The organism is Roseicella sp. DB1501 (assembly GCF_013112485.1).
Lineage (GTDB): Bacteria > Pseudomonadota > Alphaproteobacteria > Acetobacterales > Acetobacteraceae > Paracraurococcus.
In genome coordinates this window covers 333,452-388,626 of the sequence record NZ_JABFHG010000002.1, presented here as the reverse complement: position 1 = coordinate 388,626, position 55,175 = coordinate 333,452, and the positions used below count along the sequence as shown (strand labels likewise).

53 protein-coding genes and 1 tRNA gene (2 of these 54 running past the window's edge) are annotated in these 55,175 nt (G+C 71.6%); 25 read left to right on the top strand and 29 right to left on the bottom strand.

Features of this window, described 5'->3' with window-relative positions; all coding sequences use genetic code 11:
- From HJG45_RS05170 to HJG45_RS05140, 7 genes are all read right to left on the bottom strand, one after another.
- On the bottom strand, positions 1–672 hold the 5' portion of the coding sequence (locus tag HJG45_RS05170; protein WP_171611011.1) for an ATP-binding cassette domain-containing protein. 117 nt of this gene lie to the left of the window's left edge; the window shows 672 of its 789 coding nt (coding positions 1–672); it begins with the start codon at positions 670–672; the stop codon falls past the left edge of the window.
- Positions 669–1,379 carry an ABC transporter substrate-binding protein gene (locus HJG45_RS28350; RefSeq protein ID WP_171611010.1) on the bottom strand — a complete coding sequence of 237 codons (711 nt, stop codon included), beginning with the start codon at positions 1,377–1,379 and terminating at the stop codon, positions 669–671. The genes HJG45_RS05170 and HJG45_RS28350 overlap by 4 nt, the downstream gene beginning before the upstream one ends.
- Positions 1,380–1,685, bottom strand: a complete 306-nt coding sequence (locus HJG45_RS05160; RefSeq protein WP_171611009.1) for a hypothetical protein — start codon at positions 1,683–1,685, stop codon at positions 1,380–1,382. It lies immediately after the preceding gene.
- 26 nt (positions 1,686–1,711) lie between these two features.
- A complete protein-coding gene (locus HJG45_RS05155) occupies positions 1,712–2,479 on the bottom strand; it encodes an ABC transporter permease (RefSeq protein WP_171611008.1) in 768 nt (255 codons plus the stop codon).
- Entirely contained in the window at positions 2,479–3,306 is an 828-nt protein-coding gene (locus tag HJG45_RS05150) for an ABC transporter permease (protein ID WP_171611007.1), read from the bottom strand. Before HJG45_RS05150 ends, HJG45_RS05155 begins: the two co-directional genes overlap by 1 nt.
- A 185-nt stretch (positions 3,307–3,491) precedes the next feature.
- On the bottom strand, positions 3,492–4,373 hold the full coding sequence (gene rpoH, locus HJG45_RS05145) for an RNA polymerase sigma factor RpoH (RefSeq protein WP_171611006.1): 882 nt from the start codon (positions 4,371–4,373) through the stop codon (positions 3,492–3,494).
- A 233-nt stretch (positions 4,374–4,606) separates the two neighbouring features.
- Positions 4,607–5,617 carry an RluA family pseudouridine synthase gene (locus HJG45_RS05140; RefSeq protein WP_254452284.1) on the bottom strand — a complete coding sequence of 337 codons (1,011 nt, stop codon included), beginning with the start codon at positions 5,615–5,617 and terminating at the stop codon, positions 4,607–4,609.
- On the opposite strand from HJG45_RS05140, the gene HJG45_RS05135 reads away from it, so the two are divergent.
- On the top strand, positions 5,604–5,879 hold the full coding sequence (locus HJG45_RS05135; RefSeq protein WP_368040514.1) for a DUF6476 family protein: 276 nt from the start codon (positions 5,604–5,606) through the stop codon (positions 5,877–5,879). The two genes, HJG45_RS05140 and HJG45_RS05135, sit on opposite strands and share 14 nt — an antisense overlap.
- Positions 5,880–5,959: 80 nt before the next feature.
- Positions 5,960–6,035 (top strand) — tRNA-Glu (locus HJG45_RS05130).
- Between the two features lie 46 nt (positions 6,036–6,081).
- Here HJG45_RS05130 and HJG45_RS28345 read toward each other — a convergent pair.
- Positions 6,082–6,528, bottom strand: a complete 447-nt coding sequence (locus tag HJG45_RS28345) for a potassium-transporting ATPase subunit KdpA (RefSeq protein ID WP_217362825.1) — start codon at positions 6,526–6,528, stop codon at positions 6,082–6,084.
- Positions 6,529–6,531: 3 nt separating this feature from the next.
- A complete protein-coding gene (locus HJG45_RS05120) occupies positions 6,532–6,633 on the bottom strand; it encodes a potassium-transporting ATPase subunit F (RefSeq protein ID WP_171611004.1) in 102 nt (33 codons plus the stop codon).
- 996 nt (positions 6,634–7,629) lie between these two features.
- On the opposite strand from HJG45_RS05120, the gene HJG45_RS05115 reads away from it, so the two are divergent.
- From HJG45_RS05115 to HJG45_RS05100, 4 genes are all read left to right on the top strand, one after another.
- Complete coding sequence (locus tag HJG45_RS05115; protein WP_171611003.1) at positions 7,630–8,832, top strand: exopolysaccharide biosynthesis polyprenyl glycosylphosphotransferase; 1,203 nt, start codon at positions 7,630–7,632, stop codon at positions 8,830–8,832.
- A 148-nt stretch (positions 8,833–8,980) separates the two neighbouring features.
- A complete protein-coding gene (locus tag HJG45_RS05110) occupies positions 8,981–9,805 on the top strand; it encodes a WecB/TagA/CpsF family glycosyltransferase (RefSeq protein WP_171611002.1) in 825 nt (274 codons plus the stop codon).
- 98 nt (positions 9,806–9,903) lie between these two features.
- On the top strand, positions 9,904–10,608 hold the full coding sequence (locus tag HJG45_RS05105) for a glycosyltransferase (RefSeq protein WP_171611001.1): 705 nt from the start codon (positions 9,904–9,906) through the stop codon (positions 10,606–10,608).
- Positions 10,609–10,687: 79 nt separating this feature from the next.
- Complete coding sequence (locus HJG45_RS05100) at positions 10,688–12,265, top strand: hypothetical protein (protein WP_171611000.1); 1,578 nt, start codon at positions 10,688–10,690, stop codon at positions 12,263–12,265.
- A gap of 145 nt (positions 12,266–12,410) precedes the next feature.
- Here HJG45_RS05100 and HJG45_RS05095 read toward each other — a convergent pair whose 3' ends face one another.
- Entirely contained in the window at positions 12,411–13,850 is a 1,440-nt protein-coding gene (locus tag HJG45_RS05095; protein ID WP_171610999.1) for a lipopolysaccharide biosynthesis protein, read from the bottom strand.
- A 192-nt stretch (positions 13,851–14,042) separates the two neighbouring features.
- Here HJG45_RS05095 and HJG45_RS05090 point away from each other — a divergent pair, with 192 nt between their 5' ends.
- Complete coding sequence (locus tag HJG45_RS05090; RefSeq protein ID WP_171610998.1) at positions 14,043–15,383, top strand: O-antigen ligase; 1,341 nt, start codon at positions 14,043–14,045, stop codon at positions 15,381–15,383.
- A 114-nt stretch (positions 15,384–15,497) separates the two neighbouring features.
- Here HJG45_RS05090 and HJG45_RS05085 read toward each other — a convergent pair whose 3' ends face one another.
- Complete coding sequence (locus tag HJG45_RS05085) at positions 15,498–16,136, bottom strand: methyltransferase domain-containing protein (RefSeq protein WP_171610997.1); 639 nt, start codon at positions 16,134–16,136, stop codon at positions 15,498–15,500.
- Between the two features lie 73 nt (positions 16,137–16,209).
- Positions 16,210–17,487: a polysaccharide biosynthesis/export family protein gene (locus HJG45_RS05080; RefSeq protein WP_171610996.1), complete on the bottom strand. Its 1,278-nt coding sequence runs from the start codon at positions 17,485–17,487 to the stop codon at positions 16,210–16,212.
- A gap of 367 nt (positions 17,488–17,854) precedes the next feature.
- On the opposite strand from HJG45_RS05080, the gene HJG45_RS05075 reads away from it, so the two are divergent.
- The 7 genes from HJG45_RS05075 to HJG45_RS05045 all read left to right on the top strand — a co-directional run bounded on the left by HJG45_RS05075 (position 17,855) and on the right by HJG45_RS05045 (position 26,432).
- Positions 17,855–19,426, top strand: a complete 1,572-nt coding sequence (locus HJG45_RS05075) for a hypothetical protein (protein WP_171610995.1) — start codon at positions 17,855–17,857, stop codon at positions 19,424–19,426.
- Between the two features lie 4 nt (positions 19,427–19,430).
- Positions 19,431–20,960 carry a Wzz/FepE/Etk N-terminal domain-containing protein gene (locus HJG45_RS05070; protein WP_171610994.1) on the top strand — a complete coding sequence of 510 codons (1,530 nt, stop codon included), beginning with the start codon at positions 19,431–19,433 and terminating at the stop codon, positions 20,958–20,960.
- 37 nt (positions 20,961–20,997) lie between these two features.
- Complete coding sequence (locus HJG45_RS05065) at positions 20,998–21,642, top strand: HAD family hydrolase (RefSeq protein ID WP_171610993.1); 645 nt, start codon at positions 20,998–21,000, stop codon at positions 21,640–21,642.
- Positions 21,643–21,746: 104 nt separating this feature from the next.
- Entirely contained in the window at positions 21,747–22,004 is a 258-nt protein-coding gene (locus HJG45_RS05060; RefSeq protein ID WP_171610992.1) for a hypothetical protein, read from the top strand.
- Between the two features lie 281 nt (positions 22,005–22,285).
- Positions 22,286–23,287, top strand: a complete 1,002-nt coding sequence (locus HJG45_RS05055; protein ID WP_171610991.1) for an HlyD family secretion protein — start codon at positions 22,286–22,288, stop codon at positions 23,285–23,287.
- Entirely contained in the window at positions 23,288–24,874 is a 1,587-nt protein-coding gene (locus HJG45_RS05050) for a DHA2 family efflux MFS transporter permease subunit (protein ID WP_171610990.1), read from the top strand.
- Positions 24,875–24,911: 37 nt separating this feature from the next.
- Positions 24,912–26,432, top strand: coding sequence for an efflux transporter outer membrane subunit (locus HJG45_RS05045; protein WP_171610989.1), 1,521 nt, complete (start codon positions 24,912–24,914; stop codon positions 26,430–26,432).
- Between the two features lie 46 nt (positions 26,433–26,478).
- Here the strand turns inward: HJG45_RS05045 and HJG45_RS05040 are convergent, their stop codons facing one another.
- The 3 genes from HJG45_RS05040 to HJG45_RS05030 form a co-directional block, all read right to left on the bottom strand.
- On the bottom strand, positions 26,479–28,371 hold the full coding sequence (locus HJG45_RS05040; protein WP_254452283.1) for a potassium transporter Kup: 1,893 nt from the start codon (positions 28,369–28,371) through the stop codon (positions 26,479–26,481).
- A 66-nt stretch (positions 28,372–28,437) separates the two neighbouring features.
- Positions 28,438–28,779 carry a DOPA 4,5-dioxygenase family protein gene (locus HJG45_RS05035; protein ID WP_171610988.1) on the bottom strand — a complete coding sequence of 114 codons (342 nt, stop codon included), beginning with the start codon at positions 28,777–28,779 and terminating at the stop codon, positions 28,438–28,440.
- A gap of 33 nt (positions 28,780–28,812) precedes the next feature.
- Positions 28,813–29,673 (bottom strand): transglutaminase family protein, encoded by an 861-nt coding sequence (locus HJG45_RS05030; RefSeq protein WP_171610987.1) that lies wholly within the window; start codon positions 29,671–29,673, stop codon positions 28,813–28,815.
- A gap of 467 nt (positions 29,674–30,140) precedes the next feature.
- Between HJG45_RS05030 and aqpZ the strand changes: the two genes are divergently transcribed.
- Positions 30,141–30,926 carry an aquaporin Z gene (gene aqpZ, locus HJG45_RS05025; protein ID WP_171610986.1) on the top strand — a complete coding sequence of 262 codons (786 nt, stop codon included), beginning with the start codon at positions 30,141–30,143 and terminating at the stop codon, positions 30,924–30,926.
- Positions 30,926–31,273, top strand: coding sequence for a PsiF family protein (locus HJG45_RS05020; protein ID WP_171610985.1), 348 nt, complete (start codon positions 30,926–30,928; stop codon positions 31,271–31,273). The genes aqpZ and HJG45_RS05020 overlap by 1 nt, the downstream gene beginning before the upstream one ends.
- Before the next feature lie 52 nt (positions 31,274–31,325).
- Here HJG45_RS05020 and HJG45_RS05015 read toward each other — a convergent pair whose 3' ends face one another.
- From HJG45_RS05015 to HJG45_RS04980, 8 genes are all read right to left on the bottom strand, one after another.
- Entirely contained in the window at positions 31,326–32,651 is a 1,326-nt protein-coding gene (locus tag HJG45_RS05015) for an LLM class flavin-dependent oxidoreductase (RefSeq protein WP_171610984.1), read from the bottom strand.
- Between the two features lie 111 nt (positions 32,652–32,762).
- The gene (locus HJG45_RS05010; protein WP_254452282.1) at positions 32,763–33,368 is read right to left on the bottom strand and encodes a glutathione S-transferase family protein; all 606 of its coding nucleotides are present in this window, start codon (positions 33,366–33,368) and stop codon (positions 32,763–32,765) included.
- 7 nt (positions 33,369–33,375) lie between these two features.
- Positions 33,376–34,362 (bottom strand): hydroxyacid dehydrogenase, encoded by a 987-nt coding sequence (locus HJG45_RS05005; protein ID WP_171610983.1) that lies wholly within the window; start codon positions 34,360–34,362, stop codon positions 33,376–33,378.
- Between the two features lie 42 nt (positions 34,363–34,404).
- Positions 34,405–35,061, bottom strand: a complete 657-nt coding sequence (locus HJG45_RS05000; RefSeq protein WP_171610982.1) for an ABC transporter ATP-binding protein — start codon at positions 35,059–35,061, stop codon at positions 34,405–34,407.
- The gene (locus HJG45_RS04995; protein ID WP_171610981.1) at positions 35,054–35,818 is read right to left on the bottom strand and encodes an ABC transporter ATP-binding protein; all 765 of its coding nucleotides are present in this window, start codon (positions 35,816–35,818) and stop codon (positions 35,054–35,056) included. Before HJG45_RS04995 ends, HJG45_RS05000 begins: the two co-directional genes overlap by 8 nt.
- On the bottom strand, positions 35,815–36,783 hold the full coding sequence (locus HJG45_RS04990) for a branched-chain amino acid ABC transporter permease (RefSeq protein ID WP_171610980.1): 969 nt from the start codon (positions 36,781–36,783) through the stop codon (positions 35,815–35,817). Before HJG45_RS04990 ends, HJG45_RS04995 begins: the two co-directional genes overlap by 4 nt.
- A complete protein-coding gene (locus HJG45_RS04985; protein WP_171610979.1) occupies positions 36,780–37,715 on the bottom strand; it encodes a branched-chain amino acid ABC transporter permease in 936 nt (311 codons plus the stop codon). Before HJG45_RS04985 ends, HJG45_RS04990 begins: the two co-directional genes overlap by 4 nt.
- Positions 37,716–37,768: 53 nt before the next feature.
- Positions 37,769–39,085, bottom strand: coding sequence for an ABC transporter substrate-binding protein (locus HJG45_RS04980; RefSeq protein WP_254452281.1), 1,317 nt, complete (start codon positions 39,083–39,085; stop codon positions 37,769–37,771).
- Between the two features lie 194 nt (positions 39,086–39,279).
- Between HJG45_RS04980 and pdxY the strand changes: the two genes are divergently transcribed.
- Positions 39,280–40,128, top strand: coding sequence for a pyridoxal kinase PdxY (gene pdxY / locus HJG45_RS04975; RefSeq protein WP_171610978.1), 849 nt, complete (start codon positions 39,280–39,282; stop codon positions 40,126–40,128).
- 10 nt (positions 40,129–40,138) lie between these two features.
- Here pdxY and HJG45_RS04970 read toward each other — a convergent pair whose 3' ends face one another.
- Positions 40,139–40,627: a hypothetical protein gene (locus tag HJG45_RS04970; protein WP_171610977.1), complete on the bottom strand. Its 489-nt coding sequence runs from the start codon at positions 40,625–40,627 to the stop codon at positions 40,139–40,141.
- Between the two features lie 103 nt (positions 40,628–40,730).
- Between HJG45_RS04970 and HJG45_RS04965 the strand changes: the two genes are divergently transcribed.
- Complete coding sequence (locus tag HJG45_RS04965) at positions 40,731–41,786, top strand: amino acid ABC transporter substrate-binding protein (RefSeq protein WP_171610976.1); 1,056 nt, start codon at positions 40,731–40,733, stop codon at positions 41,784–41,786.
- A 176-nt stretch (positions 41,787–41,962) separates the two neighbouring features.
- Here the strand turns inward: HJG45_RS04965 and HJG45_RS04960 are convergent, their stop codons facing one another.
- Positions 41,963–43,357, bottom strand: coding sequence for an amidase (locus tag HJG45_RS04960; RefSeq protein ID WP_217362824.1), 1,395 nt, complete (start codon positions 43,355–43,357; stop codon positions 41,963–41,965).
- Positions 43,354–43,554: a hypothetical protein gene (locus HJG45_RS28340; RefSeq protein ID WP_217362823.1), complete on the bottom strand. Its 201-nt coding sequence runs from the start codon at positions 43,552–43,554 to the stop codon at positions 43,354–43,356. Before HJG45_RS28340 ends, HJG45_RS04960 begins: the two co-directional genes overlap by 4 nt.
- Positions 43,555–43,838: 284 nt before the next feature.
- Here HJG45_RS28340 and HJG45_RS04955 point away from each other — a divergent pair, with 284 nt between their 5' ends.
- From HJG45_RS04955 to HJG45_RS04945, 3 genes are all read left to right on the top strand, one after another.
- Complete coding sequence (locus HJG45_RS04955; RefSeq protein ID WP_171610974.1) at positions 43,839–44,117, top strand: hypothetical protein; 279 nt, start codon at positions 43,839–43,841, stop codon at positions 44,115–44,117.
- Positions 44,118–44,240: 123 nt separating this feature from the next.
- Positions 44,241–45,446, top strand: a complete 1,206-nt coding sequence (locus HJG45_RS04950) for a CaiB/BaiF CoA-transferase family protein (RefSeq protein ID WP_171610973.1) — start codon at positions 44,241–44,243, stop codon at positions 45,444–45,446.
- Positions 45,443–46,342, top strand: a complete 900-nt coding sequence (locus HJG45_RS04945; protein ID WP_171610972.1) for a hydroxymethylglutaryl-CoA lyase — start codon at positions 45,443–45,445, stop codon at positions 46,340–46,342. The genes HJG45_RS04950 and HJG45_RS04945 overlap by 4 nt, the downstream gene beginning before the upstream one ends.
- Positions 46,343–46,502: 160 nt before the next feature.
- On the opposite strand, the gene HJG45_RS04940 is transcribed toward HJG45_RS04945, so the two are convergent.
- Both HJG45_RS04940 and HJG45_RS04935 read right to left on the bottom strand, forming a co-directional pair.
- On the bottom strand, positions 46,503–47,060 hold the full coding sequence (locus HJG45_RS04940; protein WP_217362822.1) for a lipocalin family protein: 558 nt from the start codon (positions 47,058–47,060) through the stop codon (positions 46,503–46,505).
- Entirely contained in the window at positions 47,057–47,947 is an 891-nt protein-coding gene (locus tag HJG45_RS04935; protein WP_171610971.1) for a polysaccharide deacetylase family protein, read from the bottom strand. The genes HJG45_RS04940 and HJG45_RS04935 overlap by 4 nt, the downstream gene beginning before the upstream one ends.
- Before the next feature lie 115 nt (positions 47,948–48,062).
- Between HJG45_RS04935 and cydD the strand changes: the two genes are divergently transcribed.
- From cydD to HJG45_RS04915, 4 genes are all read left to right on the top strand, one after another.
- Positions 48,063–49,736: a thiol reductant ABC exporter subunit CydD gene (gene cydD, locus HJG45_RS04930; protein WP_171610970.1), complete on the top strand. Its 1,674-nt coding sequence runs from the start codon at positions 48,063–48,065 to the stop codon at positions 49,734–49,736.
- 5 nt (positions 49,737–49,741) lie between these two features.
- Complete coding sequence (cydC, locus tag HJG45_RS04925) at positions 49,742–51,388, top strand: thiol reductant ABC exporter subunit CydC (protein ID WP_171610969.1); 1,647 nt, start codon at positions 49,742–49,744, stop codon at positions 51,386–51,388.
- A gap of 186 nt (positions 51,389–51,574) precedes the next feature.
- A complete protein-coding gene (locus tag HJG45_RS04920; protein WP_171610968.1) occupies positions 51,575–52,168 on the top strand; it encodes a hypothetical protein in 594 nt (197 codons plus the stop codon).
- Positions 52,165–52,812 (top strand): methyltransferase domain-containing protein, encoded by a 648-nt coding sequence (locus tag HJG45_RS04915; RefSeq protein ID WP_171610967.1) that lies wholly within the window; start codon positions 52,165–52,167, stop codon positions 52,810–52,812. Before HJG45_RS04920 ends, HJG45_RS04915 begins: the two co-directional genes overlap by 4 nt.
- Before the next feature lie 72 nt (positions 52,813–52,884).
- On the opposite strand, the gene HJG45_RS04910 is transcribed toward HJG45_RS04915, so the two are convergent.
- Positions 52,885–55,175, bottom strand: partial view of an adenylate/guanylate cyclase domain-containing protein gene (locus HJG45_RS04910; protein ID WP_171610966.1) — the 3' portion only. 925 nt of this gene lie beyond the right edge of the window; only the last 2,291 of its 3,216 coding nucleotides appear in the window; its start codon lies beyond the right edge, outside the window; it ends in the stop codon at positions 52,885–52,887.

Below are 55,175 nucleotides of genomic sequence, written 5' to 3'. Positions count from 1 at the left end.
CAGCGGGATGCGCTCGACGATGCGCCCGGGGCGCGGCGACATCACCACCACCTCGGTGCCGAGATAGACCGCCTCCTCGACCGAATGGGTGATGAAGACCACTGTCATGCCGGTGCGCCGCCAGACGGCGTGCAGCTCCTCCTGCATATGCTTGCGGGTCAGGGCGTCGAGCGCGCCGAAGGGCTCGTCCATCAGCAGCACCTTCGGTTCGTTGCAGAGCGCCCGGGCGATGGCGAGGCGCTGCTGCATGCCGCCCGAGAGCTCGTAGGGGTAGCGGTCGCGGAACTCCCAGAGACCGGTGGTGCGCAGCCAGTATTCCACCCGTTCCTTCGCCTGGGCCGGGTTCTCGCCGCGTATGCGGGGGCCGAAGCCGGCATTGGCCGCGACCGTCATCCAGGGGAAGAGGGTTGGCTGCTGGAAGACCACGCCGCGTTCCGGCGCCGGACCCTCGACGGGGCGGCCGTCGAGGCTCACCGTGCCGCCGGTCGGGCGCAGGAAGCCGGACAGGGTCTGCATCATCGTCGTCTTGCCGCAGCCCGAGGGGCCGACGATGCAGACGAAGTCGCCCTGCGCGAAGGCGAGGTCCGCCCGCTCCAGCGCGAGCACGGCGCCCGCGCCCTCGCCGTAGCGGACGGAGACCCCGTCGAAGCGGACGAAGCCCGGCCGCGTCACGCAGTCGCCTGTTGCAGGAACTGCGTGTTCAGCGCCTTGCCGAAGGTCCCGACCGGCGGCGCCGAGCGGAGCGAGCGCTGCTCCACCAGGAAGTCGGCGGTCCCCTTCAGCACCTCGGCGAATTTGCCAGGCTTGCCGGGCGTGCCAAGCCAAGCCTCGCCCGTCTGGGCGGAGAGATCGACGAAATCATAGGCCTTCATCTCCGCCATGGCGGTCTCGGGCGAAACGCCGGCCTGCTGCGCCACCAGCCTCGCCGCCTCCTCCGGGTTGCTGCGCCACAGGCCGAGCGCCTTGCCATAAGCCTTGAGGAAGCCAACCACCGAGGCCGGATGCGCCTTGGCGAAGTCGTTGTGCACGACGATGGTGTCGGCGATGGCGTAGCCCGCCTTGTCCAGCTTGTCCCAGGTGACGAAGGCCGTGCCGCCGGCCTCGATGATCTTGCTCTTGGCCGGGGCCCAGACATAGGCGGCATCGATCTCGCCCTTCGCCCAGGCGGCCTGGATGGCGGCCGGCTTCATGTCGAGCACCCGGACCTCGCGCTGCGACAGGCCGTTGGTCTTGAGGAAGCCGAGCAGGCGGTAGTGGCTGGTGGAGCCGAAGGGCGTCGCCACCGTCTTGCCCTTGAAATCGGCCGGGCTGCGGATGTTGGCGGCGTTGCGCACCGTCATCTCCTCGGCCGGGCCGATATTGTCGACCAGGCCGATCACCTAGAAGGGCAGGCCCTGGGCGATGCCGGCGGCGGTGGCGACCGAGCCGGTGGCGAGGCCGATATCGCAGGAGCCGCCGACCATGGCGGTGTTGATCTCGGCGCCGCTGCCGTATTCGGTCCAGGTGATGGGGGCGCCGACGCCCGCGGCGAACCAGCCCTGGCCCTTGGCGATCATGGTCGGCTTGGCCTCGGTGAAGAAGTCGACATTCACCTTGGCCGGGGCGGCGCGGCCGAGGCGCGGCAGCGCCAGGGCGGCGGTGGCGGCGGCAAGCGCCGCGCGGCGGGTGAGGGAGGGGGCGGTCATGCGGAGAGCTCCTTATGCGCGGGGGGTCAGCGGCCGGCCCAGTGGACGATGCGCCGCTCCAGCCAGAGCAGCAGGCGGTCGATGGCGATCCCGGTCAGGCCGATGACCAGGATGCCGACGAAGGCGTAGTCGGAGCGCAGGAAGCGGCCGGCATCGAGGATCATCCAGCCGATGCCGCTCGATCCGGCGATGATCTCGGCGGCGATCAGCGTGGCATAGACGATGCCGAGGGCGAGGCGGGCGCCGGTGAGGATCTCCGGCAGGGCCGAGGGCGCCACCACATGCCGGAAGACCTGCCAGGGCGAGGCGCCGAGAGCCTCGGCCATGCGCAGCCGCTCGGGCGGGATGTTGCGCACGCCGTCGCGCGCCGCGACGGCCGCGACCGGCAGGGCGGCGAGGAAGAGCATGGTGATCTTGCTCGTCTCGCCGATGCCCAGCCAGACGATGAGCAGCACGAGATAGGCGAGCTGCGGCAGCGGGCGGAGGAATTCGACGAAGGGCGCCGCCATGGCGTCCAGCCGGCGCGAGACGCCCATGGCGAGGCCGAGCGCGGTGCCGGCCAGGGCGCCGGTGACGAAGCCGGCGCCGACGCGCAGCAGGCTCATGCCCAGATGCTCGGGCAGGGTGCGGCCCTTATAGCCCTCGTCCAGCAGCTCCTGCAGGCCGAGCCAGAGGTCGCGCGGGCCAGGCAGGAAGAGGTCGCGCACCAGGCCGAGCTGCGTCACCGCGACCCAGGCCGAGAGAACGAGGAGGATGGAGAGGCCGGTGACCGCCCAGTTGGGGATGCTGCGCATCAGTCGCGGCCCCGCCAGTGCACCAGATGCCGGTCGAGCGCGCGCAGCGCCCAGGCGAGGGCGATGCCGAGCAGGCCGAGCAGCAGGATGCAGAGGATGATGATGTCGTTGCGCAGGAAATGGCTGGCCGAGATCACCATCCAGCCGAGCCCGTCGCTGGCCGCCATGAGCTCGGCCGAGACCACGGTGGAGAAGGCGGCGGCGAGCGCGATCTGCAGGCCGGTGAAGATCATCGGCGCCGCCGAGGGCAGCACGACATGGCGGAAGACCTGGCTGGGCGAGGCGCCGAGCGCCTCGGCCGCCTGGATCCGCTGCCGCTTGACGCCGCGCAGGCCGGCGGCGCTGGCGGCGACGATGATCGGGAAGGCGGTGAGGAAGAGCAGCGCCGTCTTCGAGGCGTCGCCAGTGCCGAGCCAGAGGATCAGCAGGATCATGTAGGAGAGTGGCGGCAGCGGCCGCAGGAACTGGATGATCCAGTCGATCGCGGCGCCGGCGATGCGGTTGCGGCCCATCCAGAGGCCGAGCGGCACGCCGGTCAGCGCGGCGAGGCCGAAGCCGCCGCCGAGCCGACCCAGGGTGGAGAGTACGTTCTCGGCCAAGGTCGTGCCGCGATAGCCCTCCCGCAGCACCTCGCGCAGGGCGTCCCAGACCTGGAGGGGGGAGGGGAGCAGCTCGGCCGGGACCAGCCGGCCGCCCGAGACCGCCCACCAGGCGATCAGCATCGCCGCCACGGCGCCGATGCCATAGGCAGGCAGGGGCAGGTGGCGGCGCGGCCGCCGGGGTGCGGCGGGCGCCAGGCTTGGCAGGGACAGGGGCAGATCGGGCATGCTTCGGCTCGGCAGCGGGCGTCAATGGTAGCAACGCCCATGCCATGGCGTCGCCCGGCCCCGCGCCGGACAGCGGCGCGACGAAGAAAAAGAAGCCCGGCGGGGTGTCCGCCGGGCCGTGCATCACAGGCGTCGCCGCTCAGGCGGGGCCACCGCGACGATGCGCGGCGGCCTCGCGGGGACGATCAGACCGCGAGCCTGCGCTCGACGATCTGGGTTTTCATGCTCTTCTGCAGCTTCTCGAAGGCGCGCACCTCGATCTGGCGCACGCGCTCGCGGCTGATGTTGTACTGCTGCGAGAGTTCCTCGAGCGTCGTCGGCTCATCCTTCAGGCGGCGCTCGATCAGGATGTGCCGCTCCCGCTCGTTCAGCGTCTTCAACGCCTCGCCGAGCAGCATGCGGCGGTTGGAGAGGTCCTCCCGTTCGGAAAGCTCGCTCTCCTGCGTCTCCTGGTCATCGACCAGCCAGTCCTGCCACTCGCCCTCGCTATCGGCGCGGACCGGCGCGTTCAGCGAGTGGTCGGGCGAGGCCAGGCGGCGGTTCATGGAGACGACGTCCTGCTCCGGCACCTGCAGGACGCGGGCGATCTTCTCCACCTGCTCCGGCTTCAAATCCCCGTCTTCCAGGGCCGCCATCTGCCCCTTCAAGCGCCTGAGATTGAAAAAGAGCTTTTTCTGCGCCGCCGTCGTTCCCATCTTCACCAGCGACCAGCTGTGGAGGATGTATTCCTGGATGGCGGCACGGATCCACCACATGGCATAGGTGGCCAGGCGGAAGCCGCGGTCCGGATCGAACCGCTTCACCGCCTGCATCATGCCGACATTGCCTTCGGAGATGAGCTCGCCGACCGGCAGGCCATAGCCGCGATAGCCCATGGCGATCTTGGCCACGAGCCGGAGATGGCTGGTCACGAGCTTGTGCGCGGCACGCTCGTCGCCATCGTCGCGCCACCGCCGGGCGAGCGCGAGCTCTTCCTCCGGCGAGAGCATGGGGAATTTGCGGATCTCCTGCAGGTAGCGGGAGAGGTTGCCCTCGGGGGCAACAGGAATGACCGAGCTGGAAGCCATTTGGATCATCTGCCTCCTGCGCGTGGCGGACGACCCCGTGACGGCGGTGTCCTGTCCACGACGGATCTTGGCAGTTCGAACGTCAAGCGGGCCCACCGGACGCGCCTGCCCCGGTCACGACGGGGCGAGATCGGCGCTTCGTCCGGCCTGTGCGGCACCCGATGACGCTGCCTCGGCGTGGTTTGTACCGCTTGTGGTGCTGCCTGTCCAGAAAAACCGAGTTTCTGAGTCGGTTACTCTGAGTTACCAGACAGCAATGTGAGAATCGAAACGATATCCGGGGGCGGCGGCACGGTAAAGCTCAGCGCGGCCCCGGTGACCGGGTGGCGGAAGCCGAGCGTCGCCGCGTGCAGCGCCTGGCGCGGAAAGGCCAGCAAGGCCTGCCGCACCGGCTCCGGCAGGCTTCGCGCCGCGGCCGGGGTCCGGCGCAGATAGACCGGGTCGCCGACCAGTGGATGCCCCGATTCGGCCAGATGCACCCGGATCTGATGCGTCCGCCCGGTTGCCAGCCGGCAGCGCAGCAGGGCGCAGGCCGTGCCCCAGGCGCGGTCGGTGGCGTAATGCGTAAGGGCGGGCTTGCCGCCGCGTGACACGACAGCCATGCGCTTGCGGTCCGTCGGGTGGCGGCCGATAGCCCCCTCGATATCGCCGCTCGGCGGGCTGGGCAGGCCCCAGGCGAGGGCGATGTATTCCCGGTCCAGGTCGCGTTCGGCGAAGGCGGCGGAGAGGGCGCGATGCGCCAGCTCGGTCTTGGCCACGACCATGACCCCGGAGGTGTCCTTGTCCAGGCGATGGACGATGCCCGGCCGCTTCTCGCCGCCGATCCCCGGCAGCTCCTCCCCGGCATGCGCCAGCAGGGCGTTGACCAGCGTACCGTCCTGGTTGCCCGGGGCCGGATGCACCACCAGCCCGGCCGGCTTGTCGAGCACGATGAGATGCGCATCCTCGAACAGGATGTCGAGCGGCATGGCCTGCGGCTGCGGCAGGGCGGGCACGGCGGCCGGGATGGTCAGGGCGTAGCGGCTGCCGGCGCGTACCGCTTCCGCCGCGTCGCGCAGCGGCTGGCCGTCGCGGCTGGCGGCGCCGGCGGCGATCAGCGCCTTGACGCGCGAGCGGGAGAGCGAGCCTATCGCCTCCGCCAGGAAGCGGTCGGCGCGGAGGCCGGCCTGCGCGGGCGCAGCGGTCAGGGTGACGGTCTCGCCGCCTGGATCGGATTCGGGGGGATGGTTGGTGCGTGCGCTCAAGGTCCTGGTCGTCGTCATGGGGGTGTTGATCGTCGCCGGCACGGTGACCCTGGCCTTGCTGCTCGTCCAGCGGGTTGGTGGGGCGGCGAGCAGTGGGCGGTGGGAGGTGGCTCTCGGTCAGCCGGAGGGCACCCGCATCACCGGCCTTGCCGCCAGCGAGGGCGGCATCGGCCTGCTGCTGGCGCGGCCGGATGGCGAACGGGTGGTGGTGGTCGATCCGAAGCGCGGCCGGGTGATCGGCGAGATCCGCCCCGGCCACTGAGTGGTCGGGACGGGTGATGGCGGATGGGTGCTTGACCCCCCTGCGCCCCGGCCCTAGAAGCCCCGCCACGACGCCTCCACGTCCCATTCGTCTAGAGGCCTAGGACACCGCCCTCTCACGGCGGCAACAGGGGTTCGAATCCCCTATGGGACGCCATCCTTCGTGATGGCATCGAGGCTTTTCCCGAGCCTGGGCGATCCGCTCACCATCTCACCCACCAACACCCTTTGAGACGCTTGCGGACCGCTCGGCACAGTCGGGCGCAGCAAACCGCAGCCTGCTTGGCGTTTTTGTCACAGGATGACCTCCTCGCCCCAGACAAGGTCAACCGCGCCCGTCCTGACGCTCTGGGCTGCCGTGATGGCCGAGCGCCTCGGGCATTCGCCGGCGACCGTCCTCCGCCTGCCGCGCCGGCGAAGCCGGCGGCGTTGAAGGCCAGCATGGCGAGGGTATAGGCCTGCCAGCCCTGGCCGCGGGACGGGTCGATGCCTGCGAGGGCGTGGAGGCTGCGCTCGATCGGGCCGAGGATCGGGTGGAGGATGGTGCGCCCGCTCTGCGCCACCCGCGCGACATGCTGCCCAAGCGGGATGGCGGCGGAGACGACCGCGGCGAGGACGAGCGCGATCTGCGCCCAGCCGAGAAGCGTCATGGATCAGAGATCCTCGGGGCGCAGCAGCGCCCACAGGAGGTAGAGGAGCAGCGCCGCAGCGACGCCGCCGCCGATCCGTAGGAGCCCGCCGCGTGAAGGCGCCATTGGCGATGCGGGGGGCGGGGCATAAAGGCGGCATAAGATCGGCCGCCCGCGGCGGGGCGGGTGCCCAGACCTGCGCCGCGGCTTGGTAGGCGGTCGATCTGCGCCATGCAGCGGCGATCGGGCGCATCGCGCCCCGGGGGGCCGCGGCCGTGCCGCCGACACCGCGGGAGAGGAGGCCGGTGTGAGTCCCAGGGAGTTCTGGGAGATCCTGAAGATCATCGGCCGCTTCCTGCACTGGCTCTTCATCGGCGACGGGCCCTGAAGCGCGCTGCGTTGGCGAGTTGCGGTCGGAGGCAGGGTCGTCCGGGGTGTCGGCGATTGCGCCCGGGACGCGGCCGGCCTCGGCACGATAGACGCTGCCAACTATAGATAGAAGAATATCTATTCTTTATCCCGTATAAGATTAAATGTGGCAACTCGCCGTAGAGCTGCCGGCGGGCGCAGCAATCCACAATAAATACGATATAAGTATGGTTCATATCAGCAAGAATATATCACATTTGTGAGTGTTGCCTCGGTGGACACCTCTACGAAGTCAGAATAATACGATTAATGAGATGTCTAGGGTCGGACGATGATCGAAATACGCGACCTCGTGCCCCGTACTTCACGTTATTGCCGCCAAATGCTGCCCACTCGTCTCGGCCATCTCATTTGCCGAGATTGGATGCGGGTCTTGTCCTTCGAGACATGACGCCAGGGTTGTGACCAAGTTTTTCATAAAATTATCGTTCCCATAACATCCTGGGGTGAGACCATGGACAGACATTTCTCGCCTGCGCCATCTGCCCCTCGCGTCAACGGCAGATCGGTGTCCAGGACCATCCCGGCCGAACCCTCCCGCAGCGACCCGTTCTTTTCTCCGGGCGGGACCAGGAGGGGCGGCACGCCGCGCACCGTCACGCAGCGGCAGAATATCCACATCATGTATTGCGTCTTCGAGGTCGCGGCCATCGTCGCGCTCGGCGCTGGCCTGGGCCTGTCTTCGAGCCCGGCATGCTGGAACGACCCGCCTTGCTTCCCATGGCGCTCGCGGTCATCGCCCTGTCCTTCCTCAGCCGCCGGCTGATCGGCTGCGGCAGCCGGCATCCGCTGGCGGCGAATCCCTCGAAGCCGGGCAGGGCGGCCCTCGGCTCGGCGATCGCCTTCCTCACGCTCTTCAGCCTCGAAGGGCTGTGGGGCGCCGGGGGCGCATCCTTCGTGCTGGCCTGGGCCCTGCCGTCGATCCTGCTGATCTACCTGACCCGCGCCATCATCCATGACCTGGGATGGGCGCTGACGGATGGCGGCATCGCCGTCCTCGCCCCCGCCGCATCGTCGCACGCCAGCCCCGCCGCGCTCGGCGCGGATCTACGCTGCCCCGTGGTCTGCTGCCTGGCCTTCGACGATCCGCAGGGCCTGCAGCGCCTGCGGCAACTGGTCGATGGCGGCCATGTCGAGGCCGTCGTGCTGATGGGCATTCCGCCGGACCGGCGGGATGCGGTGCTCGATCGCGTCGCCGAGCTGCCGGTCGGCATCTTCCTCTCGACCCAGCCGAGCACGGCCCATGCCATGGTGCACGACGTCGTCGAGATCCTGCCGAACCTGCTCACCGGCCGGACCGGCCTTGCCAAGCGGGCGCTGGACGTCGCCGGCGCCAGCCTCGGCCTGCTGCTCTTCGCGCCGCTCATCCTCCTGGCGGCCCTGCTCATCCGTCTCGAATCGCCGGGCCCGGCCTTCTTCCGGCAGTCCCGCTTCGGCTGCGGCGGCGGCACAATCACGATCTGGAAGCTGCGCTCCATGTACGTGGATCGCGGCGACGTCTCCGGGGCGCGTCGCACCCTGGTGCGGGATCCGCGGGTCACCCCGCTCGGCCGCATCCTGCGCCGGCTGAGCATCGACGAACTGCCGCAGCTCCTGAACGTGCTGCGCGGCGAGATGTCCCTCGTCGGGCCGCGGCCGCATGCCGTCCGCATGCAGGTCGAGGGCCGCTGTTACCGCGACGCTGTCGAGAGCTATCCCATCCGTCACCGCATGAAGCCGGGGATCACCGGCTGGGCGCAGGTGAACGGCTCCCGCGGCGAGGTGGACACGCTGGAGAAGGCGCGCCGCCGGGTGGCGCTGGATCTCTGGTACATCTCGAACTGGAGCATCCTCCTCGACCTCATCATCATCCAGCGGACCATCCTCGGCCGCTTCGCGACGCTCGATGCGGACTGACGCATCGCCCGGATGGGCCCGCACGGGCCACGAGGCCGGCGCGGCTGCGGCAGCACAGGCGACGCAACCCGACATCCAGACAATCCCGGCGACGGAGATGCGGTGGGCCATGCTTCGATCCGGTGATGCGCGCCCTGCAGACACATCCATGGTGCAGAGGCCAAGACACGGCGCGGGCATCCAGCGGGGCCTGGTCCTCGGCCTGCCCGTCGATGCCGCGCCGAGCCTCGAGACGGCGTCGCGCTGGCTGGCGGGCCAGCTCGCAGCGGCCCCCGGCGCCGTGGGGCGCGCGCGGCTCGTCACCTTCGTCAATCCGGCGGCCGTGGCCTGCGCCAAACGCAACCCGGCCTTCCATGCGCTGCTGCAGCGCTTCGACCTCGTCCTGCCGGACGGGATCGGCATGGCGCTGGCCATCCGTGCGCTTCTCGGCCGCCAGGCGGCGAGGATCAGCTTCGACAGCACCTCGCTGGCCTTGCCCGTCTTCGGGCACGCCACCGAACAGGGCCGCAGCATCGCCTTCGTCGGCGGCCGGCCGGGCGTCGCGGCCCGGGCGCAGCAGGCGATCCAGCAGCGCTTTCCGGCGCTGCGCTGCATCGGCGCCTGGAGCGGCCATGGCGACATGACGGCGACGATCCGCGACCTCGCCGCGGCGGCGCCCGACCTCGTGGTCTGCGGCATGGGCAGCGTGGCGCAGGAGGCCTTCCTGCAGGACCTGGCCGAGGCGGGCTGGACCGGCATCGGCATCACCTGCGGCGGCTATCTCGATCAGCTCGCCGGCGGCCTGCGCTACTATCCCGGCTGGGTCGACGCCCTGAACCTGCGCTGGGCCTATCGGCTGTGGCGCGAGCCGGAGCGGCTCTGGCGGCGCTACCTCCTCGATTACGGGCATTTCGGCCGCCGCTTCCTCGCGGCCTGGCTGGCGCGCCCGGTCGCGGCGGCGCGGCGCGACCTCGCCGCCGGTGGTGGCGCCTGATGCCGCCGCTGCCGCATGCATCCCCCGACATGCAGTCCCCCGGCAGGCCGGTCACCGCCGCGGGCAACGCATCGTCCGAGTCCAGCGGAGCAGCAGCCATGATCCCGAAGCGCCTGCATTACGTCTGGGTCGGCGGCCCGCTTCCCGCCCGCTACCAGGCCCATGTCGATGGCTGGCGGCGCCTGCACCCCGATTGGGAGATCACGCGCTGGAGCGAGGCGAATATCGATCTGTCGCATCCCCTGATCGCCAGGGCCTACCGGCTGCGCAAATGGTCCACCGTCGCCGATGCCGCGCGGCTGATGGCGGTGCACGCGCATGGCGGCATCTATCTCGATACGGATATCGAGGTGCTGCAACCGCTCGACTCTCTGCTGCATCAGCACTGCTTCCTGGCATTCCAGGGCGCCGCCAAGGCGAGCGATCTGGTGGCGAATGGCTGCTTCGGCGCCGTCGCCGGGCACTGGTTCATCGGCGAGGCGCTGCAGACGCTGCTGCGCATGCGGCCCATCCCCTTTGGTCTCGACCGGCCGACCCGCTACGGCCCGAAGCTGATCACGCGGCTGCTGCGCCGGCACGGATTGCGGCAGGAGGCGCCGGATGGCATTGATATCGGCGATATCCGGATCCTGCCCGCGCCGGTTTTCTTCCCCTATGCCTATGGCGCGGAATTCACCCCGGCCTGCATCCGGGACACGACCCTGGCGATCCATTGGTGGGATCGCTCCTGGGCGAAGGACCTGCCGCTGCCGGTGCGCATGGCGCAGGCGGTGAAGCGGCGCGTCGAACAGGCCTGGGCGTGACCCGGTGAGCAGTTCGGCGGCCGGGAAGCGCCTTCCCCTGTCCCAGCGCCAGTTCCGGGGCGAGGCCGGCAAGCCTGGCGTGGGCGTCACGGCACCCGCGACGCGGCTGCGCCATCCGGGTGCCGCGGCGCGCCTCCGCGGCGCGAGCCAGCCGCTGGACGCACCGGCGGCGTCGTCGCCAGAGGGCAGCATCCCCGCGACGGTGACGGGGCTGTATCTAAGCGGCGTCGCCGAAGCCTCGCCCTTGGCGACGGCACTGCGCGCCGCCCTCGGCAGCGCGGTCACCATCTCCTCCGGCGGCGCCGCGCCGCGCCGCGGGCGCTGGCGGGCCCGGCTGCGCGGCACGAGCCTCGACTGGTCCGGCCCGGCCGCGCCCTCGCCGGCAGCCGATCCCGGCGAGGCCGTGCTGCTCGACCTGCACGGGCGCGAGGCGACGCGCGAGTGGCGCCTCTGGCGCGTGGTCGACGCGTCGGGCAGGGCGGTGCTCAGCCCCTGGTTCGGGCGCGAGCGGTGCTGCGGGACGCAGGCGCTCCTCTCGCTGTTCCTGGTGCAGAGCCTGGATGCCGGCCGCAGCTGGTCACGGATCGGCGCGGCGCATCTCTCTGGCCGGCGGAGCTATCCGCAATTGCTGCGGGCGGTCGGGATCGCGCTCGTCGCCATGATCCGGCGCGCCGTCCTGGCGCCGGAGCCGGCGCCGCCCTGGCAGCCGGAGCCCGCCGCCCGCCGCGATGCACCCTGGCGATGGCGCCTCGGCTTCCTCCGGCAGCAGCTGCGCAACAAGCTCACCACCGAGCATTGGGCGATCGGCCTGGCGAGGATCGCGCCCGAGCGGCTGCTGGCGGGCGAGCCCCTGGTGCCGGAACGCTGGCTGGCGCTGCCGCCTGCCGAGGGATTCCTCGCCGATCCCTTCCCCTGGCCGGGGCGTCCCGGGATGCTGCTCTGCGAGCGCTTCGACCATGCGAGCGGCCTCGGGCGGCTGCAGGCCCTGCGTCTCGATGCCGGCCCGGATATCCCGGCCGCGGAGGTGCCGCTCGGGCTGCGCTGCCATCTCTCCTATCCCTTCACCTGGGAGGAGGGCGGCCGCACCTATTGCCTGCCGGAGATGGCGGCGAGCCGTCGGCAGGTGCTCTACGAGCTGCATCCGGACGCGCCGCCGAGGCCGGCCGTCACCATCGCCGAGAATGTCGCCATGGCGGATGCGACGCTGTTCCGCCATGGGGGCCTGCTCTGGCTCGCCTATACGGATGGCGATCTCGGCCTGGACGACAATCTCTGCCTGCGTTGGGCGGAGCGGCTGGAGGGGCCTTGGACCCCGCACCGGCTCAATCCCGTGAAATTCGATCTTCGCTCCTCGCGCTGCGCCGGCCCGGTCTTCCAGCTCCATGGCGAGCTGATCCGGCCGACGCAGGATTGCAGCGGCGGGTATGGATCGGCGCTCGTGCTCAACCGCATCCTCCACTGCACGCCCGAGTCCTACCGGGAGGAGCCGGTGGCGCGCCTCGTGCCGGAGCCGGACGGGCCCTATCCCGATGGGCTGCACACCCTGTCCATGGCCGATGGCGTCATCCTCACCGATGGCAAGCGCGTCGTCTTCGATCCCTGGGTGGTGCTGCGGCGGATCCGGAGACGCCTGCCCGGCCGCCGCGGCAGGGCGTGACGGCGCGGCGATTGCCGACCTGGAGCGTGATCGCTTGAGGTGGACTTACCGAACAACGTGACTCACGCGATCAAACAACGGCCTGGACCATGATCCGCGACCCTGTGCGAGCGGATCATGGTCCAGGGCGCGACCGGCCGCGATGTCAGGAGAGGCGATCGACCAGCCGCAGCAGGCTCCAGGCCGAGTGCAGCAGGCGGCTGAGATAACCCGGCAGGAAGGCCAGCTCGATGGCCACGGCATAGACCAGGATGCCGGTCGCGGCGGTCAGCCAGATCGGCCCGCCGAGCAGCCGCGCTTCAGCCACCATCACCACGGCCATGCTCAGCGTCGCGGCGGCGATGCGCAAGGCCTGCACCAGCAGCGGCGCGAAGGACACGCCGACGACGCGCTTCAGCGTGACGACATGCAGCGGCACCAGCGCGATCGAGACCAGCGCCCAGGCAAGGCCGACGGCGACGATGCCGAAGAGCGAGGCGGCCAGGAAGGCCGCGCTGGCCAGCAGCACCTGGAGCGAGGCCAGCCAGGCGAAGCGCTTCGGCTGTCCCTGCGCCGACAGCGCCTGGCCGGTGAAGGACCAGAGCGGGGCGACGGCGCTGCCGAGGCACATGGCCTGCAGCACCGGCACCGCGCCGTCCCATTGCGGGCCGAAGGCGAGCGGCACGAGCCGCGGCGCCAGGATCCCGAGGCCGGCCGCGAGCGGCATCGCCATCACCAGGCACCCGCTCACCAGGCGGACATACTCGTCGCGGAAGGCGGCACGGTCATGCGCCAGGCGCGAGAGCACGGGCAGCAGCAGCGGCAGCAGCGGCGCCATCGTCAGCAGGCCGGCCGCCTGCAGCACCTTCAGCGCGAGATTGTAATGCCCGACCGATGGCGCATCGAGCACCAGGCCGATGACGAGGTTGTCGATCTTGTCGGCGATTGAGATCAGCAGGCTGGCGGCGAGGAAATGCCGGCTGAACCCGGCCAGGGCCCGGAAGGAGGCGTGGGAGAAGCGCAGGCGCGGGACCCAGGACACCGTGGTCCACATCACGACGAGCATGAACAGGGCCTGCACGATCTGGCAGATGACCAGGGACCAGATGCCCCAGCCGCGCAGCGCCAGAGCGATGCCGATCGCGCCGCCCACCAGATAGGCGCCGATGGCGCGCAGGGCGAAGATCGCCACATGCAGATCCCGACGGCAGAGCGCCGTCTGCACGCTGATCAGCGCCCGCAGTGGGCAGAGCAGGGACATGGCCTGCAATACGGGGCCAAGCGCCTCGATTTCGAAGGCGCGGGCCAGATACGGCGCCGCGAGAGCAAGGCCGAGGCCGAGCAGGGTGCCGAGGGCCAGAGTGGTCCAGAAGGCGGTGCTGCGATCGTCCTCGCTCGTCGCCTCGCGCTGGATCAACGCATCGCCGAAGCCCTGGAAGGCGACGATGTTCAGGATGCTCGTGACGGAGAGGGAGAGCGCGAAGACGCCGTAATCCCCCGGCGTCAGGATGCGGGTGAGGATGACGTAGAGGAGGAAGGAGAGGCCCTGGCTCGCACCGACATCGAGCAACGTCCAAAAAAGTGCCTTCCCCGTACGCCCCTGCAACTCCCGATCCTTCCACGATCCATCGCAGCCTTTTTAGCGGAGCCGATCGCGTTGACACCTTAACATTGCGTTAGTGGGATGAGGTGCGGCGCCGGCGCGACATGGCGTCTGGTACGCAGCATGAAGTGGGATCCGCGATGGCGCTGCGGTCGTGATCGGCAGGCAAGCCGCCTGACAGCTGGGAATGGATGATTGAGCGACGCCGTCAAGGATCTTCGGCATGCAGCCTGGCCGGGACCGCGGCGTCATCCAGCCTGGCTGCGGCTGCTGGCGCAGCGATCCGCGCTGCGGCCGGCCGGCGCTGATGCCGCATCCGGCTCGCGGACGCTGATGGCGCTCGTCATCGCCATCGCGCTTGTCAGCTGCGGCAACGTCAACCCCGCGATCGTCGGGCTGCCGGACGCCGTCGTCGAGCTTGGGCAGAAGTTGGCCGGCGCCGCCTTCTGGATGCTGGCCATCGGCGTGTCCTTCCTGCCAGGCGTCCAGCAGCGGCCGTCGCCGGTCGCGGGCCTTCTCCTGCCGGCCCTGCTCGTCGCCTGGGCGGTGTCCTCCGTGGCCTGGAGCAACCAGCCGGCCAGCAGCGTCGAGAAGGCGGCGGTGCTGGCCTTCACGACATTCGGGACCTGGCGGCTGGCCGCGAGCCTGCACTGCGACGCGCTGTTCCGGCTGTTGTTCTGGAGCCTGCTGCTGCTCGTCCTGGCCTCCGTCGCCGCGGCGGTCTTCGTGCCTTCCATCGGCGTTCTCCAGACCTGGCAGCATGCGGGGCAGTGGTCCGGCCTCTTCGTCTCCAAGCAGACGCTCGGCATGGTTTCCGCCTCGCTGGTCTTCCTGAGCCTGCTGCGGCTCTGCTACGCGGTCACGCCCGTTGCCATCCTGGGACTCATCGCCGGCATCGCGGCGGTCATCGGGGCCGGTTCGCGGGGCGGGGCCGCGATGGCGGTGGCGGCGGTCGTCTGCGTGCTGGCGGCCAGGCGGTCGGCCAGGCTGGCGGGCGCGATCTCCTACCTGCCGGCCGTCACCCTCGGCCTCGCCAGCGCCGGCATCGCCATCCTTGTCGGCATGGACCTGCCCTATTTCCCGTTCTTCGGGGCCGAGATCGACCTGACCGACCGGACCGTGATCTGGCACTACGCCCTCAGCGGCTGGACGGAGCGGCCACTCCTCGGCTTCGGCATCCAGGGCTTCTGGACCGATCCCCTGCGCTACGAGCTGTTCGAGCGGACCCATGGCTGGGTGCTCGACAATTTCCATAGCGGCTATGTGGCGCTTCTCGTCGAGCAGGGCCTGCTCGGCTACCTGCTCTTCGCCGGCTTTGTCCTTATGCTCTGTCGGCGGCTGCGCCTGGCGATCCTCGGCGCGGCCCGGCTGGATCCCGGCGCGCGCTTCGGTATCGAGGCGACCTTCGGCTATGTCATCCTGTCCTTCACGATCAATCTGACGGAGACCTTCTTCTTTCGCGCCACGGATTTTGCGCAGGTCACCGTCGCTCTCGCCGCGATCACGCTGTTCGCGGCGCCGGCGCCGAGGGCGTAGGCCAGGCCGCACAGGGATGACGGCAGAGGCAGGAGGCGGGGCGCCTCCGCCCGGGATCGTCGCGGCTTCAGGCTTCCAGGACCGGCAGCGCGATCGCGCATCCTGCCGCCCGCGTCACCTGGGACGGCGGGCCGTCACCATCATGGATTTCGCAATTACGGGCATTCGGCCGATCATATGAAACTCGATCTCCGTGAATCCTGCCTCCGCCAGCAAGCGGCGCAGGGTCGGGACGGAGAAGAATTTGATGTGGCCGTTGTCTTCTAGGACATCGAAATGGCGGTCGAGCTGGCCGCTGAGGGCGAGCAGCAGGTTCTTCAGATATCCGTGGAAGGGCGTGCTGAGGCAGAGGACGCCGCCCGGCTGCACCAGATCGAAGGCGGTCTTCAGCAACTTCCGCGGGTAGTACACATGCTCGATTACCTCGAGGCAGGTTACGAGCGGGAAGGTGCCGAATTCCGCGACGAGGTCGTCATAGCCCGACCGGTTGAGGAGCGTGACCTTTGGATACCGCGCCTGGCCGAGCGCCACCCCGCGCTCCGAGGGGTCCACGCCCGTCACCTTGTAGCCCCGCTCGGCAATCGCGGCGGAGACGCTGCCATTGCCGCAGCCGAGATCGAAGACCCGGCGTTCCAGGCCCGTCCCGGCCGCGGCGTCGAGCAGCTTGATCGCCGCCGGAAGAAGATACCGGTGCGACGAGTTGAGCAACGGATCCTCGTATTTGTAATCCGCGCTCTGCACGACGTCCAACATGAGGGGAAATCCTTGATTCGGGGCGATCGGGGATCGGCACCGGCGCGTCCGGCCGGCGTAGGCGGCAGGTGCGTCAGTCGCTGCGGGTGAGGCCGTCCTCGGCCGCCTTCCCCGGCAGCATGGCGCTGCGCCAGGGACGCTGCGGCGCCGGCTGGGAGATGACCTGCAGGATGTCGCCCGGGAGGAGCGGCGTCGCCTCGCTGGCCAGCATCGGCGCCTGCTTCTGCCGGATGACCAGATAGGTTGGCGCCCGCTGCTGCGCGGCCAGGGTCGCGCCGAGCATCTGGGCGGTGCTCTCCGCCTCGTCCCGCAGCTGCTCGGCCATCTGGCCCCGCTTGGTCGCATCCTCGATCTGGCTGCGCAGCGCCTCCGCCTCGCGGAGTAGCTGCAGGCGGCGGTCGGTGCGGAGCTGGCGCACCGCCTGCTCGGCTCGCACGATGCTTTGCCCGGCGCGCAGGATCTCCGTGAAGAGCGCCCGGCGCCTGGCCTCCACCTCGGCGGCGGCGGCGGCGATGGAGAACTCGCGGGCGGTGGTGGTGAGCCCGCGCGCCTTCAGCGAGCGGATCTCGTCGGCCTCGCGCTCGACGACGGACAGCCGCTGCTCCTGCGCCTTGAGCTGGTCCCGCAGCGAGGCCTCCTCATCCTGAGCGAGCTTGCGCAGCTCCTGCTGCTCCCGGATCAGGGCCTCGAGCGCATCCCGGCGCGCCAGCAGGGCCGTCTGCTCCTGGTGCAGCAACCGTCCCGGCACCGGATCATCGGCGCGGCCGGCCAGGGCCTGCGGCATCTCGACGATGCGGCGATCTTCCAGCTCTGCCTGCACCCTGGCCTGCCGCACCAGCAGCTCGTCGAGCCGCGCATGCTGCAGCTCGGCCTCGCCGCGCGCGGCGACGGCATCCCGGTCGAGCCGAAGATGGGCGGTGTTGGGCGCGCGGAAGATCCCGCCGGCGACCGCGACCGCCTGCAGCGCCGTCATCCCCGGACGGAAGGGATACTCGCCGGGCCGCTCAACGAAGCCGAGGATGTAGAAGGGGCGGTACTGGACGATCTCGATGGCCGTGACCGGCGGCTTGATCAGCCCGGCGCGCTCCTGCATGCGATCGGAAATCGCCGCGCTCAGCTCGGCGATGCTCCGCCCGGCCGCCGGCATCGAGCCGAGCATGGGCACGGAGAGGATGCCGGCGGAATCCACCGTGAACTCGCCGGTCAGCCGCGTGCGGATCTCGCCGCCGGCGCTCGACCACTCGGAGACGGCGATGCGCAGCCGGTCCATCGGCCCGAGCTGATAGGCGGGCGCGTCCTCGGCCGTGGCCGGCCGCGCGGCGGTCAGGCCGAGAAGGGTGGCGAGCAGCATCGCCCGCCCGTATCCGCCAGGACGTGACCGTGGCCCTGCGGGCCGATGACCGATCCGATCCTTGCCGCAACGCGCCATCGAGAGTCCTTCCAGCGACGCCAGATCCGGCGACCCGGCCGCACCGCCGGAGCGACCTGCCTGCTGGCACCGGAGATGTCGCAAACTTGGCGTATCGGCGCGAGCCCGGTTTCGATGCAATTACGTCAATGTTACGCTATGCAAGAGAGACGCATCATCCGGGATTGCCTAGGATGCGCCGACCTTGCAGGCGGCCTTCATTCCCCTGTCTGCCAGCCAGTTCACGCCGATCGGGGCCAGTCACGCCGGTTCATCCGGCAGGCCCCGCGCAGTCCGGAGCAGATCACGGATGGCCGATGCGCAACGCAGGATCGCGGAGCTTCTCGCGCGCTGCGATCTCGAGGAGGCGCAGCATCGCCTGGGCGAGCTGGTCTTCGATGCGGCGAGGCAGGCGATGCCGCGCAACCTGCCCGAGCTGGCGCAGCTCGCCGGCCTCCGGAAGGTGCCGGAGATGTTTCCCGGCGCCACGCCGACGGCCCGCATCCAGGCCGCGATCGACACGCTCTCGCTCGCCGGCGGCGGCACGCTGGTCCTGGACGGCCGGATCCTCGAGGTCACGGACACCATCCAGCTTCGCGCCGGGGTCACCATCGACGGCGGATGGGGCGGCTTCCGCGCCGCGCCGGGCTTCCGCGGGGAAAGCGTGGTGGCGATGCGGAGGCGGCGGATCGACTACGACGCCGCCGGCTATGCGCGCGCCACGAACCTCCTCAATCTCGTCATCGACTGCAATCGCCAGAGCGGCGTGGGCGGCCTCTGTCACGGCAATGCTCAGAAGGACCGGGTCGATGGCCTGCGGATCCGCAATTGCCTGGCGGATGGCTGGGTGGTGGACGGCGGCTACGAGTTGTTCGGCCAGAATTTCGAGGTGATCGCCGCCAGCCGTCGCGATGGCGGCGTGGCGCCGGCGCCCGGGCGGCGCGGCCTCGTCGTCGCGGCCTCCGATTGCCATTTCGCCGATGGCGTGCTGCAGCATTTTCCGATCGGCCTCCATGCGCCGGGCGCGCACAACCACTTCGCCCGGCTGCATGCCTGGTCCACCTACTACGCCGCCGACCCGCCGCTGCTGATCGGCTTCCTCGACGAGGGCGAGGGCAACACCTTCATGGCCTGCAGCGCCGACAGCCCGCGGCTCGCGGACAATGCGGCGCCGCCGGGCCGGGAGAATGGCGGCTACGGCTTCCGCAGCGGCGGCAACGCCATCAACCAGCGGCTCATCGCCTGCACGGTGCAGCTCTCGCAATATGGCGATGCCGCCAGCCTGCCGCCGCCGCGGACCATCATCCCCGTTCATTGCGGCCAGGTGCGTGCGACGATCCTCGGCCTCGAGGTGCGGGATTACGGCAGCGCCGGCTTCGGGCCCTTCGTAACCACGCCGAGCCCGGCGGTGATGCGGGAGACGACGATCCTCGGCGGCAATGTGCATGAGGGCCTGCCGACCAACCTGCAGCTGCCCTGGTCGGAACCCGGCCGCTTCCTGCCGCGGCTCTGCATCGCCGGCAGCGATGCCGGCATCGTCCAGGCGCGGCAATTCGGCGCCGTGACGCGCATCGGCGGCCTGGCGGTGTTCGAGCTGAGTCTCTGCCTCGGCGGGCTTCGGGCCGGGCGGGGCGCCGTGACCATCCAGGGCCTGCCCGATGCCGCGGCCGCCCCCGACGAGGGGCATCGCATCGGCTTCCAGCCCGTCCTCAGCCACTGGAAGGGCGGCGAGCCGGTGGTCGCGGTGCTGCATGGCGGCGGCAGAGAGCTGCATCTCCTGCGGCAATCCACCGGCGCGCCGGTGACCGGTGCCGATCTCACCGAGACGACGGCGATCAGCGTCGCCGGCCAGTACTTCACCGACATGCCCGGAGACGCATGACCCCATGGCCTCGCAGCGCCTTCTGCCTCGCATCGAGCTGCCACGAACGGAACCGTCCGGGGCGGTTGCGGCGCTGCTGGCCGCGCAGGCGCCGCCCTCCGAATTGCGGGCCGTGCTGCGCTTCCTGCGGCTCCGATGGGCCTTCATCCTGGGCTGTGGCGCGGCGATGATGCTGGCGGGGCTCGTCGCCGCCCTGCTGCTGCCGGCGCGCTACAGCGCCACCACCTCCCTCGTGGTCGACAACCGGCGGCCCAGGCCGGCGGCGGAGCTGAGCAGCCCGAATGACGATCTCGGCTATGTCGACACGCAGATCCTGACCATCCAGTCGGATCTCATCCTCGGCGCCGTCGTGCGCGAATTGCACCTGGCCGACGATCCGAATTACGGGCAGGTGCGGCGGCCGCTCCTCGGCCGGTTGCGGATGATCCTGTCCGCATCGTCCGATGCCGGCCCCGAGGAAGCCCGGCTGCGCGAGCAGGCGGCGCTCGAGCGGCTCCGCACCACCTCGCGGGTGCGGCGCCAGGGCAACTCCTTCGTGGTGGATATCGGCGTCACCAGCCGCGATGCGGGCCTGTCCGCGCGCCTCGCCAATGCCATCGCGGCCGCCTTCGTCGAGGATCAGCGCCGGCTCGGCATGCTGGTCACCGATCGCGCCCATCCCGCCTCGACGACCCGCATCATCTCGCCGGCCCTCCCGCCGCTCGAGCGGGCCGGGCCGGGCACGGCGGTGATCCTGCTCGGCGCCGGGCTGCTGGGCCTGGCCGGGGGTGCCGGCATCGCCGCGATGCGGGGGGCGCTCGACCGGCGGCTGCGCAGCGCGCGGGAGGTCGAAGCCGCGGTCGGCCTGCCCTGCCTCGGCTTGGTGCCCGTCCTGCAGCCGGGGCCGGCGGGCAGCGCGCTGCGCCATGTCGAGGAGCAGCCGGAGGCCGAAGCCACCGAGCGGCTGCGCTTGGTGCGGTCCGGCATCGAGGAATGGCGGCGCGGCGGGGAGAGGCTGGTGATCGGCTTCGCCGGCGCGGGTGAGGGAGCGGGCTGCACGGTGCTGGCGGCGAACCTGGCCATCCTGCTCGCCGGCGCGGGCTACCGGACGCTGCTGGTCGATGCGGATCGCGTCGAGGCCGGGCTCAGCCGCGCGCTGGCCCCGGCTGCGGCCGCATCGCCGGGGCAGGGCGAGGGCGGCGCGCCGAAGCCGGTCCCGCTTCGCGCCGACGCGGCGAGCGGGCCGGATCTGCTGCCGCTCGACCTGGCGCGCGGGCCCGACGCGCCGCGGCCGCCGAACTGGCTCGCCGGCCTCGTCGAAGCCGTGGGATCGGGTTATGATTTCGTGCTGGTTGACCTGCCGTCGCCAGGGCGGTCGGGCGATTTCCGCGCCCTGACCGGCTCGTTCGATGCGCTGGTGCTGGTCGGGCCATGGGGCAAGGCCGAGCCGGAGGACTTCCTGGAGATCCTGCGGCTGGTGCGGGAGCCGGAAACCAAGGAGCTCGCCGTCATTCTGAACAAGGCGCCGCCCCGCCGCACGGGGCGTCGCGCCTGAGGGCAGCGGGCTGCCCGGTGCGGGAGGGGGACGACCGATGTCCGAGGCGCCGCAGGCCGGGCTCAGGCGCAGCACGGTCGTATTCGATCTGGGCGGCGTGCTGATCGACTGGGATCCGCGCCACCTCTACCGGAAGCTCTTCCCCGGCGACGAGGCGGGCATGGAGCGCTTCCTGGCGGAGATCTGCACCGGCGCCTGGAATCTCGAGCAGGATGGCGGACGAAGCTGGGCGGAAGGCACGGCCCTGCTGCGGGCCCGCCATCCCGAGCAGGCCGCGCTGATCGACGCCTACCATCTCCGCTGGTCCGAGATGCTGGCCGGCCCGATCCAGGGCACGGTCGATATCCTGCGCGACCTGAAGGATGACGGCGTGCCGCTCTTCGCCCTCACCAATTGGTCGCATGAGACCTTCCCGATCGCGCTCGAGCGTTTCGAATTCCTGGCGTGGTTCCAGGGCATCATCGTCTCGGGCCAGGAGAGGGTGGTGAAGCCCGATCCGCGGATCTATCACCTGCTCGTCGAGCGCTACGGGCTGCTGCCCGATGCCATCGCCTATATCGACGACAATCGCCGCAATGCGGAGGCGGCGACGGCGCTCGGCATGCACGGCATCCATTTCACCGGCCCCGACGCGCTGCGGCAGGAGCTCGTGGAGCTTGGCGTGCTGCGGGCGGCTGGCTGACGCCGCGGCTCTCCCCGCATCTGCGCTTGGTGCGACTCGCCGGGATGAGTTGAATCGGTCCCGTCGAAATGACCTCGTTACGCACTAGGCCAGGAGGCTCGGGCATGACCCAGGCGATGGCGACCCTGCATGTCGGCGACGCCGTCGTCCCGCTCGGGCTGTTGTGGTCCCGCGCGGTGCTGGCGCGCTATCTCGATGCCCGCGAGCGCGGCCTGTCGCATCGCCAGGCGCTGGGCGAGGCGGGCGGCCTGCTGGCGGTCTTCGTGCCGAGCCTCAGCCCGCGGGAGGCGGAGGCGCATGCGGAGCGCCTCGTCTGCCATTCCGGGCAGTTGCGGCTGCGGCCGCTCGCCGCGGCATCCTGACGCGGCGTTGATGCGGCCCGGGTCCTGCGACGGGCCCGGCCAGACCATCCCCGCCCGCCGCAACCCTGGCGCCGGCGGCGCGCTTCGGCCGTGACAAGGGCCGCCTGAGCATGGATGACGCGCTGCCGAGATCGCTGGACCGAGACGTCGAGAGCCGTCGCGACGAGACATCGCGAGCGAATGCACAGCCTCCCGCATCCGATCGGGCACCGCCGAAAGAGGGCTCGGCGAAGGAAGAGGGGGGCGAGGACAAACCGGCCTCGCCGCGCCGCCGGCGCCTGATGATCGCGGCCGGGCTTCTCGCGGCAATCCTGGTCCTCGCCGGCGGCGCCTATTGGTGGTGGCAGGCCAGCCACTGGGAATCGACCGACGACGCCTTCCTCGAAGCGCATGTGACGCGCGTGGCGCCGCAGATCTCGGGTCCCGTGGCCCGGCTGCTGGTGGACGACAACCAGCAGGTCGAGGCCGGCGCGCTGCTGGTACAGATTGACCCGCGCAATTTCGAGGTGGCCCTCGCCAATGCGGAGGCGCGGCGCGGTAGCGCAGCGGCGCAGATCGCCGAGGCCGAGGCGCAGGTGGCGGTGCGCCGGGCGGCGATCGGTCAGGCGCGCGCCAATCAGGTCATCGCCGAGGCCGATCAGGAAAATACCGAAACGACGCTCCGGCGCTTCCGCAGCGTCGATCCGCGCGCCGTCACCCGGCAGCAGACGGATGACGCCGAAGCCTCCGCCCGGAGCGCCCGCGCCCGGGTCGAGGCGGCGAAGCAGGAGGTGAGTGCGGCGGAAGCCCAGGCGGCGGCGGCCGAGGCGCAGCGCCGCGCCGCCGAGGCCGCGCTGCGCGAGGCGGAAGCCGCCCTCGCCAATGCGCAGCTGCAACTCTCCTATACCCGCATCACCGCGCCGGTCGCCGGCCGCATCGCCAATCGCGGCGTTGAGGCTGGCAATTACGTGACGCCGGGACAGGCGCTGCTCTCGATCGTCGAGCGTGACGTCTGGGTAACAGCGAATTTCAAGGAGACGCAGCTGCGGCGCATCCGTCCCGGGCAATCCGTGCAGGTAAGGGTCGATGCCTATCCGCAGCCGGTCCTCAATGCGCGCATCGACAGCATCCAGTCCGGCACCGGCGCCCGCTTCTCGGTGCTGCCGCCGCAGAACGCCACGGGCAACTACGTGAAGGTGACGCAGCGCGTCCCGGTCAAGATCGTGATCGAGGACGACCGGGCGAAGAGCATGCCGCTCTCGCCGGGCCTCTCCGTGGTGCCGCGCGTCAGGATCAGCGACTAGATGGCCGGGCTGGCGCGCTCGGCCGCCGGGGGCCGCTCGCCCTGGCTCATCGCCTCCATCGTCTCGATCGCCACCTTCATGGAGGTGCTCGACACCACCATCGCCAATGTCGCGCTGCGCCACATGGCCGGCGGCGTCGGGGCCAGCCAGGATGAGAGCACCTGGATCCTGACCACCTACCTGGTCACCAATGCCATCGTCCTGCCGGTCTCCGGCTATCTGGCCACGGCGCTCGGCCGCAAGCGCTTCTACATGGGATGCGTGACGCTCTTCACCCTCGCCTCGCTCGGCTGCGCGCTGTCGCCCAACCTCGGGATGCTGCTGGTCTGCCGCGCCATCCAGGGGATCGGTGGCGGCGGCCTGGCGCCGGTCGAGCAATCGATCCTCGCCGACACCTTCCCGCCGGAGAAGCGCGGCCAGGCCTTCGCGCTCTACGGGCTGACGGTGGTCACCGCCCCGGCGATCGGGCCCGCGCTCGGCGGCTGGATCACCGATAATTTCTCCTGGCACTGGATCTTCCTGATCAACCTGCCGGTCGGCGCCCTGTCGCTCCTCCTCGTCTCCATCTTCGTGCAGGAGCCGCCCGCGGTGCAGGAGGATCGGCGGCGCTTCCTGGCGGCGGGCGGCGGCATCGACTGGGTCGGCTTCGGCCTCGCCGCGCTCGCCCTCGGCAGCCTGCAGATCGTGCTGGACCGCGCCGTGATCGATGACGGCTTCTGGTCGCCGCTGGTGACCTGGCTGACCGTCGCCTGCGTGGCGAGCTTCGTGGTCCTGATCCCCTGGGAGCGCCGGCAGGCGCGGCCGGCGGTGGATGTGCGGCTCTTCGGCTACCGCTCCTTCCTCGCGGCCAGCCTGATCATGTTCCTGGTCGCCTTCACGCTCTTCAGCACCACGCAGCTCCTGCCGCAGCTGACGCAGGAGCTGATGGGCTACGACGCCACCACGGCCGGGCTGACGCTCGCCATCGGCGGGATCGGCACCATCTTCGTCATGCCGATCGCCGGGAAGCTGACGACGCTGGTGCAGCCGCGCTGGATGATCCTCGTCGCGCTCCTCTGGTCGGGGGCGGCGCTGCTGCATGCGACGCGGATCGATCTCGGCATGTCCTTCTGGCATGTATCGACCCTGCGCGTGCTGCAGGTGGTGGCGCTGCCCTTCCTTTTCGTGCCCATCACCACGGCAGCCTATGTCGGGCTGCCCCCCGACAAGACCAACGATGCCAGCGCGCTGATCAATCTGATGCGAAATCTCGGCGCCTCGGTCGGCATCTCGGTGATGAATGCTGTGGTGGTGCATGGCGCCCAATTCCACCAGAATCGCCTCGTCGAATCAGCGACCGAGACGAACCCGCTCTGGACCGAGCAGCTTCGGCAGACCGAGCAGGCGCTGCGCGGCGCCGGTCTCGGGGCCTGGGAGGCCTCCCAGGTGGCTCTTGCGCAACTGGCCGCCCAGGTGCAGGCACAGGCGCAGGTGCTCAGCTATATGGACGCGTTCTGGCTGCTCGGCGTGGCGGTGCTGGTGCTCTGGCCGCTGGTCTTCCTGATGCGCGACCTGCCGAAGGGAGCCAAGTCAGGTGGCCATGGATAGCGTAACGCGGCGCGGGGTGTGGACGGCGGGGGAGAGGATGCGCAGGCTGGCGGGCGGGATCGTTCCGGCCGCCGCTCTCCTGCTGGCCGGCTGCAATGTAGGGCCGGATTTCGTCAGCCCCTCGCCGCAGGTTCCGGTCGGATGGACGCCGGCGAGCCTCTCGCCCCCCGCCTATGCCCGCAGCCGTGCGGAGGCGCGCGAGATCGATGCCGCCTGGTGGCAGAGCTTCCACGATCCGACGCTGACCTGGCTCGTCACCTCGGTTGAGCAGGGCAATCCCGATCTCGAGGAGGCCACCTCGCGCATCGCCGAGACGCGCGAGCAGCGCCGCGTCGCCTATGCCGGCTTCTGGCCGACCCTCGACGCCCAGGCCTCCGACACGCGGCTGCGGATCAGCGAGAACAGCCCCTTCGCGGCCATCGCCGGCGGCGCCGCTTCGGCGACCGCGGCGCAGCCCAACGCCGCCGCCGGCCTGCCGCTCTCGACCGGCCCGAAGCCCAGCTTCACCATCTACCAGGCGGGCTTCGACGCGGCCTGGGAGCTCGACCTCTTCGGCCGGACCCGGCGGGGGGTGGAGGCGGCCGAGGCCGATATCCGCTCGGCCGAGCGGCAGCTCGACAATGCGCGGTTGTCGCTGCGCGCGGAGGCGGCGCGGGCCTATCTCGAATTGCGCGGCCTGCAGGCGCGGCAGCAGATCGCGCGGCGAAGCCTCGGACTGCAGCGGGACAACGCGCAACTGACGCGGTCGCGCTACACGGCGGGCTTCGCCACCGAGGTGGACGTCGCCAATGCCGATGCGCTGGTCGCCAGCACGGAATCGACCTTGCCGCAATTCGACACTCAGGTGACGCAGGCGATGAATCGGCTGAGCCGGCTGCTCGGGCAGGAGCCGGGCACGCTGCGCGATCGGCTGTCGACCCCGGAGGCGATCCCGCCCGTGCCGCCCGCGGTCGCCATCGGCCTGCCACTTGAGACCATCCGCCGCCGCCCGGACGTGGCCGCCGCCGAGGCTGCCCTGGCGGCGCAGACGGCGCGCATCGGCGTGGCCACGGCGCAGCTCTATCCGACCCTGCGCATCAACGGTTCGATCGGCCTGCAATCGGGCAACACGGTCAACCTCTTCGAGACGGCGAGTCGCTTCTTCTCCATCGGCCCGGCGCTCATCATCCCGCTCTTCGAGGGCGGGCGGCTGCGGGCGCAGATCCGGCTGGAGGAGGCGCGGCAGCGCACCGCCGCCATCGCCTGGCGCCGCACCGTCCTCGATGCCTTGCACGAGGTGGAGAACGCCCTGGCGGCCTATTACGGCGACCAGGGGCGGCGGGACGGGCTGCGCCGCCAGGTCGTCGCGGCGCGGCGCGCCTCGAACTTGGCCCGCACGCGCTTCACTGCCGGCCTCGGCACCTTCCTCGAGGTGCTCGATGCCGACCGCACGCGCCTGTCGGCCGAGCTGGCGGTAGCCGAGAGCTCCGCCGCGGTCTCGACCGATCTCGTCGCGGTCTACAAGGCGCTCGGCGGCGGCTGGGAGCCGGTGCCGGCGCCACCGGCCGGCGGCGCCTGAGGGAGAACGCCCGAAGGAGAACGCGCCTGAGCGGGGTGCTGCGGCGCTACATCTCGACCCGCGTGCCGAGCTCGACCACGCGCGAGACCGGAATGCCGAAATAATCCGTGGCGCCGACGGCGTTCCGCGTCAGGAAGGCGAAGAGCCTTTCCTGCCAGGCCGGCAGGTCGGGGCGCATGGAGGGCACCGGCACCTCGCGGCCGAGGAACCAGGAGGCAGTGGCGGGATCGAAGCCGAGCGCTTCCCGGCACTGTTCCAGCGCCGGCAGCACGCTGGGCCGCTCGGCGAAGCCGAAGCGCAGCAGCACGCGGCAGAAGCCATGGCCCAGCGGCTCGATCTGAAGGCGCTCCGCATCAGGAATGCGGGGAACACGCTCCCCTTTCACGGTCAGCAGCACGATGCGCTCGTGCAGCACGCCGTTATGCTTGAGGTTGAGGGCTAGGGCGCCGGGGACCAGGCCCTGCCGCGTGGTGAGATAGATGGCGGTGCCGGGCACCCGGGCCACCGCGCCGGCACTGGCCAGCCCCTCGAGGAAGCGCGGCAGCTCCGCCGTATCCTCATCCCGGTGCTCGAGCAGGATGGCCCGGCCGCGGATCCAGGTCAGCAGCAGCGTGAGCGCGATCGCCGCGGTGACGAGCGGAAACCAGCCGCCATCCGGGATCTTGTGCAGGTTCGCCGCGACGAAGCCGAGATCGAGCGCGAAGAACAGCCCAGCCACCGGCAGCACCCAGGCCAGCCTGAAGCCCCAGCGGGCATGCGCGACGAGCGCGACCAGGATCGTTGTCACCAGCATGTCGCCCGCGACGGCGATGCCATAGGCATTGGCCAGCGCCTCCGAGCTGCGGAAGCCGAGCACCAGGCCGAAGACGGCGAGGGCGAGCAGCCAGTTGATCTGCGGGACATAAACCTGGCCCGCGGACTCCTCCGAGGTCTGCCGGACCTCGAGCCGCGGCAGGACGCCGAGCTGGATGGCCTGCTGCACGAGGGCGAAGGCGCCGGAGATCACCGCCTGGCTGGCGATGACGGTTGCCGCCGTCGCCAGGCCGACCGCCGGGAAGAGCAGGAAGGCGGGGAAGAGATGGAAGAAGGGGTCGGCGAGGCTGTCCGGATCCGTCAAGGCGAGGGCGCCCTGGCCGAGATAGTTCAGCACCAGCGCCGGCATCACGATGGAGAACCAGTCGAGGCGGATCGCCGGCCGGCCGAAATGGCCCATATCGGCATAGAGCGCCTCGCCGCCCGTGACGGCGAGGAAGACGCTGCCGAGCGCGGCGAAGCCGCCGCCCGTGCCGACCACCCGCAGGGCGTGCCGCGGGTCGATCGCCGCCAGGATGCCGGGATGGTCCAGCACATGCCAGAGCCCGGTGCCGGCCAGGGTCAGGAACCAGGCGGCCATGATCGGGCCGAACAGGCGGCCGACCCCGCCGCTGCCCCGCGACTGGATGAGGAAGAGCGCCGCCAGCACCGCGAGGGCGGAGGGCACGACATAGGGCTGCAGCGCCGGCGCGGCGACGGCGGCGCCCTCGACCGCCGAGAGGACGGAGATGGCCGGCGTGATCATCGCATCGCCGAAGAAGAGCGCGGCGCCGGCGAGGCCGATGGGGAGCAGGATGGGCCTGAACCGGCCGGCGGCGGGTAGGGCGAGGGAGAGCAGCGCCATGGTCCCGCCCTCGCCATCATTGTCGGCGCGCATGACGAAGACGACGTATTTCACCGCGACGACGAGCGTGACCGACCAGAGGATCAGCGAGACGGTGCCGAGGATCGCCTCATCCGCCGGGATGCCCTGGCCGGTGGCGGTCCGCAGGCTCTCGCGGAAGGCGTAGATCGGGCTGGTGCCGATATCGCCGAAGACGACGCCGAGCGCGCCGAGCAGCATCGCGCGCATCGCGGGATGGGCGGCTTGCGTGGGGGAGGGGTGGCCGGTCGTGCTGCGCGCCATGCGCCTGGGCTCCGCGGTGCGGCAGCGGCAACGCGGCGAGGGGCGGCAAAGTTACTGGGGCCGGCGCTATTCGGGCAGCAGTTCGGCCTTGAGGGGCAGCGGCGCGCCGAGCCAGAGCGCGTGCCGGACATGATCGGCGCGCTGCCGCCCCGTCTCCGGATGCACCAGCACCGACAGGTCCCGCCGGTTCAGGGCGAGCCAGGGCACCAGCGTGGCAAAGAGCGCGGGCGGGAAGGCGACCTGGTACATCGCCGCGCTATGCGGCCCGACAGGGACATCGTGCCAGCGCCCCAGGATCGCCTCGGGGAAGTCCCGGGCGATCGCCTCGCGGACCGCTTCCGCGGCCGGCCGGCTCGCGGCAGGGTCGTAGTAGATATGGGCGTGCCAACCAGTGATAGGCTGCTGCATGGTGCGCGCCTCCCTGCCCGCGGCCGCCTGGCCTCAGGCGGCGATCGCGGTCCTCCCCGCATCATTGGCGAAGCCGCCGATCACCTCGTCGGTATGGACCTCGAAGCGAGTGAGGATCGCCGTGCCGAAGCTCGTGGTCAGGGCGCAATCGGTGGCGTCGCGGCCGCGCGCCATGACGATGCGGCCGATGCGGCGCTTGTTGTGCCGCGCATCGAAGGTGTACCAGCGGCCCCCCTGGGGACCCTGCAGATAGACCTCGAACCAGGCGGAGAAATCCATCGGCGCCGGATCCTTCGGCACGCCGATATCGCCGAGATAGCCGGTGGCGTAGCGCGCTGGGATATTCATGCAGCGGCAGAGCGCGATCGCCAGATGCGCGAAGTCCCGGCAGACGCCGACCTGTTGCCAATAGCCCTCCGAGGCCGAGCGCGTGGCATCCGCGAGCTGGTAGTCGAAGCGCAGGCGCTGATGCACGAAATCGACGATGGCCTGGACCCGCGACCAGCCTTCCAGCGTGCCGCCGAACAGGTTCCAGGCGATCTGCGAGAGCTTGTCGGTGTCGCAATAGCGGGAGCCGAGCAGGAAGGGCAGCACCTCGTTCGGCAGGTGCTCCGGCGCGACCTGTTGAGCGCCGGGCTCGAAATCGTCGGGCAGGCCGCTATCCTCGATAAGGAAATCGGCGGAGAGCGTCAGCGGGCCGCCGGGCGCGACCAGACGCGTGACGGTGTTGCCGAAGGCATCGACATGCTGCGTCATCGGCACGGAGGGCGTGACCGCGATGGCATCCGAGCTGCGCAGATCCCCCCTCCGCTCCGGCCGGACGCTCAGCAGCAGGTTCATCGGCGTCGGGCCGTAGGTGAGGAAGGACAAGGTGTAGCCGGTACGAATGTGCATCGCGAATGATCCGGAACGGTTGGTGCCAAAAGGGCCCGCACAACGCCGGTTCACGATCGTGGTTTCCGGCCATGGGGCCTGAGCCGGCGGCTATCCCGCGGGAAGGACGCTTTGCTCGGCTGTGCCATCCTGCAACGTCGCATACCGGGCGTTTGCGTCCCGCAACGACTTGCTTCGGTTCAGCACTGGCTCCGTGGACGGCCCGGCAGGGCGTGGAGGATGCGCGTGTCTAGCGAGACGCCGCAGAAAAGCAAGCAATCAGGACAGTATCGTCCAGCTTTATCCACATGCGGCATAGTCATTCCGGAAAAAACAACCAAAAGCTTCAAGCCAAGCTGTGATTTCCTGCATCGGATCGAGACGTCCGACACATTCCCGCGAAGGTCGATCCAGGAACGCAACCCGGTTTACACTTCCGCCCGGCGAAGGGGTTCCAGAGGGGCTACCCCTCGTGGAGGGCTCGGTTGGTGTCACGCAAACTCGCGGCAGAATTCTTCGGGACGCTCTGGCTTGTGCTCGGTGGTTGCGGTAGCGCCGTCCTCGCCGCCACCTTTCCCCAGGTCGGCATCGGCCTCGTCGGCGTCTCGCTCGCCTTCGGCCTGACCGTCCTGACGATGGCCTTCGCCATCGGCCACATCTCCGGCTGTCATCTGAACCCCGCCGTCACCTGCGGCCTCGTCGCCTCTGGCCGCTTCAAGGCGAGCGAAGCGGTGCCCTACATCGTCGCCCAGCTCGTCGGCGCCTCGATCGGCGCCTTCCTGCTCTACACCATCGCATCCGGCCAGCCCGGCTGGGACATCGCGGTGAAGGGCTTGGCGACCAACGGCTTCGGCGAGGCCTCGCCGGGCAAGTACGCCTTTGGCGCCGGCTTCGTCACCGAGGTGGTGATGACCTTCTTCTTCCTGATGGTCATCCTCGGCAGCACCTCGGAGCGGGCGCCCAAGGGCTTCGCGCCGATCGCGATCGGCCTCTGCCTGACGCTGATCCACCTCATCAGCATCCCGGTGACCAATACCAGCGTGAACCCTGCGCGCAGCACCGGCCCGGCCCTGGTGGTCGGCGGCGTCGCGCTGCAGCAGCTCTGGATGTTCTGGGTCGCGCCGATCATCGGGGCCGTGGTCGCGGGCGTCGTGCATCGCTGGCTGAGCACCGAGGGCCCGGTGGACGTCCTCGACCGCGCCGCGGCCGAGGCGAGCGCGCGCAGCGCGACGCCCGAGGCGCTGGCGCCGGCAACCGCGCGGGAACCGCGCTGATGACCCGCGCCTTCCTCCCGGCGCTCGTCATCCTGGCGGCCGCCGTCGCGGCGCCGGCCTGGGCGCAGAGCGGCCAGGCGCCACTCACGGCGCAGCAGGAGCGGATGAAGAGCTGCAACGCCGAAGCCGGCACGAAGAGCCTTGCCGGCGACGAGCGCCAGGGCTTCATGCGCGACTGCCTGGCCGGGCGCACGGCCGCCGCCCCGGCGCAGGCGCCGCTCACCGCGCAGCAGCAGCGGATGAAGAGCTGCAATGCCGAAGCGGCGACCCGCAAGCTGAGCGGCGACACGCGGCAGCGCTTCATGAGCAGCTGCCTCAGCGGCAACACCGCGACCGGGAAGAACTAGGCTCCCAGACAGGCCGGGGCGGGCGGTCGCCGGGCGACCACCGCCCTTCCCATCAGGCCGGGAAGAAGCGGTTTTCCGGCCGCGGCAGGCCGAGATGCTCGCGCAGCGTCCGGCCTTCATAGGCGCGGCGGAACAGCCCGCGCCGCTGCAATTCCGGCACCACGTGATCGACGAACTCCTCCAGCCCCGCCGGCAGGAAGGGGAACATCACGTTGAAGCCGTCGCAGGCCTCGCTTTCCAGCCAGTGCTGCATCTGGTCGGCGATCATCGCTGGCGTGCCCAGCATGGCGAGCCCGCCATAGCCGCCGAGGCGCTGCGCGAGCTGGCGCACCGTCAGCCCCTCGCGTCGCGCCAGGGCGATGGCCCGCTCGCGCCCGCTCTTGCTCTGGTTGGTCTCGGGGATCTCCGGCAGCGGCGCATCCGGATCGAAGCGGGAGGCATCCACGCCGAGGGCGACGGAGAGCGAGGCCAGGGCGCTCTCGGCATGCACGAGGCCGTCGAGCCGCGCCCGCTTCGCCTGCGCCTCCTCGAGGCTGTTGCCGATGACGACGAAGCAGCCGGGCAGGATCTTCAGGTGGTCGCGGTTGCGGCCGAGCCGGTCCATGCGGGTCTTCACATCCGCATAGAAGGCGCGCGCCTCCTCGATGGTGCCGGAGGCGCCGAAGACCGCCTCGGCGGTCTCCGCCGCGATCTGCCGTCCCGCCTCCGAGGCGCCGGCCTGCACGATGACCGGCCAGCCCTGCACGGGGCGGGCGATGTTGAGCGGGCCGCGCACCGAGAGCTCCGGCCCCTTGTGGTCGAGGACGTGCATGCGCGCCGGGTCGAAGAAGATGCCGCTCTCGACATCGCGGATGAAGGCGTCGTCGGCGAAGCTGTCCCAGAGGCCGGTGACGACGTCGTAGAATTCCCGCGCCCGCTTGTAGCGTTCGCCATGCGCCATATGCGCGTCATGACCGAAATTCAGCGCGGCATCGGGATTGGCCGTGGTGACCAGGTTCCAGCCGGCCCGGCCGCCGCTGATATGGTCGAGCGAGGCGAATTTCCGGGCGACGTGATAGGGATCGTTGTAGGTCGTGCTGGCGGTGGCGATCAGGCCGATCCGCTCCGTCACCATCGCCAGCGCCGAGAGCAGGGTCAGCGGCTCGAAGGAGGTGATGGTGTGGCTGCGCCGCAGCGCCTCGGGCGGCATGTTCAGCACCGCCATGTGGTCGGCCATGAAGAAGGCGTCGAAGCGGCCCTCCTCCAGCTTGCGGATCAGCCGGACATACGCGTTCAGGTTGAAGTTGGCATCCGGCCAGGCACCTGGGTAGCGCCAGGCGCCGGTATGGATCGAGATCGGGCGCATGAAGGCGCCGAGATGCAGCTGCTTCGCGGGCATACGGGCTCTCCGCCGGTTGCGGCGAGCCTAGCGCAGCGATGCGCCGCGGGAGCAACTCCCGCAGCGAATACCGCCCATGCCCGGGCCGGATGCAGCGGGGCGGGGTCCGCCTCAGGCGGCGGGCTGCGAGCCGGCCATGGATGGCCGCTGCGCGAAGCGTTCGAACCAGGCGGCGAGCTGCGGCCGGCCGCTCCGCCAGCCGATCTCCCCGAAGCGGAAATCAAGCCAGCCCAGCGTGCAGCCGATGGTGATGGTGCCGATATCGACCCGCTCGCCGAAGCCGGCGGCGCGCGTCTCGAGCTCCGCCAGGCCGCAGAGGATCTTGTCCATCTGGCCAGCGCGCCACTCCTCGGATTGCTTCTCCGCCGGCCGCACCACACCCTCGTATCGCAGCAGGATGCCGGCATCGAGGATGCCGTCGCCGAGGCTCTGCTCGGTCAGCGCCCGCCAGCGCGCCGGGCCCGGCGCCGGGAAGAGGCGGGCTCCGGCCTGCGCATCGAGATACTCGCAGATGACGCGGCTGTCGAAGAGCGCCGTGCCGTCATCGAGGATCAGGGTTGGCACCTTGCCGAGCGGGTTGAGAGGGATGATGGTCTTGTCGCGGTTGACCGGATGCGGGGCGCTCGGCAGCCGTTCGAGCGCGATGCCGAGCTCGGCGGCGCAGACCGTCACCTTGCGGACGAAGGGCGAGGCGGCGGAATGGAACAGCTTCATCATCGGCTCCTCAGCGGCGCAGATCTCGGGGGCGGGCGAGTTCGGCATTGACCATGAAGGCGGCATCGCGGCGGCCATCGAGCACATCGAGGATGTTCTGCGCCGCCTGCCGCGCCATGCGCGCCAGGCCCTCCTCGGTGCTGGCGGCGTTGTGCGGGCTGACCACGACATTGGGCAATGCGTAGAGCGGGTTGCCGGCGTCGGAGGGCTCGACTTCCAGCACGTCCAGCCCGGCGCCGTGCAGGCGGCCGCCTTGCAAGGCCGCGACCAGGGCGGGTTGCGAGACGATCGGGCCGCGCGCGGTGTTCACCAGGATGGCGCCCGGCTTCAGCGCGGCGAAGGCCGCCTCGTCCATCAGGTGTCGCGTCTCCGGCGTCAGCGGGCAGTGCAGCGACACCACATCCGCCTGCGCCAGGCCCTGATGCAGGTCGCGGACCGGGGCGAAGCCGTCGGCGGCGATGCGGGCGGGATGGAAGCCGGGATCCATCACCAGCACCCGCATATGGAAGGCGCGGCAGTAATTCGCCACGCGGCTGCCGATGCGGCCATAGCCGACGACCAGCACGCTGCGCCCGGCCAGATCGACCATGCGGGGATCCGGCCCGTCCCACCAGCCGCCGCCGCGGACATGGCGATCATGGTCAAGGGCGCGCCGGGCCACGGCGAGCATCAGCATCATCGCATGCTCGGCGACCGAGAGGTCGTTGGCGCCGTTCGTCACCATCACCGGGATGTCGCGCTCGGTGCAGGCGGCGATATCGACCGTGTCGAAGCCGACGCCGTAGCGCGAGACCACCTTCAGCCGCGGCGCCGCCGCCAGCGCCGTGCGATCGACGCGCTCCAGCCAGCAGAGCGCGGCATCGGCCGAGGAGAGGTGCTGGTGGAACTGCTCCACCGGCGGATCGTGCAGCGCGACGAGATCGAGATCGGAGCGCGCCTGCAGCACGGCCATGCCGGCCGGATGCAGGGTGCGGCACAACAGGATGCGATGCGGCATGACGGGTGGCTTCCCCCTGTGGCGTTGCGGCTGCGCGCGGGCCTAGCCGGCGGCGATCTCGCCGCGCTCGATGACGAAGGTCCGCTCGACCAGCGGGCGCAGCAGCTCCGGATTGCTCTCGGTGATCAGGATGGCGACGTCGGGCAGCGCCTGGTGCAGCCGCTTCAGCGCCTCGGCGTAGCGCAGGGCGAGGGCTGGGGCGAGGCCCTGGAAGGGCTCGTCCAGCAACACCGCCCGCGTGCCGACCATCAGCGCCCGGCCGAGCGCCACCATCTTGCCCTGGCCGCCCGAGAGACCGGCGGCGCGCCGGCCGGCCAGGTCCTTGAGCTCGGGCAGCAGGGCGAAGACGGCCTCCAGCCGGCGCGCCACCTCGGCCGGCGCGAGGCCGAGCACCTGCGCCGGCAGCAGCATGTTCTCGCGGACCGAGAAGCTGCCGAAGAGCCGCCGCTCCTCCGGCGCATAGCCGATGCCGAGCCGGGCGCGGTGGTGCGGCGGCACGCCGGTGGTGTCCTGCCCATCCGTCACCACCCGCCCGGCGCGGACCGGCAGCAGGCCCATCAAGGTGCGGAGCGTGGTGGTCTTGCCGGCGCCGTTGCGGCCGATCAGCGCCACCCGGCCGCCCGGCGGCACGACGAGATGCACCGCGCGCAGCACCGGCACGCCGACGATATCGACGGAGACGTCGTGCAGCTCAAGCATGGTGCGCGGGCTCGATGCCGATGACGTCGCGCTGCACCGCCGGGTCGTTCAACACCTGCTGCGGCGGGCCGAGGGCAGCGATGCGGCCCTGGTTCCAGACGGCGACGCGGTCGGCGAAGCGCTCGACCACCTCCATGTCGTGCTCGACGAAGACCGCCGTCACCTTCGCCTCCCGCAGCACCCGCACCAGGGTCTCGACCACGCCCATCTTCTCGGCCGCGGCGACGCCGCTGGTCGGCTCGTCCATCAGGATCAGGCGCGGCTGCAGGGCGACGGCCATGGCGATGTCGGCGAGCTTCCGCGCGCCCTCGTTCAGCGCATCCGCCCGCGCCTCGGCGAGGGGGGCGAGGCCGAAGCGCTCCAGCACCGCCATCGCCTCCTCCCGCCAGGCCGGGCGCAGCAGCGGGACGAGCGGCGACCAGAGGCCGGAGCGCGCGGCGATGGCGAGGGCCGCGTTCTCGAGCACCGTATGCTCGGTGAAGAGCTGCGGCAGCTGGAAGCTGCGGCCGATGCCGCGCCTGACGATGGCGCGCGGCGAGAGGCCGAGGATGGGCTCGCCGTCATAGGCGATGCTGCCGCCCTGCGGCTTCAGATAGCCCGTGGTCATGTTGATGAAGGTGGTCTTGCCGGCGCCGTTCGGACCGATGATGGCGAGGAACTCGCCGGGCATCACGTCGAGGTCGATGCCGTCCGCCGCCTTCACGCCGCCGAAGGCGAGGCGGAGGCCGCGGGCCGAGAGCAGGGGCTGGCCGCTCATCGGCGCCTCCCCAGCCGCCCGGCGAGTATGCCCCAGAGGCCGCCCGGGGCGAAGAGGATGACCAGCAGCAGCACGGCGCCGAGGATCATCTGCCAGGCATCGGCCACGGCCGCCGCGGCATAGACCCGCACCAGCTCGAAGGCGGTGGCGCCGAGGAAGGGGCCGAGGGCGCTGCCGGCGCCGCCGAGGATGGCGATGAAGACCAGCTCGCCCGAGGAGGTCCAGTAGGCGAGCTGCGGCGTGACATGCCGCGAGGTCATCGCCACCAGCGTGCCGGCGATGCCGCCCATGGCGGCCGACATGACATAGGCCGAGAGCAGCACCCGCCGGGCCGAGACGCCCATGAATTCCAGCCGCGTCTCGCGGGTCTTGATGCCGGCCAGCGCCTGGCCCATGGGCGAGCCGAGATAGGCCCGCACCAGCAGTCCGAACAGCAGGGCGAGGCCGAGGGCGAGGCCGAACGTCACCCATTCCTGGGTCGGCAGGTCGGGCGTCATGCCGGCGAAGCGGAGCCCGGAGACGCGGATGCCGTCGGTGCCCTTGGTCAGGTCGTAGAGCTTCTCCAGCAGGCTGTAGAGCACCATGGAGAGGGCGAGGTTCAGCATGCCGAAGAAGATGTCGCGGTAGCGCACGACGAAGAGGCCGATGACGAGGCCGAACAGCCCGGCGATGGCGGCGCCGAGCGGCAGCAGCAGCAGCGCCTCGGGGAGGGCGGGCGCCAGGAAGGCGACGGTATAGGCGCCGATGGCGAGGAACATGCTGTGGCCGAAGCTCACCTGCCCGGCGCGCAGCAGCAGCAGGATGCCGAGCACCGCGATGCCCTTGGCGAGCGCGACGGTGAGCACGAATTTCAGCCAGGGCACGGCCCAGGCGGCGAGGATGACGGCGGCGATGCCGAGCAGGGCGAGCAGCGCCTCGCCGATCGGCGCCACGCGGCGCGCCGGCGCGGTGACGGTGGTGCTCATACCCGCCGGGTCTCCGGCACGCCGAACAGCCCCTGCGGCCGCACCAGCAGCACGGCGACCATGATCAGATAGGGCACCACCACCTCGAATTCCGGCGCCAGGTAGACGGCGATGGAGCGGCCGAGGCCGATCATCAGGGCCGAGATCGCCGCGCCCTCGATCTGCCCCAGCCCCGCCGTCGCCACCACGGCGAAGGAGAGCACGATGGTCTGTGCGCCGATGCCCGGCACCAGCGAGGTGGTGGGCGAGGCGAGCGCCCCGCCGAGCGCGGCCAGCGCCGCGCCGCAGGTGAAGGTCAGCAGCGTCACCTTGGCCGCGTCGATGCCCATGGCCATCGCCGCCTCCTTGTCGGTGGTCACGGCGACGATGACCCGCCCGGTGAGCGTCCGGCGCAGGAACCAGGCGAGGCCGACCAGCGTCGCCACCGCCACGCCGGGCAGGAGGAAGAGCTGATAGGCGGTGAAGGGGATCGTGTCCTCGCCGAAGGGCACCTCCACCGTGCCCAGCAGCTTCATCGGCGCGTCCTGCAGGATCGGCTGCACGCCCCAGACCAGCTTCTGCACGTCCTCGAGGATCATGAAGAGGGCGAAGGTGACGAGAAGCTGCAGCACCTGCTCCTGGTCGTAGATCCGCCGCAGCAGCAGCCGCTCAATCAGCGGGCCGAGGATGCCGCCGACCAGCGCCGCCGCCACCACCAGTGCCGCGAAGCCGAGGGCCGGCGGCAGGCCGAGGGAGGCGAGGAACAGGCCGAGCGAGGCGGCGGCATAGGCGCCGATGGCAAACAGGCTGCCATGCGCGACGTTGACGATGCGCAGCACGCCGAAGACGAGGTTGAGCCCGACCGCCACCATGAAGATCAACGCCGCATTGGCGAGGCCGTCCAGCAGGGCCAGCCCGATCAGCAGCCCGTTCTCCGAGAACCACGCGCCCATGCAGCAGACCTAGAGGAGATAGAGAAACGAGGAGGCGGCGCCGGCGTCCCGGCTCAGCCCGCGATCGGCGCCGGCATCCGGTCCAGGACATCCGTCTTCAGCGATTTCAGCCAGGGCACGCTCTTCTGGCCGACCGGGGTGGAGACCATCGCGGCGGGGAAGATCACCATGTCCTTCGGCACGGCGAAGGCGAAGCGGTCGGTGAAGCTGGAGAGGCCGACGATCTGGTCCTCCAGCCCCTGGCCGTCCTCGCGCAGCGTGATCTCCGAGGTCGGGCTGTCGAAGGTCAGGCCGCGGAAGGCGTTCGCCAGCTCCTGGTCGTTCGGCCAGCCGCCGGACTTGGCCGCGACGGCGCGGGCGATGCCGGCCTGCATGGCGGCGATGGCCTGCGCCATATGGTGACAGGGATAGATCGGGTACTCGTTGTACTTCGCCCGGTAGGTGTCGACGAAGCGTTTGAAGCGCGCCGGGTCCTTGGGCTTCGGATGGTTGTTCCAGTGGTCGCCGCGGGCGCCGATGACATGGCCCTGCGGCATCGCCTTGCCGAGCTGCTGCAGCGAGGCCTCGGCCACCGGCAGGACGAAGAGCGAGCGGTCGAAGAGCTTCCGTTCGCTGGCCTGGCGGATCAGCGTCACCAGCTCCCCTCCCCAGGAGGTGGAGAGGATGACATCCGGGCGCAATGCCAGCAGGCGGGTGATCTCGGTGCTGAAATCGGTGCTGTTGAAGCGCGGGAAGAGCTCTGCCAGCACCCGCACGCCGGGCTTCAGCGCGTCCATCCCGGCCTTCCACAGCTCCCAGGAATCGCGGCCCCAGGCATAGTCCTGGTTGATGACCGCGATGCTGCGGAAATCCGGCTTGTGCTTCAGCAGGTAGAGCAGCGGCGCCAGCACCTCGGGCGTGCCGTAGCCCTGGGTGCGGAAGGCGAAGGGGTGCGGGCCTTCCTCGAAGATGCGCTGCGTGCCGCAATCCCAGAGCAGCGTGGTCTTCTTCATCTCGTCCGAGAGCGGCGTGCAGGCGAGGCAGGAGCCGGAGGAGATGGAGGCGAAGACGATATGCACGCCCTCGTTCTGCACCAGCCGCCGGTACTCGCCGACGAGGTGGTCGGTCCCCGGCCCCTCATCGACATAGAAGGCGCGCACCGGGATGCCGGCGATGCCGCCCGCCTTGTTGATCTCCTCGAAGAGCAGGTCGGCCGCCTGCCGCGCCGGCACGCCGAAGACCGAGGCCGGGCCGGAGAGGAAGGTGGTGATGCCGACACGCAGCTCGGCGGGCTTCTGCTGCGCCCCGGCCTGGCCGCCGGCGAAGAGCAGGCTGCCAGAGGTGGCGGCGGCGCCGAGCATGGCAGCGCGACGGCTGACGGCGAGGGTCATCGAGGCGGGTCCTCCCTGGAGGGCCGGTTGCGGTCCGGTTCGTGACTGTACCATGCCTGTCGGCGCGCGCCCTGCAAAGGGGGCGCCGCGCGGGCGCGGCCGAGGCGGCCGCATCCGCCCTGGCCCGTTGCCTTCGCCGATTCACGCCTCCGGGGCGTTCACACCCGTCCGCGATCTGCTCTAGGCTGCGGCGCGTGAACATCCTCTCCATCCAGTCCTGGGTGGCCTATGGCCATGTCGGCAATGCCAGCGCGGTCTTCCCGCTGCAGCGGCTCGGCGCCGAGGTCTGGGCCATCCACACCGTGCAATTCTCCAACCACACCGGCTATGGCGCCTGGCGCGGCCAGGTGCTGCCGGCGACGCTGATCGGCGATTGCGTCGAGGGCATCGCCGAGCGCGGCGTGCTGCCCGGCTGCGACGCGGTGCTGACCGGCTATGTCGGCGATGCGGCGACCGGGGAGGCGATCCTCGGCGCCGTGGCGCGGGTGAAGGCCGCCAATCCCGCCGCGCTCTGGTGCTGCGACCCGGTGATCGGCGACGTCGGGCGCGGCGTCTTCGTCCGGCCGGGCATTCCCGAATTCTTCCGCGACCGCGCCCTGGCTCTGGCCGATATCGTGACGCCCAACCAGTTTGAGCTGGAATGGCTGACCGGCGGGCCGGTCGCCACGCTTGCCGCGGCGAAGGCCGCCGTCGCGGCGCTGCAGGCGCGGGGACCCCGCTGCGTCCTCGTCACCTCGCTCGGCACCGCCGAGACGCCGCCGGATTCGCTCGACCTGCTGGCGGCCGAGGGGGGCGAGGCCTGGCGCCTGCGCACGCCGCTGCTGCCGATCTCGGTCAACGGCGCCGGCGATGCGATCGCCGCGCTTTTCCTCTTCCACCGCCTGCGCTCGGGCAGCGCGCGCGTCGCACTGGAACGGGCGGCGGCCTCGATCCACGGCCTGCTGCGGCGCACGGCCGCGGCGGGCTCGCGCGAGCTGCTCACCGTCGCGGCGCAGGAGGAGTTCGTCGCGCCGGGGCAGCTGTTTCCAGCCGAGCCCTGCTGACGCGGCCGGCTCAGCCCGGCCGGAAGCCCGCGATCACGCGGCTGAGCTCGGGCTCCATCGCGGCCCATTGCGTCGCCGGGGCCGAGGCGACCAGCAGCCAGCTGCGGTCCCGGGCATAGAGGCAGATCGCCCGCACCCGGACCGGCACGCCGCTCGGCGCGCCGATGGCCGGGGCTTCGATCACCGTGCCGGGCAGGCCGGCCAGATTCAGCTGGCCCTCCCCCGGCAGGGTGGCGAAGTGGAAGGGACGCAGCCCGGAGAGCAGGCGGGCGAGATGCCCGCGCCGGGCCGCCGCCGGCACCGGGCGCTGGGCGCGGATGAGGATCATCGCCGTCTCCGCCGCATCGGCCGGCGCCTCGATGTCGCGCAGCACCGTCCAGCCGAGGGCGCGGGTGACGACGCGCATCCGCGCCTCCTCAGGCACCGAGAAGCGGGCCTGGGCGAGGGCGGCGGGCGCCCCGAGCAGCAGCAGCAACAGGGCCGGCAACAGGCGTCGCATGCGGCGGAGGTGTGGCCGAGCGGGCGTCGCTGCAAGCCCGGCCCGGCTTGTGGCCGGCGGCCGGGTGCCAGCATCATCGCCGCGCCCCACCGGGAATGACCCTATGCCGAACTCCGTCGCCGCCGCTCTCGCCCTGTTCCTGGCCGCCCTGCCTGCCCTCATGCCGGCTGCGATTCCCGCCGCCTGGGCGGCGGAGCCGCAGGCCCCCGGCCCGACCCTCGCGGCGGTCCGGCAACGCGGCGTTCTGGTCTGCGGCACCTCGACCGGCGCCGCCGGCTTCTCGCTGCCGGACAGCCGCGGCGAGTATCGCGGCCTCGACACCGATCTCTGCCGCGGGTTGGCCGCCGCGGTGCTCGGCGACCCGGCGAAGATCCGGTGGATGCCGCTGACCAGCAGCGCCCGCCTACCCGCCCTGCAATCCGGCCAGGTGGACGTGCTGATCCGCACCACCACCTGGACCCAGGGCCGCGACGCCGCCACGGGGCTGAACTTCACGGCGGTGAACTTCTATGACGGGCAGGGCTTCATGCTGCGGAAATCGCTCGGCGTCGGCAAGGCGACCGACCTGCAGGGCGCCTCGATCTGCGTCGTCGCGGGCAGCACCAACGAGCTGAACCTCACCGACTGGGCGCGGCTGAACCATGTGGACTTCCGCCCAGTGGTCTTCGAGCAGAATGACGAGGCGCGCCGCAGCTACCTCGCCGGCCGCTGCGACGCCTATTCGACCGATGCCAGCCAGCTCGCCGGGCTGCGGGCCAGCTTTCCCAATCCGGAGGAGCACGTGATCCTGCCGGAGATCATCAGCAAGGAGCCGCATGCGCCGGTGGTGCGGCATGGCGACGACCAGTGGTTCGACATCGTCCGCTGGACCTTCTTCGCCCTGCTGACGGCGGAGGAGCTCGGCGTCACCCAGGCGAATGTCGAGGCCGAGCGCAACAGCGCCAATCCGGAGGTGCGGCGGCTGCTCGGCCTCACCGGCGACCATGGCGCGCTGATGGGGCTGGAGCCGGGCTGGGCGGCGAACGCCATCAAGGCGGTCGGCAATTACGGCGAGATCTTCGAACGCAACCTCGGCATGGCGAGTCCGGTCAAGCTGCAGCGCGGTCTGAACGCGCTCTGGACCAAGGGCGGCCTGATGTACGCGCCGCCGATCCGGTAGGGCACCGTCGCCCGATCAGGTGATTGCACCCGATCGGGACGTGCTGAAAGCGCCCGTTAGAACCGCCGCTTCCCGTTGCCCTGCCGCGGCTCCGCCGCGGCAGGTTGTGGCGCATCCAGGGCCGGAAGCGACTCACCGGGGCCCCCGCGGCGTCGCGCAGCGACGTCGTGGGGAAATCAGAGCCGCGGCATCATCTCCCGCCAGGGCGCGGCGCGCTCATAGGCCGCGGCGGCGCGCAGGATCAGCGCCTCGCCGAAGGCGGGGCCGACGAGCTGCAGGCCGAGCGGCAGCCCGGCCGCCTTGCTGACGCCGCACATCACCGAGATCGCCGGATGGCCGGTGACGTTGAAGGGCGTGCGGGCCTGCCGCGGATAGGTGCGCTCCACCTCCGCCGCATCCTCGATCAGGCAGGCCGGATCCATCGAGCTGGCGCAGAGCAGCAGGTCCACCTCGGCGAAGGCCGCCTGCACCGCCTCGGTGAGCTGCCGCCGCCGCCGCTGCGCCTGCACGTAGTCGGCGCCCGAGATGAACATCCCCGGCAGCAGCCGTCGCCGGGTGAGCGCGGCATAGTCGCCCGGCCGCTCGCGCAGCCAGGCCTCGTGCACCGAGGCCGCCTCCGGCAGCATGATGGCGCGGTTGACCGCGGCGAACTCGCCGAGCGGCGGCAGGGTGACGTCCCGCACCGCCGCTCCCTCGGCGGCGAGCAGCGCCGCCGCGGCCTCGAGCGCCGCCGCCACCTCGGGCGAGGCCGGCACGTCCGCGGCGTGGAAATGCCGCACGAAGCCGATCCGCAGCCCGGCGACGCCGTCATTGAGGCCGAGCGTGTAGTCCTCGGCCGGGCGTGCAGCGCTGCCGGGATCCCCGGGATCGTGCCCGGCGATGGCGTTCAGCAGCAGCGCGTTGTCCCGCACCGTCCGCGTCATCGGCCCGACATGGTCGAGGGTGAAGGAGAGGGGGAAGACACCGCGGCGGGAGACCAGGCCATAGGTCGGCTTCAGCCCGACCAGGCCGCAATGCGTCGCCGGATGCCGCACCGAGCCGCCGGTATCGGTGCCGAGCGCCGCCGGCAGCATCCGCGCCGCCACCGCCGCGCCCGAGCCGGAGGAGGAGCCGCCCGGGTGATGCGCCGTGTTCCAGGGGTTGCGCGCGGGCGGGAAGGGAAGGTCGAAGGCCGGGCCGCCGATGGCGAACTCATGCGTGGCGAGCTTGGCCGGGAAGACCGCCCCGGCCGCGCGCAGCCGCGCCACCACCGCGGCATCCGTCCCCGCCACCCGGTCGAGCTGCAATTTCGAATGGCAGGTGGTGGGCTGGCCGGCGAGATCGATGATGTCCTTGAGGCCGACCGGGATGCCGTGCAGCGGCGTGCGCGGGCCGTGCGTCGCGATCTCGGCCTCGGCGGCGCGCGCCGCCGCCATGGCGTCCTCGGCCAGCAGCCGGATCACCGCATGCAACTGCGGCTCGAGCGCGGCGATGCGCGCCAGGCAGTCCTGCAGCAGCTCGACCGGGGAGAGGCGCCGGGCGGCGATCAGCGCCGCCGCCTCGGCCAGCGGCAGGAGATGCGGCGCCGTCACCGCCGGTGCTCCACCGGCTCCGGCGCGCGCTGCGCCGGCAGCGGCTCGATGGCGGGATCGGCCGGACGGGCGAAGCTGGAATGCAGCCGGGCGGCGGCGGCGATCGCCTCCTCGACATCGGCGCGGTGCTCGGCCCAGGCGCGCTGCAGCCCCGCGGCCTCGGCCAGGATGGCGTGACGTGACGTGGAATCGGACATCGGCCGGAAGGTCCCCCTTGTGAAGCACGTCGCCGCCGGGACGGACCGACGCGAAGGGCGATCCGCCGACGCGGTTCGGAGACGCATGCTGGCCGAATTCCGGCGGCGGTGAAACCCGGTCGGCCTTCTGCGATTGGTGTGGACGGCGGGCATCAACCGTTGGAAGCTCGTGGCGCTTGGGGAACTTCGCCGTGAGCGACCATTCCGGCCGCGCGGCAATGGCCCAATGATCCAGCGGCGAGGGCCCCGCGGGCTCCGCTTCAAGCATGAGAAAGGAAGGAAGAATGCGCCTTTCCGGTTTCGCCACGGCCGTCGCGGCCCTGGCCTTCGCCTTTGCCGCCGGTTCGGCGGATGCGGCGAGCACGAAGCATCGCCGGGCCGCCCCCGGCGCGTCCGAGGACAACATGGCGGACCAGCTTAACGCGCAGAGCCTCGCCCGCGCCCAGGCCGGCACCAATTCGCCCGGCGCAGGGCCCGACACGACCAGCAACCTGAACCGGATGAGCGACCAGGACGCGGCCAAGGGCAAGGCGATGCCGCAGCCGCCGATGCCCTTCCGCTGAGTCCCGCGGGGGCGGGTCGGGCCAGGGTCTGAACCCGGCCGCGGGACCCGCCCCCTTCGACTCCATGGCGCATGGCCGTGCAGCGGTTCCGGCCGGCGCCGATCTGGCCTATGTCTGCCAGCCATGTCCGAGAATGACCCCGTCGCGGGACCCTCCCGCCTGCCGCTGGCCGGCCTCCGCATCCTCGAGCTCGGCCATTACATCGCCGCCCCCTTCGCCACCCGCCTGCTGGCCGATCTCGGCGCCGAGGTGATCAAGGTGGAACCGCCCGAGGGCGATCCGGTGCGCGGCTGGGGCTCGGCGGTCGAGGGACACGCCGTCTGGTTCAGCGTCCATGGCCGCAACAAGCTCTCGGTCACGCTCAACCTGAAGGACGCCGCCGATAAGGCGAAGCTGCGCCGGCTGGTGGCGCGCTCGGATGCTCTTGTCGAGAATTTCCGCCCCGGCCAGCTCGAACGCTACGGCCTCGGCCCGGCGGAACTGCACGCGGTCAATCCGCGCCTCGTCATCGCCCGCATCAGCGGCTACGGCCAGGACGGGCCTTATCGCGACAAGCCGGCCTTCGGCGCCATCGGCGAGGCGATGGGCGGGCTGCGCCACCTCACCGCCAATCCCGGCCAGACCGAGCTGCCGCCGCCGCGCTGCGGCGTCTCGATCAGCGACGACCTCGCCGGCATGTACGCCGCCATGGCGCTGGTCGCCGGCTGCTGGCAGGTGAAGGGCGACCCGGCGGCGAAGGGGCGGGTGATCGACGTGGATCTCGTCGGCAGCGTCTTCTCGCTGATGGAGGGCATGCTGCCGGAATACGGCCTTTTCGGCTGGGTGCGGCAGCCGCAGGGCGCGGCCATCAAGACCGCGGCGCCGACCAACACCTATCCCTGCGCCGACGGCAAGTGGCTCTGCATCGCCGGCAATTCCGACCTCATCTTCCGCCGCCTGATGGCCGCGATCGGCCGGCCGGAGGCGGCGGCCGAGCCGCGCTTCGCCACCAACGCGCTGCGCTGCGAGCACGTCGCCGAACTCGATGCCATGATCGCCGCCTGGACCCGGACCCTGCCGGCGGCCGAGGCCGAGGCGGTGCTGGAGAAGGCCGAGGTGCCCTGCTCGCGGCTCTACGACATGCGCGACTGCGTCGAGGACCCGCATTTCCAGGCGCGGCAGATGGTGATGGCGGTGCAGGACCCGCTGATCGGCGAGGTGCTGCATCCGGCGGCGCCCTTCCGCCTCGACGGTGTCAGCCCGCGCGAGATGGTGCGCTGGACGGGCCCGGCGGCGGGCGCGCACAACGAGCAGGTCTTCGAGATGCTGGCGAAGGAGGAAAGCGCATGACCGGGCAGGTGGAACTCTCCGAGGTCGCGCCACGCGACGGGCTGCAATCCATCGGCGCCTTCGTGCCGACCGAGACCAAGATCGCGCTGGTCCGCGCCAGCTACGAGGCCGGGCTGCGGCGCATGGAGGTGGGCAGCTTCGTCTCCCCCCGCGCTGTGCCGCAGATGGCCGATACCGGCGCGGTGCTGCAGGCGGCGAAGCAGCTCGCCGGCCTCGAATGCACGGTGCTGGTGCCGAACCGCAAGGGCTTCGAGGCGGCGATCAATGCCGGCGCCGACCGGCTCGGCCTCTTCATGTCGGTGACGGAGAGCCACAACAAGGCGAACCTGAACCGCACGCGGGAGGAGAGCTTCGCCGATCTCGCCGCCATCGTGCGCGACACGCCGAAGGGCACGAAGATCCGCTTCAATCTCTCCTGCACCTTCCACTGCCCCTTCGAGGGCGTGGTGCCGGTAGAGGAGGCGATCGCCTTCACCGGCCGCGTCGCCGCGCTCGATCCGGAGATGGAGATCGCCCTCGCCGACACCACGGGCAATGCCTCGCCCGACCAGGTGCGGCAGGTCTTCGAGCATGCGCTGAAGACCTGGCCCAACCCCTTCGCCTTCCATGGCCATGACACCTACGGCATGGGCGTGGCGAATGTGACCGCCGCCTGGGAGGCGGGCTGCCGCATCTTCGACGCCGCCTCGGGCGGCATCGGCGGCTGCCCCTTCGCGCCGGGCGCGACGGGCAATGTGGCGATGGAGGACGTGGTCTGGCTGTTCCGGCGCATGGGCGTCGAGACCGGCACGGACTGGGCGAAGCTGCTGGTCGCGGCCGATCTGGCGGCGGCGGTGCCGGGCGCGACCCCGGGGGGCGCCATGCGGCGGGTGCCGGCGGCGCGGCAGGCAGCCTAGATCCCCACGAAGCCGCTGCGCCTCTTCGCGGGGGCCCCGGTGAGGCTCGCAGCCCCAGAGACGTCACAGCTTTCCGAGGCAAAGCCTCGGAAGGGCAATGGAGGCTAACAAGCGCTCCGAGCTTCCAGCCTTGGCGGCAGGGAAAGGGGCGCGACGCCCCTCAGCCCGGCCCGCGCTGCTGCCGCGCCACCTTCAGCGGGGCGAGGTCGTAGCCATTGGCGCGGGCGATGCCGAGTGCTCGCTCGAACTCGGCCTGCGGCAGGCGCGGCGTGCGGGAGAGCACCCAGAGCCAGCGGCGGGAGGGCTCGCCCACCACCGCCCAGCGATAGTCGGGATCGAGGCCGATCACCCAGTAATTGCCGTAGAAGGGCCAGAAGAAGCTGACCCGTAGCCGCGCCCCCTGGCTGCCCTCCACCACATAGGCGGTGGCCTTGGCCTCGCGCGGCGCGTCGCCGGCCAGGGCGTTCAGGCAGCGATTCACCACCGCCACCTGCCCGTCGGGACGCAGGCTGTAGGTGGCGGTGACGTCCTCGCAGGAGACGCGGGAGGAATCCTGTGCCCACATCGGCAGCCGCGCCACCTCGTGCCAGGTGCCGAGATAGCGCGACAGGTCGACCGAAGCGACGGGCCGCAGCGTCGTCGCATCCGGCCGCGCGACGCAGCCCGGCAGCAGCAGCGCCGCGGCCATCAGGCTGCGCTTCAGGGCGCCTCGGTTCACGGCACCACCCCTTCGGGCAGGCCGGCGGCATGGTCGAAGATGGCGCCCGCCGTGGTGATCCAGACCGCGTCGCGCCGCGCCGCGATGGCGGCGAGCGCGCCCCGCAGCGCCCTTAGCCGGTAGGGATGGCCGATGATGTAGGGATGCAGCGCGATGCCCATGACCTGTGCAACACCGTCGCGCGCCACCTGTTCCAGCCGCTCCTGGAACTCGGCGTGGATCATGGCGGCGAATTGCTCGGCGCTGTCCTTGCGGGCGACGATCGCCGGGATGTCGTTCAGCTCCTGCGGGTAGGGGATGGCGAGCAGCCGCCCGGCCCGCGTCGCCATCCAGACCGGCTGGTCGTCCATGCACCAGTTGAGCGTGTAGGCGTAGCCCGCCTCAGCCAGCAGGTCCGGCGTGGCATGGCTCTCGGCGATCCAGGGGGAGAGCCAGCCGCGCGGCGGCCGCCCCTCATGGCGCCGGATGGCCTCGGTGCTGGCCGCGATCATCCGCCGCTCCTCGGCTTCCGACAGCAGGGTTTGCCGCTCGGAATTGGTCCAGCCATGGCCGGCGATCTCGTCGCCCCGGGCGCGGTGGGCGGCGGCGAGCTGCGGCGCGTGGTCGTAGAGGCTGCCGTTCAGCAGCACGGTCGCCGGCAGGGCGAGCTGGTCCAGCAGCTCGAGCAGCCGCCAGCCGCCGACCCGGTTGCCGTAGTCGCGCCAGGCATGGTTCAGGATGTCGGGCTGCGGCCCGGCCGGAGCGAGCTCCGCGCCCAGCCCCTCGCCGAAGGCGAAATGCTCGAGGTTGACGCCCAGATAGACCGCGAGACGGGCGCCGCCGGGCCAGGCATAGCGTGCCCGCGCGGGCCAGGGGTGATAGGCGAAGCGGCCATGGCTCGGCAGCATCGGCGGCTGACTCCGGAACCTTCCGATCCCATCTGACGGCGGTTTCAGCCCCAGGCAAGGCAGATGGTAAGGCGCCGGCGTGACGGCGGCCGTGCGGCGGGATTAGAAGCATCCCATGGACTCTCCCTCGGCAGCCCGCGACGGCGCGGCCCGGTCGTTGTTGCGCCGCGAATCCCGCGCCCTGCGGCGACAGGTCGGACTGCCGATCCTCCTCGGCCTCTGCGGCCTGCTCGCCGCCATGGCCGGCGCCTGGCTGGTCGCGCGGCTGCTCGCCGCCCTGCTCGGCCATGGCGGGGCCGGCTGGCCGGACCTCGCCGCCGCCGCCGCCTTCGCCCTGCTCGGGGCCGGGCTGGCCCTGGCGCAGGAACGGGCGCAGCTCGCCGCCGGCGAGGCGGCGCGGGCCCGGCTGCGCGATGCGGCCTTCCTGCGGCTGCTCGAGCGCGCCCCCGGGGCGGCGAGCGGCATCGGCGAGCAGGCCGCCCTGGTGGTCGACCGGATCGAGGCGCTGGACGGGTACTTCGCCCGCTGGATCCCGGCGGCGGCGCTGGCCGTGGCCGGGCCGGTGCTGGTCTGCACCGGGCTCGCCTGGGCGGATCCGGGCAGCGGCGCCATCCTCGCACTCGCCGGCCTGCTCTATCCGGTGGCCATGGCGCTGACCGGCATCGGCGCGGCGCAGGCGAGCCGGCGGCAATTCGAGGCGCTCGGCCGCCTCTCCGGCCGCTTCCTCGACCGCATGCGCGGCTTGCCCACCCTGGTGCTGTTCAACCGGCAGGAGGCGGAGGCCGCGGCGCTGGGCGAGGCGGCGACGGCGCTGCGGCGGCACACCATGAAGGTGCTGCGCGTCGCCTTCCTCTCCGGCACGGCGCTCGAACTGCTCTCGGCCGGGGTGCTCGCCTGCCTCGCCTGGCGTCACCGCGACCTGCTGACCGATGGCGGCGATCCGACCGCGGCGCTGTTCAGCCTGCTGCTGGTGCCCGCCTTCTTCGCCCCGCTGCGCGCCTTCGCCGCCGCCTATCAGGACCGGATGCAGGCCGCCGGCGCCGCCGCGGCGCTGGCGCCCCTGCTCGCCGATGTGCAGCAGGACGGGCTCCGGCTGGCCGGGCTGCCGCCGCGCGTCACCGTCACCTTCAGCGATGTCCGCCTGGCCTACGACCCGGCCCGGCCGCCGGCGCTCGACGGCCTCTCCTTCCGCGCCAGCGCCGGCGAGACTCTGGTGCTGGCGGGGGCCTCCGGCGCCGGGAAATCCTCGGTGCTGCGCATCCTGATGGGCTTCGTCCGGCCCGATGCCGGCCGTGTGGCGATCAACGGCCAGGATGCGATGGCGCTGCGCCCGGCCGAGCTGCGGCGGCTCTCGGCCTATGTCGGGCAGCGCCCGCATCTCTTCCGCGCGACGCTGCGCGAGAACATCCGCTTCGTCCGGCCGGAGGCGACGGGGGCGCAGGTCGAGGCCGCCGCCCGCGCCGCGCATGTGCTCGACTTCGCCGAGGACCTGCCGGAAGGGCTCGACACCCTGGTCGGCGAGGGCGGCTGGGGCCTCTCCGGCGGCCAAGCGCAGCGCGTGGCCCTGGCCCGCGCCTTCCTGCGCGACCGGCCGCTGGTGCTGCTCGACGAGCCGACCGCGCATCTCGATCCCGGCACCGAGGCGCTGGTGATCGACAGCCTGCAGCGCCTCTGCATCGGCCGCACCGCCATCATCGCCAGCCATAGCGGGGCGCGGGCCCGGCTCGGCCGGGTGCTGGAGATCGCCGAGGGCCGGGTCGCCGGCCCGTCCCGGGCGGCGGAGGGTTGAGCGGCATGTGGCGGGACCTGCGCCGCGTACTCGGCCTCTGGCGGGCGCAGGCCGGCTGGCTGCTCGCCGGCATCCTCGTCGCGGCCGGCTCGGCCCTGCTCGGCGTGGCGCTGCTCGCCCTGGCGGGGCAGGGAGTCGCGGCCGCCCTCGGCGGCGCCGCCCTCGCCGGCGGCGTCGCGGTGCTGCTGCTGCGCCCGCTCATCCTGCTGCGCCCGGCGGCCCGCTGGGTCGAGCGCATGGTCACCCATGCGGCGACCTTCCGGGCGCTGGCCGATACCCGCATCTGGTTCTTCCGCCGCCTCGCCGAGCGGCTGCCGGCCGGCATCGGCCTTGGCCGCTCCGGCGACCTGCTGGGGCGGCTGGTCGCCGATGTCGATGCGCTGGACGGCCTCTATCTCCGCAGCCTGGTGCCGACGCTCGCCGCCCTCGCCGTGGTGCTGGGGGGCACCGCCCTGCTGGCCGGCGCGCCGCTGCTCGCCGCCGCCTTCGCCCTGCCGCTCGGCCTCGCCCTGCTGCTGCCCTTCCTGCTCGCGCCCGGCGCCGCCCGGGCGGCGGGCGAGGCGGCGCGTGCCCAGGGCCGGCTGCGCGCCGCGGCGATCGACCCGCTGCTCGGCGCCGAGGACGTGCTGGCGGCGAATGGCGAGGCGACGACAGCGGCGCGCCTGGCCGAGGCCGGTCGGCAGCTCGCCGCGGCGCAGCGCGGCCTCGGCGGCCGCAGCGCGGTGGCCGGGGCGGCGGGCGGGCTGCTGGTGCAGGCGGCGCTGCTCGGGGCGCTGGCCTGGGGTCTGGCGAGCGGCGCCGGCGCCGCGCCGCTCGCCGTGCTCGGCCTCTTCCTCGCGGTCGCCGCGGCCGAGACGCTCGGCCTGCTGCCGCGCGCCGGCATCGCGCTCGCCAGCGCGGCGGCCGGGGCGCGGCGGCTGTTCGAGCTGGCCGATGCGCCGCCCCCGCTCGCCGAGCCCGCCCGGCCGGCGCCGGAGCCGGAGGGCTATGCGATCCGCGTCGAGGGGCTCGACTTCGCCTGGGATGCGGCGCGCGGGCCGGTCTTCCAGGGCCTCGATCTCGACCTGCCGGAGGGCACGCGGCTGGCGCTGCTCGGCCCCTCGGGCATCGGCAAGTCGAGCCTCGTCGCCCTGCTGCTGAAGCTGGCGGCACCGCAGGCCGGGCGGATCACCCTCGGCGGCACCGACATCGCCGAACTGCCCTCGGATTTCGTCCGCCACCGGATCGCCTGCCTGACCCAGGATGCGCGGCTCTTCGACGACAGCATCGCCGCCAATCTCCGCCTCGCCGCGCCGGCGGCGCCCGATGCCGCGCTCTGGCGCGCCCTCGATCGCGCCGGGATCGGCGAGCTGGTGCGGGCCCTGCCGGAAGGGCTGGCGACGCGCTGCGGCGAGGGCGGCGCGCGCTTCTCGGGTGGCCAGGCGCGGCGCATCGCGCTCGCCCGGGTGCTGCTCTCCGCCGCGCCGGTGCTGGTGCTGGACGAGCCGACCGCCGGGCTGGATGCCGAGACGGAGCGCGCCTTCCTCGAGACGCTGGAGGCGGTGACGGCCGGCCGCACGGTGATCCTGGTGACGCATCGCCTGACCGGGGTGGAGCGGCCGACCCGCATCCTTCGCCTGGTCGGCGGCCGGGCGCTGCCGGCCGCGGGCTGAGCGGGCCACCCTTCCGACGCGAAGGGAGGGGCAGCGCGAGGGTTGCGCCGCCGCATTGACCTCACGCAATCGGCATGCCGGGGACGCGGATCGCGCTTGAGCCCGGGCCGGCGCCGCGCCGAGATGCCTCCCGTACGGCGCGCCGCGCGCCGTCATTTCAGCCGGATATTCCCAGGAGAGAATGGCATGGGCGGACGCATGATGGCCGACGACATCTTCGTCGGTACCTTCCTCGACATGCTGAACCTGCGCTTCGCGCCCTCCATGAAGGAGGAGACGGAATGGGTCACCGGCATCGCCGAGCTGGCCGCGTTGCAGAAGGAGTTCGACATCTTCCGCGCGGGGCGCCGCTTCGCGCAAAGCGTCGCGCTGCTGAGCACCGGCGGAGTCTACAACCCGCGGGCCAAGGCGCGCTGGTTCAAATACCTGGATGACCTCCGGAAGATGCAGTCCTCTGAACCGGGTGTCGATGGTGATGCCTGCATCGTGCGGGCGCTGCTGGCGAACTTCGCCGCCGATCCGGTCCTGCCGGTGCATTTCACCAGCCATCCGGCCGAAGGCGAGGACGAGAAGCAGTGGCGGGTCATCGTCACCGCCGGCGATCGGCCGCTGCACTACATGGCGCAGGACTACGTGACGGTCTCGCTGCCGATGCGGCCGCGGCTCGGCCAGTCCGGCGGCGCGGCCTCGCCCGGCACGCCGGATCAGCCCCCGCCTCCCGCGCCCGCGCCGAAGAAGGCCGGGGAGCGGAAGGCGGCGAAGAAAAAGAAGGACAAGTGACGGCGCCGCCAGGGCTGGGGGCTGTCCACGCCGCGGTCGGGCGCTACTACACCGGCTGCCTGCGCCGCCACGGCGCGACGCCGCTGGGCGTGGACTGGCGCTGCCTGCCGACCCAGCAGCTCCGCTTCGCGCGCCTGCTGCAGCTCGTCGAATCCTGGGACGGCGTCTCGATCAACGATCTCGGCTGCGGCTACGGCGCGCTGCTCGACTTCCTGGCGGAGCGGCACGACCCGGCCGGCATCGACTACTGCGGCGCCGATCTCTCCGCCGCCATGATCCGCCGCGCCCGGCGGCGCTGGCCGCGGCATGCCTTCCGCATCGGCGCGACGCCCGGGCGCGTCGCCGATTACGGCCTGGCGAGCGGGCTGTTCAACGTGCGGCTCGACCATCCCGAGCCGCTCTGGGAGGTCTTCATCCGCGACACGCTCGGCATCCTGCACGCGACCAGCCGGCGCGGCTTCGCGGTGAATTTCATGCTGCCGCGGGCGGATGGCCAGCCGGGGCGCGAGGGGCTGTACCGCACCAGGCCGGAGCCCTGGATCCGCCATTGCGAGACCGCGTTCGGCGCCGATGTGACGCTGGCCAGCGGCGACGGCCTCGGCGAGTTCACCCTGCTGGTGCGCCGGCCGCCCGCACCGCCGTGATCCGGCGGCGTCACGCCTCGGGACGCCTGCGCCCCGCCGCGATCCGCGGCGATCGTTGTCGATGGAGCGGATTCACGCTTCGGGACGCTTGCGCCCCGCCGCGATCCGCTCCAGCCGCGCCGCCACCGGCGCCAGGCGCTGCCGCAGGATGATGCCGCCGGTCTGCGCGATCAGCGCCTCGGCCCGATCCAGCAGCGTCGCCGCGCGGTCGGCGCCCTCGGCGCCCTGCTGGTCGAGCCAGGCCGCCGCCTGGGTGATGCAGGCGCGGCCCTCGGCGAGGCGGGAATTGCGCCGACGCGCGAGCTGGCCGGCGGCGAGCGCCGTGGAGAGCGCCTGCGACACCGCGCCCATGCCGCGCCGCGATTCCGCCAGCCCGGCCAGCATGTCGGCCTCGATCTCCATTGCGACATGCGACCGGCGCACCAGATCGAGGCCCTCCGTGTAGAGCCGGGCCGCCTCCGCCGGCTCGTCGATGCTGAGCCGGTAGCTCGCCTCGCAGTCATAGGCCCAGGCCCGCAGATAGGGCATGCGGTGCCGCGCCGCCAGGCCGGAGAGCAGCAGGGCATGACGCCCCGCTTCGGCGGGGTCGCCCTCCAGGCAGCCGATCTCGCTCAGGCCGAAATGGCTGATGTAGCGCACCGTCGGTGCGACCAGCGCCTCGTCCATGGCCAGCATGCCGGCGAGGCAGGCCCGCGCCTCGACCAGCCGGCCGAGCCGCAGCAGCACCCGGCCGCGCAGGCTGGTGATCCAGTGGCCGACATTGAAGCCGAGGAACTGCTCGTCCTCCGGCTCGAGATGCGGCAGCGCTGCCAGCGCCGCGTCGCTCGCGGCCAGCGCCTCGCGCAGCAGCCCGGCCCAGCCATAGGCCTGGCAGAGCGAGGCGCTGAGTGTCGCGCTGCGCCCCGCATCGCGGCCGGGCCGCAGCAGGGCCATGGCCTCGCGCACGCGGGTGACATAGGCATCGGCGGGGCCGCCGCTCGCCCCGGCGATCCGGCCGTCGACGAAGAGCAGCAGTGGCACCATGCGGTCGTCGATCTCGCGCGCCCAGCCGAGCGATTCCTGGATGTAGGGCTGCGCCGCCTCGGCCGTCATGCCGTCCATCCAGCCGCGATAGGCGATCTGCGCGCTCGCCATGACGCGGATCGGGTCGGTCGCCGGCGCCCGCGCCTGGCCGCCCAGCAGGTCCCGCACCCGGTGCCAGTGCCGCAGCGCCTGGGCATGGCTGGAGCGGCCGGCGAAATGCGCCGCCCGGGCGCCGAAGATCGCCGCCTCGCGTAGATGTCCGGCCGCCTCGTGGTGATAGGCGAGCAGCCCGGCCGACTGGTCGAGGCGGTCGGCGTCCTGCGCCTCGATGAAGGCGGCGACGGCGGCGTGCAGCGGGGCGCGCCGCGCCCGCAGCTGCGTCGCATAGGCCACCTCCTGGATCATCGGGTGGCGGAAGGCGTAGACGGTGCCGTCCGGCCCCGGCTGCGCCGTCAGCAGCCCCGCCTCGCAGAGCTGCGTCAGGCTGGCATCGATCTGCCGCACCGGCAGGCGGGAAACCCGTTCGAGCACGTCGAAAGGCACCTCCTTGCCGATCACCGCGCAGATCTGCAGCAGCCAGCGCTCGGGCGCGGCGAGCCGGTCGATGCGGGCGCCGATCACCGCCTGCAGGGTCGGCGGCAGGCCGGGGGCGAGCTGCTCGATGCGGATGCCCGGCGCCAGCGCATGCGCGCCGGGCGTGCCGGTGAGCGTGCCGGCCTCGACCAGGGAGCGCACCAGCTCCTCGGCGAAGAAGGGATTGCCGCCGCTGCGCTCCACCAGATGCTCGCGCAGCCGGCCGAGCTCGGCGCGGTCGCCGAGCAGCTCGCCCAGCAGGGCGCGGCTCTCCTCGAGACCCATCTCGCCGAGCGCGATCTCCTGCGGCGCCGCCTCGTGCAGCCAGGCGGCGCGGAATTCCGGCCGGTGGTTCAGCAGCAGCATGGTGCGGCTGCCCCGCGCCGCCTCGGCGAGCGCCGCCACCACCGCCTCGCTGGCGACGTCGAGCCAGTGCAGATCCTCGATGAGGATGAGCGAGACCCTGGCGTCGCGCTGGCGGAGCAGGGCGCGAAGGATCTCGCGCAGCCGTTGCAGGCGGAAGGACGGCTCGATCTGCCGCGGGTTGGCCTCCGTGCCCGAGAGGCCGAGGAAGCTGCAGACCAGCGCCGCATCGGCGGCGAAGGCCGCGTCGAGCCGTGCGAGCCGCGCCGCCACTCGCTCCGGCGTCACCTCCGTCGCCTCGTCCGGCACGGGGTCGAAGAGGAGCTGCCGGAGAATGTCGATCAGCGGGCTCAGCGGCGTCTCGCGGCCATAGGAGAGCGCCCGGGCGGCAAGCACCTCGGCCC

Excerpts from the sequence above, each read along its gene's own strand:
- HJG45_RS05000 (WP_171610982.1), bottom strand. The coding sequence starts at position 35,061 with ATGCTTGAGCTGCACGACGTCTCCGTCGATATCGTCGGCGTGCCGGTG.
- HJG45_RS28340 (WP_217362823.1), bottom strand. The coding sequence starts at position 43,554 with ATGTCCGATTCCACGTCACGTCACGCCATCCTGGCCGAGGCCGCGGGG.
- HJG45_RS04985 (WP_171610979.1), bottom strand. The coding sequence starts at position 37,715 with ATGGGCGCGTGGTTCTCGGAGAACGGGCTGCTGATCGGGCTGGCCCTG.
- HJG45_RS05085 (WP_171610997.1), bottom strand. The coding sequence starts at position 16,136 with ATGTTGGACGTCGTGCAGAGCGCGGATTACAAATACGAGGATCCGTTG.
- HJG45_RS05055 (WP_171610991.1), top strand. The coding sequence starts at position 22,286 with ATGATCGCGGCCGGGCTTCTCGCGGCAATCCTGGTCCTCGCCGGCGGC.
- rpoH (WP_171611006.1), bottom strand. The coding sequence starts at position 4,373 with ATGGCTTCCAGCTCGGTCATTCCTGTTGCCCCCGAGGGCAACCTCTCC.
- HJG45_RS04935 (WP_171610971.1), bottom strand. The coding sequence starts at position 47,947 with ATGCTGCCGAGCCATGGCCGCTTCGCCTATCACCCCTGGCCCGCGCGG.
- HJG45_RS05120 (WP_171611004.1), bottom strand. The coding sequence starts at position 6,633 with ATGGCGCCTTCACGCGGCGGGCTCCTACGGATCGGCGGCGGCGTCGCT.
- HJG45_RS05155 (WP_171611008.1), bottom strand. The coding sequence starts at position 2,479 with ATGCGCAGCATCCCCAACTGGGCGGTCACCGGCCTCTCCATCCTCCTC.
- HJG45_RS05045 (WP_171610989.1), top strand. The coding sequence starts at position 24,912 with ATGCGCAGGCTGGCGGGCGGGATCGTTCCGGCCGCCGCTCTCCTGCTG.
- HJG45_RS28345 (WP_217362825.1), bottom strand. The coding sequence starts at position 6,528 with ATGACGCTTCTCGGCTGGGCGCAGATCGCGCTCGTCCTCGCCGCGGTC.
- HJG45_RS05005 (WP_171610983.1), bottom strand. The coding sequence starts at position 34,362 with ATGCCGCATCGCATCCTGTTGTGCCGCACCCTGCATCCGGCCGGCATG.
- HJG45_RS05080 (WP_171610996.1), bottom strand. The coding sequence starts at position 17,487 with ATGCTGCTCGCCACCCTTCTCGGCCTGACCGCCGCGCGGCCGGCCACG.
- HJG45_RS05075 (WP_171610995.1), top strand. The coding sequence starts at position 17,855 with ATGGCCGATGCGCAACGCAGGATCGCGGAGCTTCTCGCGCGCTGCGAT.
- HJG45_RS04920 (WP_171610968.1), top strand. The coding sequence starts at position 51,575 with ATGGGCGGACGCATGATGGCCGACGACATCTTCGTCGGTACCTTCCTC.
- HJG45_RS05115 (WP_171611003.1), top strand. The coding sequence starts at position 7,630 with ATGCTGGAACGACCCGCCTTGCTTCCCATGGCGCTCGCGGTCATCGCC.
- HJG45_RS05070 (WP_171610994.1), top strand. The coding sequence starts at position 19,431 with ATGGCCTCGCAGCGCCTTCTGCCTCGCATCGAGCTGCCACGAACGGAA.
- HJG45_RS04990 (WP_171610980.1), bottom strand. The coding sequence starts at position 36,783 with ATGAGCACCACCGTCACCGCGCCGGCGCGCCGCGTGGCGCCGATCGGC.
- HJG45_RS04980 (WP_254452281.1), bottom strand. The coding sequence starts at position 39,085 with ATGACCCTCGCCGTCAGCCGTCGCGCTGCCATGCTCGGCGCCGCCGCC.
- cydC (WP_171610969.1), top strand. The coding sequence starts at position 49,742 with ATGTGGCGGGACCTGCGCCGCGTACTCGGCCTCTGGCGGGCGCAGGCC.
- HJG45_RS04945 (WP_171610972.1), top strand. The coding sequence starts at position 45,443 with ATGACCGGGCAGGTGGAACTCTCCGAGGTCGCGCCACGCGACGGGCTG.
- HJG45_RS05035 (WP_171610988.1), bottom strand. The coding sequence starts at position 28,779 with ATGCAGCAGCCTATCACTGGTTGGCACGCCCATATCTACTACGACCCT.
- HJG45_RS05015 (WP_171610984.1), bottom strand. The coding sequence starts at position 32,651 with ATGCCCGCGAAGCAGCTGCATCTCGGCGCCTTCATGCGCCCGATCTCG.
- HJG45_RS05105 (WP_171611001.1), top strand. The coding sequence starts at position 9,904 with ATGATCCCGAAGCGCCTGCATTACGTCTGGGTCGGCGGCCCGCTTCCC.
- HJG45_RS05110 (WP_171611002.1), top strand. The coding sequence starts at position 8,981 with ATGGTGCAGAGGCCAAGACACGGCGCGGGCATCCAGCGGGGCCTGGTC.
- HJG45_RS05065 (WP_171610993.1), top strand. The coding sequence starts at position 20,998 with ATGTCCGAGGCGCCGCAGGCCGGGCTCAGGCGCAGCACGGTCGTATTC.
- HJG45_RS05150 (WP_171611007.1), bottom strand. The coding sequence starts at position 3,306 with ATGCCCGATCTGCCCCTGTCCCTGCCAAGCCTGGCGCCCGCCGCACCC.
- HJG45_RS05050 (WP_171610990.1), top strand. The coding sequence starts at position 23,288 with ATGGCCGGGCTGGCGCGCTCGGCCGCCGGGGGCCGCTCGCCCTGGCTC.
- HJG45_RS05040 (WP_254452283.1), bottom strand. The coding sequence starts at position 28,371 with ATGGCGCGCAGCACGACCGGCCACCCCTCCCCCACGCAAGCCGCCCAT.
- HJG45_RS05020 (WP_171610985.1), top strand. The coding sequence starts at position 30,926 with ATGACCCGCGCCTTCCTCCCGGCGCTCGTCATCCTGGCGGCCGCCGTC.
- HJG45_RS05030 (WP_171610987.1), bottom strand. The coding sequence starts at position 29,673 with ATGCACATTCGTACCGGCTACACCTTGTCCTTCCTCACCTACGGCCCG.
- HJG45_RS05060 (WP_171610992.1), top strand. The coding sequence starts at position 21,747 with ATGACCCAGGCGATGGCGACCCTGCATGTCGGCGACGCCGTCGTCCCG.
- cydD (WP_171610970.1), top strand. The coding sequence starts at position 48,063 with ATGGACTCTCCCTCGGCAGCCCGCGACGGCGCGGCCCGGTCGTTGTTG.
- HJG45_RS05010 (WP_254452282.1), bottom strand. The coding sequence starts at position 33,368 with ATGATGAAGCTGTTCCATTCCGCCGCCTCGCCCTTCGTCCGCAAGGTG.
- HJG45_RS04955 (WP_171610974.1), top strand. The coding sequence starts at position 43,839 with ATGCGCCTTTCCGGTTTCGCCACGGCCGTCGCGGCCCTGGCCTTCGCC.
- HJG45_RS04995 (WP_171610981.1), bottom strand. The coding sequence starts at position 35,818 with ATGAGCGGCCAGCCCCTGCTCTCGGCCCGCGGCCTCCGCCTCGCCTTC.
- HJG45_RS04970 (WP_171610977.1), bottom strand. The coding sequence starts at position 40,627 with ATGCGACGCCTGTTGCCGGCCCTGTTGCTGCTGCTGCTCGGGGCGCCC.
- HJG45_RS04965 (WP_171610976.1), top strand. The coding sequence starts at position 40,731 with ATGCCGAACTCCGTCGCCGCCGCTCTCGCCCTGTTCCTGGCCGCCCTG.
- HJG45_RS04950 (WP_171610973.1), top strand. The coding sequence starts at position 44,241 with ATGTCCGAGAATGACCCCGTCGCGGGACCCTCCCGCCTGCCGCTGGCC.
- HJG45_RS05160 (WP_171611009.1), bottom strand. The coding sequence starts at position 1,685 with ATGACCGCCCCCTCCCTCACCCGCCGCGCGGCGCTTGCCGCCGCCACC.